General features: G+C 44.6%; 71 protein-coding genes. 8 read left to right on the top strand and 63 right to left on the bottom strand.

The window, feature by feature from the left end; all coding sequences use genetic code 11:
- Positions 1-321: 321 nt before the first annotated feature.
- Positions 322-1,113, top strand: coding sequence for a polysaccharide deacetylase family protein (locus G9G53_RS01380; RefSeq protein ID WP_165144877.1), 792 nt, complete (start codon positions 322-324; stop codon positions 1,111-1,113).
- Between the two features lie 153 nt (positions 1,114-1,266).
- Here G9G53_RS01380 and G9G53_RS01375 read toward each other — a convergent pair whose 3' ends face one another.
- On the bottom strand, positions 1,267-2,595 hold the full coding sequence (locus G9G53_RS01375; RefSeq protein ID WP_165144875.1) for a prolyl oligopeptidase family serine peptidase: 1,329 nt from the start codon (positions 2,593-2,595) through the stop codon (positions 1,267-1,269).
- A 101-nt stretch (positions 2,596-2,696) separates the two neighbouring features.
- Positions 2,697-3,578: an AraC family transcriptional regulator gene (locus tag G9G53_RS01370; RefSeq protein ID WP_029516309.1), complete on the bottom strand. Its 882-nt coding sequence runs from the start codon at positions 3,576-3,578 to the stop codon at positions 2,697-2,699.
- A gap of 951 nt (positions 3,579-4,529) precedes the next feature.
- Between G9G53_RS01370 and G9G53_RS01365 the strand changes: the two genes are divergently transcribed.
- Both G9G53_RS01365 and G9G53_RS01360 read left to right on the top strand, forming a co-directional pair.
- Entirely contained in the window at positions 4,530-5,330 is an 801-nt protein-coding gene (locus tag G9G53_RS01365) for a Cof-type HAD-IIB family hydrolase (protein ID WP_165144873.1), read from the top strand.
- 218 nt (positions 5,331-5,548) lie between these two features.
- A complete protein-coding gene (locus G9G53_RS01360) occupies positions 5,549-6,118 on the top strand; it encodes a site-specific integrase (RefSeq protein ID WP_238437686.1) in 570 nt (189 codons plus the stop codon).
- Positions 6,119-6,864: 746 nt separating this feature from the next.
- Here the strand turns inward: G9G53_RS01360 and G9G53_RS01355 are convergent.
- The 10 genes from G9G53_RS01355 to G9G53_RS01310 all read right to left on the bottom strand — a co-directional run bounded on the left by G9G53_RS01355 (position 6,865) and on the right by G9G53_RS01310 (position 19,040).
- A complete protein-coding gene (locus tag G9G53_RS01355; RefSeq protein WP_165144871.1) occupies positions 6,865-7,431 on the bottom strand; it encodes a phage holin, LLH family in 567 nt (188 codons plus the stop codon).
- A 15-nt stretch (positions 7,432-7,446) separates the two neighbouring features.
- The gene (locus tag G9G53_RS01350; RefSeq protein ID WP_165144869.1) at positions 7,447-8,364 is read right to left on the bottom strand and encodes a peptidoglycan recognition protein family protein; all 918 of its coding nucleotides are present in this window, start codon (positions 8,362-8,364) and stop codon (positions 7,447-7,449) included.
- Between the two features lie 17 nt (positions 8,365-8,381).
- Complete coding sequence (locus G9G53_RS01345; RefSeq protein WP_165144866.1) at positions 8,382-8,783, bottom strand: protein kinase interacting protein; 402 nt, start codon at positions 8,781-8,783, stop codon at positions 8,382-8,384.
- A 112-nt stretch (positions 8,784-8,895) separates the two neighbouring features.
- A complete protein-coding gene (locus G9G53_RS01340) occupies positions 8,896-13,446 on the bottom strand; it encodes an LPD38 domain-containing protein (protein WP_165144863.1) in 4,551 nt (1,516 codons plus the stop codon).
- 1 nt (position 13,447) lies between these two features.
- Positions 13,448-13,876, bottom strand: a complete 429-nt coding sequence (locus tag G9G53_RS01335) for a lytic transglycosylase domain-containing protein (RefSeq protein ID WP_165144860.1) — start codon at positions 13,874-13,876, stop codon at positions 13,448-13,450.
- Positions 13,873-15,483, bottom strand: a complete 1,611-nt coding sequence (locus G9G53_RS01330; protein ID WP_165144857.1) for a hypothetical protein — start codon at positions 15,481-15,483, stop codon at positions 13,873-13,875. The genes G9G53_RS01335 and G9G53_RS01330 overlap by 4 nt, the downstream gene beginning before the upstream one ends.
- A 61-nt stretch (positions 15,484-15,544) precedes the next feature.
- Entirely contained in the window at positions 15,545-16,153 is a 609-nt protein-coding gene (locus G9G53_RS01325; RefSeq protein WP_165144854.1) for a 2,' 3'-cyclic nucleotide 2'-phosphodiesterase, read from the bottom strand.
- A 64-nt stretch (positions 16,154-16,217) separates the two neighbouring features.
- Entirely contained in the window at positions 16,218-17,075 is an 858-nt protein-coding gene (locus tag G9G53_RS01320) for a hypothetical protein (protein WP_165144851.1), read from the bottom strand.
- Between the two features lie 10 nt (positions 17,076-17,085).
- Positions 17,086-18,486 (bottom strand): hypothetical protein, encoded by a 1,401-nt coding sequence (locus G9G53_RS01315; RefSeq protein ID WP_165144848.1) that lies wholly within the window; start codon positions 18,484-18,486, stop codon positions 17,086-17,088.
- Positions 18,483-19,040, bottom strand: a complete 558-nt coding sequence (locus G9G53_RS01310) for a phage adaptor protein (RefSeq protein WP_165144845.1) — start codon at positions 19,038-19,040, stop codon at positions 18,483-18,485. The genes G9G53_RS01315 and G9G53_RS01310 overlap by 4 nt, the downstream gene beginning before the upstream one ends.
- Positions 19,041-19,216: 176 nt before the next feature.
- Between G9G53_RS01310 and G9G53_RS01305 the strand changes: the two genes are divergently transcribed.
- Positions 19,217-20,275, top strand: a complete 1,059-nt coding sequence (locus tag G9G53_RS01305; RefSeq protein WP_165144842.1) for an acyltransferase family protein — start codon at positions 19,217-19,219, stop codon at positions 20,273-20,275.
- 182 nt (positions 20,276-20,457) lie between these two features.
- Here G9G53_RS01305 and G9G53_RS26230 read toward each other — a convergent pair whose 3' ends face one another.
- The 44 genes from G9G53_RS26230 to G9G53_RS01090 form a co-directional block, all read right to left on the bottom strand.
- Positions 20,458-20,565 carry a CD1375 family protein gene (locus G9G53_RS26230; RefSeq protein ID WP_194362208.1) on the bottom strand — a complete coding sequence of 36 codons (108 nt, stop codon included), beginning with the start codon at positions 20,563-20,565 and terminating at the stop codon, positions 20,458-20,460.
- 2 nt (positions 20,566-20,567) lie between these two features.
- Complete coding sequence (locus G9G53_RS01300; protein WP_165144839.1) at positions 20,568-20,876, bottom strand: hypothetical protein; 309 nt, start codon at positions 20,874-20,876, stop codon at positions 20,568-20,570.
- A 14-nt stretch (positions 20,877-20,890) separates the two neighbouring features.
- Complete coding sequence (locus tag G9G53_RS01295; protein WP_165144402.1) at positions 20,891-22,429, bottom strand: hypothetical protein; 1,539 nt, start codon at positions 22,427-22,429, stop codon at positions 20,891-20,893.
- Between the two features lie 3 nt (positions 22,430-22,432).
- Positions 22,433-23,014 (bottom strand): phage adaptor protein, encoded by a 582-nt coding sequence (locus tag G9G53_RS01290; RefSeq protein WP_165144836.1) that lies wholly within the window; start codon positions 23,012-23,014, stop codon positions 22,433-22,435.
- Positions 23,014-23,154 carry a head fiber protein gene (locus tag G9G53_RS26790; RefSeq protein ID WP_425312588.1) on the bottom strand — a complete coding sequence of 47 codons (141 nt, stop codon included), beginning with the start codon at positions 23,152-23,154 and terminating at the stop codon, positions 23,014-23,016. The genes G9G53_RS01290 and G9G53_RS26790 overlap by 1 nt, the downstream gene beginning before the upstream one ends.
- Before the next feature lie 455 nt (positions 23,155-23,609).
- Positions 23,610-24,572, bottom strand: coding sequence for a Mu-like prophage major head subunit gpT family protein (locus G9G53_RS01280; protein WP_165144833.1), 963 nt, complete (start codon positions 24,570-24,572; stop codon positions 23,610-23,612).
- Positions 24,573-24,586: 14 nt separating this feature from the next.
- Positions 24,587-25,006: a hypothetical protein gene (locus G9G53_RS01275; protein ID WP_165144830.1), complete on the bottom strand. Its 420-nt coding sequence runs from the start codon at positions 25,004-25,006 to the stop codon at positions 24,587-24,589.
- A gap of 12 nt (positions 25,007-25,018) precedes the next feature.
- Positions 25,019-25,978 (bottom strand): hypothetical protein, encoded by a 960-nt coding sequence (locus G9G53_RS01270; protein ID WP_165144827.1) that lies wholly within the window; start codon positions 25,976-25,978, stop codon positions 25,019-25,021.
- 57 nt (positions 25,979-26,035) lie between these two features.
- Positions 26,036-28,153 (bottom strand): portal protein, encoded by a 2,118-nt coding sequence (locus G9G53_RS01265; RefSeq protein ID WP_165144824.1) that lies wholly within the window; start codon positions 28,151-28,153, stop codon positions 26,036-26,038.
- The gene (locus G9G53_RS01260) at positions 28,153-28,386 is read right to left on the bottom strand and encodes a hypothetical protein (RefSeq protein ID WP_165144821.1); all 234 of its coding nucleotides are present in this window, start codon (positions 28,384-28,386) and stop codon (positions 28,153-28,155) included. Before G9G53_RS01260 ends, G9G53_RS01265 begins: the two co-directional genes overlap by 1 nt.
- Positions 28,387-28,607: 221 nt before the next feature.
- Positions 28,608-30,062 (bottom strand): phage terminase large subunit, encoded by a 1,455-nt coding sequence (locus G9G53_RS01255; RefSeq protein ID WP_165144818.1) that lies wholly within the window; start codon positions 30,060-30,062, stop codon positions 28,608-28,610.
- Positions 30,055-30,774, bottom strand: coding sequence for a terminase small subunit (locus G9G53_RS01250; RefSeq protein ID WP_165144815.1), 720 nt, complete (start codon positions 30,772-30,774; stop codon positions 30,055-30,057). Before G9G53_RS01250 ends, G9G53_RS01255 begins: the two co-directional genes overlap by 8 nt.
- 98 nt (positions 30,775-30,872) lie before the next feature.
- The gene (locus G9G53_RS01245; RefSeq protein ID WP_165144812.1) at positions 30,873-31,124 is read right to left on the bottom strand and encodes a hypothetical protein; all 252 of its coding nucleotides are present in this window, start codon (positions 31,122-31,124) and stop codon (positions 30,873-30,875) included.
- Between the two features lie 393 nt (positions 31,125-31,517).
- Positions 31,518-32,951, bottom strand: a complete 1,434-nt coding sequence (locus G9G53_RS01240) for a Cthe_2314 family HEPN domain-containing protein (RefSeq protein ID WP_165144809.1) — start codon at positions 32,949-32,951, stop codon at positions 31,518-31,520.
- Positions 32,952-33,045: 94 nt separating this feature from the next.
- Positions 33,046-33,408, bottom strand: coding sequence for a hypothetical protein (locus G9G53_RS01235; RefSeq protein ID WP_165144806.1), 363 nt, complete (start codon positions 33,406-33,408; stop codon positions 33,046-33,048).
- Positions 33,409-33,431: 23 nt separating this feature from the next.
- Positions 33,432-33,644 carry a hypothetical protein gene (locus G9G53_RS01230; RefSeq protein WP_165144803.1) on the bottom strand — a complete coding sequence of 71 codons (213 nt, stop codon included), beginning with the start codon at positions 33,642-33,644 and terminating at the stop codon, positions 33,432-33,434.
- Positions 33,645-33,764: 120 nt separating this feature from the next.
- A complete protein-coding gene (locus G9G53_RS01225; protein WP_165144800.1) occupies positions 33,765-33,959 on the bottom strand; it encodes a hypothetical protein in 195 nt (64 codons plus the stop codon).
- Positions 33,956-34,189 carry a hypothetical protein gene (locus G9G53_RS01220; RefSeq protein WP_165144797.1) on the bottom strand — a complete coding sequence of 78 codons (234 nt, stop codon included), beginning with the start codon at positions 34,187-34,189 and terminating at the stop codon, positions 33,956-33,958. Before G9G53_RS01220 ends, G9G53_RS01225 begins: the two co-directional genes overlap by 4 nt.
- Positions 34,190-34,576, bottom strand: coding sequence for a hypothetical protein (locus tag G9G53_RS01215; protein WP_165144794.1), 387 nt, complete (start codon positions 34,574-34,576; stop codon positions 34,190-34,192).
- Between the two features lie 45 nt (positions 34,577-34,621).
- Entirely contained in the window at positions 34,622-34,822 is a 201-nt protein-coding gene (locus tag G9G53_RS01210) for a hypothetical protein (protein ID WP_165144791.1), read from the bottom strand.
- Positions 34,819-35,007, bottom strand: coding sequence for a hypothetical protein (locus G9G53_RS01205; RefSeq protein WP_165144788.1), 189 nt, complete (start codon positions 35,005-35,007; stop codon positions 34,819-34,821). Before G9G53_RS01205 ends, G9G53_RS01210 begins: the two co-directional genes overlap by 4 nt.
- Positions 35,004-35,195, bottom strand: a complete 192-nt coding sequence (locus tag G9G53_RS01200) for a hypothetical protein (RefSeq protein WP_165144785.1) — start codon at positions 35,193-35,195, stop codon at positions 35,004-35,006. Before G9G53_RS01200 ends, G9G53_RS01205 begins: the two co-directional genes overlap by 4 nt.
- A 75-nt stretch (positions 35,196-35,270) precedes the next feature.
- A complete protein-coding gene (locus tag G9G53_RS01195) occupies positions 35,271-35,507 on the bottom strand; it encodes a hypothetical protein (RefSeq protein WP_165144782.1) in 237 nt (78 codons plus the stop codon).
- Positions 35,508-35,556: 49 nt separating this feature from the next.
- Positions 35,557-36,234, bottom strand: coding sequence for a hypothetical protein (locus tag G9G53_RS01190; RefSeq protein WP_165144779.1), 678 nt, complete (start codon positions 36,232-36,234; stop codon positions 35,557-35,559).
- Positions 36,235-36,280: 46 nt separating this feature from the next.
- On the bottom strand, positions 36,281-37,093 hold the full coding sequence (locus G9G53_RS01185; protein WP_165144776.1) for a DNA adenine methylase: 813 nt from the start codon (positions 37,091-37,093) through the stop codon (positions 36,281-36,283).
- A gap of 12 nt (positions 37,094-37,105) precedes the next feature.
- The gene (locus G9G53_RS01180) at positions 37,106-37,861 is read right to left on the bottom strand and encodes a DNA cytosine methyltransferase (protein ID WP_165144773.1); all 756 of its coding nucleotides are present in this window, start codon (positions 37,859-37,861) and stop codon (positions 37,106-37,108) included.
- A 53-nt stretch (positions 37,862-37,914) separates the two neighbouring features.
- Positions 37,915-38,235 carry a hypothetical protein gene (locus G9G53_RS01175; RefSeq protein ID WP_165144770.1) on the bottom strand — a complete coding sequence of 107 codons (321 nt, stop codon included), beginning with the start codon at positions 38,233-38,235 and terminating at the stop codon, positions 37,915-37,917.
- A 37-nt stretch (positions 38,236-38,272) separates the two neighbouring features.
- The gene (locus G9G53_RS01170; protein ID WP_165144767.1) at positions 38,273-38,488 is read right to left on the bottom strand and encodes a hypothetical protein; all 216 of its coding nucleotides are present in this window, start codon (positions 38,486-38,488) and stop codon (positions 38,273-38,275) included.
- Positions 38,489-38,558: 70 nt separating this feature from the next.
- A complete protein-coding gene (locus G9G53_RS01165) occupies positions 38,559-39,089 on the bottom strand; it encodes a crossover junction endodeoxyribonuclease RuvC (protein WP_165144764.1) in 531 nt (176 codons plus the stop codon).
- A 10-nt stretch (positions 39,090-39,099) separates the two neighbouring features.
- On the bottom strand, positions 39,100-39,348 hold the full coding sequence (locus G9G53_RS01160; protein ID WP_103046793.1) for a hypothetical protein: 249 nt from the start codon (positions 39,346-39,348) through the stop codon (positions 39,100-39,102).
- Positions 39,308-39,469 carry a hypothetical protein gene (locus G9G53_RS01155; protein ID WP_165144761.1) on the bottom strand — a complete coding sequence of 54 codons (162 nt, stop codon included), beginning with the start codon at positions 39,467-39,469 and terminating at the stop codon, positions 39,308-39,310. Before G9G53_RS01155 ends, G9G53_RS01160 begins: the two co-directional genes overlap by 41 nt.
- Before the next feature lie 28 nt (positions 39,470-39,497).
- The gene (locus G9G53_RS26270; protein ID WP_274597646.1) at positions 39,498-40,265 is read right to left on the bottom strand and encodes an ATP-binding protein; all 768 of its coding nucleotides are present in this window, start codon (positions 40,263-40,265) and stop codon (positions 39,498-39,500) included.
- 13 nt (positions 40,266-40,278) lie between these two features.
- The gene (locus tag G9G53_RS26265; protein WP_165144755.1) at positions 40,279-41,238 is read right to left on the bottom strand and encodes a DUF4373 domain-containing protein; all 960 of its coding nucleotides are present in this window, start codon (positions 41,236-41,238) and stop codon (positions 40,279-40,281) included.
- A gap of 11 nt (positions 41,239-41,249) precedes the next feature.
- Positions 41,250-41,570, bottom strand: a complete 321-nt coding sequence (locus G9G53_RS01140; protein ID WP_165144752.1) for a hypothetical protein — start codon at positions 41,568-41,570, stop codon at positions 41,250-41,252.
- Between the two features lie 13 nt (positions 41,571-41,583).
- Complete coding sequence (locus tag G9G53_RS01135; protein WP_165144749.1) at positions 41,584-41,910, bottom strand: hypothetical protein; 327 nt, start codon at positions 41,908-41,910, stop codon at positions 41,584-41,586.
- Positions 41,911-41,918: 8 nt separating this feature from the next.
- Entirely contained in the window at positions 41,919-42,350 is a 432-nt protein-coding gene (gene ssb, locus G9G53_RS01130) for a single-stranded DNA-binding protein (RefSeq protein ID WP_165144746.1), read from the bottom strand.
- Positions 42,340-43,254 (bottom strand): AAA family ATPase, encoded by a 915-nt coding sequence (locus G9G53_RS01125; RefSeq protein WP_165144743.1) that lies wholly within the window; start codon positions 43,252-43,254, stop codon positions 42,340-42,342. The genes ssb and G9G53_RS01125 overlap by 11 nt, the downstream gene beginning before the upstream one ends.
- Positions 43,248-43,811 carry a host-nuclease inhibitor Gam family protein gene (locus tag G9G53_RS01120; RefSeq protein WP_165144740.1) on the bottom strand — a complete coding sequence of 188 codons (564 nt, stop codon included), beginning with the start codon at positions 43,809-43,811 and terminating at the stop codon, positions 43,248-43,250. Before G9G53_RS01120 ends, G9G53_RS01125 begins: the two co-directional genes overlap by 7 nt.
- Before the next feature lie 50 nt (positions 43,812-43,861).
- Positions 43,862-44,092 (bottom strand): hypothetical protein, encoded by a 231-nt coding sequence (locus G9G53_RS01115; protein WP_165144737.1) that lies wholly within the window; start codon positions 44,090-44,092, stop codon positions 43,862-43,864.
- A 171-nt stretch (positions 44,093-44,263) separates the two neighbouring features.
- A complete protein-coding gene (locus G9G53_RS01110) occupies positions 44,264-44,455 on the bottom strand; it encodes a hypothetical protein (protein ID WP_165144734.1) in 192 nt (63 codons plus the stop codon).
- Between the two features lie 24 nt (positions 44,456-44,479).
- A complete protein-coding gene (locus G9G53_RS01105) occupies positions 44,480-44,638 on the bottom strand; it encodes a hypothetical protein (protein ID WP_165144731.1) in 159 nt (52 codons plus the stop codon).
- 2 nt (positions 44,639-44,640) lie between these two features.
- Positions 44,641-45,318 carry a Rha family transcriptional regulator gene (locus tag G9G53_RS01100; RefSeq protein ID WP_165144728.1) on the bottom strand — a complete coding sequence of 226 codons (678 nt, stop codon included), beginning with the start codon at positions 45,316-45,318 and terminating at the stop codon, positions 44,641-44,643.
- 27 nt (positions 45,319-45,345) lie between these two features.
- Positions 45,346-45,555: a helix-turn-helix domain-containing protein gene (locus G9G53_RS01095; protein WP_165144725.1), complete on the bottom strand. Its 210-nt coding sequence runs from the start codon at positions 45,553-45,555 to the stop codon at positions 45,346-45,348.
- Positions 45,552-45,770, bottom strand: coding sequence for a helix-turn-helix domain-containing protein (locus G9G53_RS01090; RefSeq protein WP_165144722.1), 219 nt, complete (start codon positions 45,768-45,770; stop codon positions 45,552-45,554). Before G9G53_RS01090 ends, G9G53_RS01095 begins: the two co-directional genes overlap by 4 nt.
- Before the next feature lie 248 nt (positions 45,771-46,018).
- Between G9G53_RS01090 and G9G53_RS01085 the strand changes: the two genes are divergently transcribed.
- The 3 genes from G9G53_RS01085 (at position 46,019) to G9G53_RS01075 (ending at position 48,222) form a co-directional block, all read left to right on the top strand.
- On the top strand, positions 46,019-46,423 hold the full coding sequence (locus tag G9G53_RS01085; protein WP_165144720.1) for a helix-turn-helix domain-containing protein: 405 nt from the start codon (positions 46,019-46,021) through the stop codon (positions 46,421-46,423).
- Between the two features lie 3 nt (positions 46,424-46,426).
- A complete protein-coding gene (locus G9G53_RS01080) occupies positions 46,427-46,837 on the top strand; it encodes an ImmA/IrrE family metallo-endopeptidase (RefSeq protein ID WP_165144717.1) in 411 nt (136 codons plus the stop codon).
- A gap of 71 nt (positions 46,838-46,908) precedes the next feature.
- Positions 46,909-48,222 (top strand): tyrosine-type recombinase/integrase, encoded by a 1,314-nt coding sequence (locus tag G9G53_RS01075; RefSeq protein WP_165144714.1) that lies wholly within the window; start codon positions 46,909-46,911, stop codon positions 48,220-48,222.
- Positions 48,223-48,245: 23 nt separating this feature from the next.
- Here the strand turns inward: G9G53_RS01075 and groL are convergent, their stop codons facing one another.
- The 7 genes from groL to G9G53_RS01040 form a co-directional block, all read right to left on the bottom strand.
- Positions 48,246-49,874: a chaperonin GroEL gene (gene groL / locus G9G53_RS01070; RefSeq protein ID WP_013309215.1), complete on the bottom strand. Its 1,629-nt coding sequence runs from the start codon at positions 49,872-49,874 to the stop codon at positions 48,246-48,248.
- Between the two features lie 73 nt (positions 49,875-49,947).
- Complete coding sequence (gene groES, locus G9G53_RS01065) at positions 49,948-50,229, bottom strand: co-chaperone GroES (RefSeq protein ID WP_007429271.1); 282 nt, start codon at positions 50,227-50,229, stop codon at positions 49,948-49,950.
- A gap of 359 nt (positions 50,230-50,588) precedes the next feature.
- A complete protein-coding gene (tatC, locus tag G9G53_RS01060) occupies positions 50,589-51,356 on the bottom strand; it encodes a twin-arginine translocase subunit TatC (RefSeq protein ID WP_165144711.1) in 768 nt (255 codons plus the stop codon).
- A 111-nt stretch (positions 51,357-51,467) separates the two neighbouring features.
- On the bottom strand, positions 51,468-51,719 hold the full coding sequence (locus G9G53_RS01055; protein ID WP_013309213.1) for a twin-arginine translocase TatA/TatE family subunit: 252 nt from the start codon (positions 51,717-51,719) through the stop codon (positions 51,468-51,470).
- Positions 51,720-51,822: 103 nt separating this feature from the next.
- Positions 51,823-52,305, bottom strand: a complete 483-nt coding sequence (locus G9G53_RS01050) for a MogA/MoaB family molybdenum cofactor biosynthesis protein (protein ID WP_013309212.1) — start codon at positions 52,303-52,305, stop codon at positions 51,823-51,825.
- A 114-nt stretch (positions 52,306-52,419) separates the two neighbouring features.
- Positions 52,420-52,908: a cyclic pyranopterin monophosphate synthase MoaC gene (gene moaC, locus G9G53_RS01045; protein ID WP_029516247.1), complete on the bottom strand. Its 489-nt coding sequence runs from the start codon at positions 52,906-52,908 to the stop codon at positions 52,420-52,422.
- A gap of 38 nt (positions 52,909-52,946) precedes the next feature.
- On the bottom strand, positions 52,947-53,600 hold the full coding sequence (locus G9G53_RS01040; protein WP_029516246.1) for a 5-formyltetrahydrofolate cyclo-ligase: 654 nt from the start codon (positions 53,598-53,600) through the stop codon (positions 52,947-52,949).
- 270 nt (positions 53,601-53,870) lie between these two features.
- Here G9G53_RS01040 and G9G53_RS01035 point away from each other — a divergent pair, with 270 nt between their 5' ends.
- A complete protein-coding gene (locus G9G53_RS01035) occupies positions 53,871-55,835 on the top strand; it encodes an ABC-F family ATP-binding cassette domain-containing protein (RefSeq protein WP_029516245.1) in 1,965 nt (654 codons plus the stop codon).
- The last annotated feature ends 7 nt before the right edge of the window (positions 55,836-55,842 follow it).

The raw sequence follows: 55,842 nt of genomic DNA, 5'->3' as shown, positions 1-55,842 counted from the left end.
TTATAACCCTGTTGAGCTAGCGTTCGATCCAAATACAATCTGTCTAGTTAAAAAGACAAAAAAACCTCCAATTCCGTAAGGAGCCTGCCATTGGCCCATTACGAAGTTGGAGGTTTTAGTTATCTCTATACAATCTCCACTCGGCAGGTGGGTGAACACCTCGTTCACACCCTGATTAATCAGCGTGATGTTCCCTCTAGAATCCGACAAATAGATCTAATCTTGAGTGATTTGAAATGATGAATCTTAGAAACGGGGAATGGTATGCGCTCTTTCTTGGCAGGCTAATGTGAGAATACGTAAGAACGGAGAAGAAGCCTGATGAAATATAACCGATTACTATCTGCAAGTATCGCTGTTTCCTTGTTTTGTGCCAGCTTGTGCCCCACAACCTATACAAATACTGCACAAGCCGCATCTTACACCTCCCCTACTCCTACAAAGGGAAGAGCCTATTATGAAGAACGCGGCGACATTGTATGGGAAGTTCCTACCCATCGCAAGTTGATTGCCCTCACATTCGACGACGGACCGGATGGACGCAATACGCCTGCCATTTTGGATTTGCTTAAAGAATACGATGCTAAAGCGACCTTTTTTGTCGTCGGCAGTCGTGTAGAAAAGCTGCCTCAACTTGTCAAGCGGGAACGAGAAGAAGGGCATGAAGTTGGCAACCATACCTTCCTTCACTCATCCTTTCAGTATATTTCTCGCAACAAAGCTCTGTCCGAATTGGATCAAGCTCAGGCGAGCATCATACAGGCAACTGGTGCGGGGACCCATCTTTTTAGGCCGCCCGGCGGCTCCTATACCGATTCGCTGGTCAAGCTCTCCAAGGAGAAAGGGCTGAAAATTATTTTATGGTCCTGGCATCAGGACACCTTAGATTGGCGAAAACCCGGTGTACATCGTATCGCTAATAAGGTCCTTCGCAACGTCCGTAACGGCGACATTGTCCTCATGCACGATTATGTACATCAAAGTACGCAAACCGTTGAAGCCTTGAAAATTATTCTACCTGAGCTCAAGAAGAGAGGTTATACCTTCGTTACGGTATCTGAATTACTCTCTAATCGGGAAAAACCGGATGGGCTGATTGAAGTGAATAAGTGAAAGGAAGAATTAAACTCCGTCAATTATTTGTTGACGGAGTTTTATATAGCGTTGCAGTATGAGACTCTTGGCATTTGGTTTTGAAAAGGATCTCATCCCCCAAAATATAAAAAGCCGCGATTTACGCGGCAATTAAAAGATCATTGCTATACTTCAGTCCAATGTTTTGGAGGCAAGCCATTGCATCATCGTTGTTTTCTTTCCGTTAATCACCTTCGATACTTCGTTGTTATATACGTAAATCCAAGACCAATGGCCGTTGTATTCATACGGTGTTTGGTCGCTCTTCTTGTACAAACCAGAGGTATCCACTACGTTATCAAATAACGACATATGAACATCCTTTGCTCCAGCATTCACTAAACGGTTGTAAGTCGGAACCGTATAATCGTTGGGCGGAACCACGGTGTCGGTTTTGGCAGCCACAAACCAGATCGGCAGGTCCTTCATTTCGTTAATCTGTTCATCGGTTATAAGACTATCCTTCAAGGCTTCACATGCAACCACAGCTGCTGCAAAATAATCTTTATAGTCACGGATCATCAGCATAGTCATGTAACCACCGTTGGAGTCTCCACCAATGTAGATTCGATCTGTATCAATGTCTTTGTTTTGGGCCACGTAATCCTTAATTAAGGACATCAATGCTTGCTCATACTTGGAGGTTCCGTCCCCAAAGCTTGTAAAGCCATCCATCCAGTAGGTTGGGGTCTGAGGTGCCAACACATAAGCCCCGCCAAAATAGGATTGGATATCCTTAGAGGCAAAATTTGCTGCTTTATTTCCGGCAATCGGAATCGTTGGATCGGTACCTCCCTCACCCATACCATGCAGCCAGATCACCAAAGGGTTTTTCACTTTGTCTTTTGCCGGTGCATAGTCTGCGTAGGTTAAAGTAACTCCATCAAAAGTAGATTTACCGGTCGCAAATTGATCAACCAACTTCCGTATCTGTCCTGCGGAAGTATCAATCTTCAAATCGGAAATCGTTCCGGATTTGGTTTTAATAGCTTTTTGCTGCGTGATCGTGTATTTGTTATCATTCCATGCATTAAACCCGGAGCCTGCCGCATCATAATGAATAGCGGAGCTTAGTGTTAATGTCGGACCGATTTCCATTTCCAATACAACATAGCTTCCGGTTTTATTTACAGGATTTCCACTTTTGTCCGATACATAGGCCTTGGTGACTTTCCGGTTGCCATTTTCAATAAAGGGATTTACCAACCGATTGTCGCTTCTTCCCACATGCACCTTAAATGTATCCTTAGTTATCGCATCTTTAGGGACTGGCTTACCCAGGTTAACAATGATCTTCGTAATGGCTGCTCCCCAATCCTTAACTTCCGCAACCGTCCGGTATGAGGTGGGCTGTATCTTTACATCCTTGGCCCATGCACCGGAGCTGAAAACAAGAGTCGTACCGATAGCTAAAGTGAGTAACATAGTTGTCTTAGCAGCCTTTTGAAACCGTTTAAACATGATGTCTTACCTCCCAGATCCATTAATAGAACGCTTACATTGTTTATTTTAATAATCTTTTTAATTTGCATCCTGTCTTTTATTAGCCTAATTCAGGTCAATTACTGACTCCTTGCTCCAGAATACCTCTTGTTCTCTTTTCGATATTGATGCGGTGTTGCCTGGAAAACCTTCTTAAATACCCTGGCAAAAGACTTCTCGTTCGGAAAACCGTGCTCCAACGCAATTTGTATGATGGAATGATCCGTATTCATAAGAACACGATAAGATCTCTCCAGACGGATGGCATTGATATATTGAAATAGAGTCATCCCTACATGCTTCACAAAAAAACGGGACAAATATTCGGGAGATAGTCCAAAAACCTGGGCTATGGAATCCAGGGATAAGCTTTGATCGTAATTCTCTTTGATATAATTGGTTATCAGCGTCAGCCGCTCCAAATATTTATCAGAGTTAAAGCCGGGGATAGATTCATTGTCCATTTTAAAATGCATTAATAACAGATACACCAGTTTATAAGATAGCGATGTTAAATGGATATGTGCTAAAGAATCATTATGCTGATTGAGATAAGCCACAAATAAGGTGTTTAGCAAATCACGCAGCTCCGCAAAATGCTGTAATCTCTGCTCGTTAGTTTCGAAAATGGATATACAGTCAAATGAAATGGGGTTACTGCCGTTGACATTTGCTCTAATAAATTCAGAAGGAATCAGAACGGTTATGGCCTCTCTTCCTTTTCCCTTAGCCACAGAAAAGGAATGAATAGCATTCGAATTAATGAGCACAATATCTCCTTCTTTGGAGCTATAGCTCGCACCATCAATATAGATATGGTCAATTCTTCCTGAAAGTACATAGGATATTTCGATGCTATCGTGCCAATGCCCAGGTATGTATGCTGGTTCATTGGAGGAATGAACTATAATTTTTAACGGAAAATGATTATCTGCCTGGACCAGCTCATATTTGTATTCCAAGTTTATCGCTCCTCTCAGATGTGACCTCATAAATAGAAGAAAATGGCTTCAGCAGAGTGCCGAAACCACTTGTATTTAACCTCCCTCTCTCTATAAACAAAAAAACCTAAGTATAACAAAATACATAAGATCCTTGGATCTTAACATTTTGTTCCTTAGGTTTTGCCTGCGTAACAGTAACAATCCTAGTGCTATTCATTTAATTAAGCTAAGTATATAGTGGGTTGAAATACATGTCAACGCTTTCATTTTAGAGCGTAATGAAGTGAAAAAACTGGATTAATTTTCGCCTATAAACGTTTTTGAACTTAACTCTTATTTTATAACATGGTTTGTTCCCTGTTCAGAAAATTTCATTTGCCTATATTCATTCATATTCCCGAGATTGTGATTTTTTATGTGATTTTTTGTGATTCAAATAACGAAATATTCATCACATATCGGCCTCATCAACAATTTCCTTCTATTGTATATTGAGGCATAGGAAGTAGCAATGATATTTCTGAAATTTAATATTCTCTAAAATACCTCTTCCTAAACAGCTGGCATTTTAACGATCACATATCATAATTGTGGCTTGGTAACTTGGAAAAATGTACTGAAATTAATTTATTGACATGAAACCAGTTACATATTTTAATCTTGTTTTGTAGCGAGAGATCATAGATAAGCATGTGACCAACTCGTTTTGAATTTTTTTAAAGACATTTTAAATGTCCATTATAAAGTATTTAAAAAAAGAGTTTTATGAATTTCACAGGAGGCGAATTTGATGGGAATATTAGGTGGATATATTGACCACGTGCGTTTTGATGGGTTCGTATTTTATCATTAGCGCAATTGTATATTCGCAAAAGTTCAAATTCTGGTGGAAAACATGCAAGTGAAATACGTCGATCATTGCAATCAGAAGGATAAACAAGACAAACAAAAAACAGGAGGGTAATAAGTATGATTAAACTTGTAGTCACTGATCTAGACGGAACATTTCTGAACAATAAAAGTTTGTACGATGTCGAACTTTTCAAAAAAGTTTATGCAGAGATGCAGCAAAAAGAAGTCACATTTGTCGCATGTACAGGTAAACAATGTGAACGTGTTGAAAAATTGTTTGACGAACATGGCAAGGGAGTTTGGATATTGGGTGACAGTGCTGCTCGAATTAAAAAAGATGGCCAAGTGGTTAAAGAGTTTAGTATTGATCGAGATCTAGCTCTACAGGCAATTGATCAAATTCAAGACTTCGACAACAATATGACACTTATTGTATGTGCTAGTGATGCTGCGTACGTTCATTCTTCCATTTCAGAAGACATGTATAACGTTGTTAAAGGCTCCTATGAACGTGTATTAAAAACAGACTCCTTTGCAAACATAGATAGCTGTTTTATCAAAATTACGGTCTTCGACACGGAGGGACGAAGTACAGCATTAAGAGCGCATGTTGAGAATACGTTGGGTGGGAAAATTTATATTGTTGATTCAGAAGCTAGATGGCTGGATATCACGGCATTGCATACGCATAAAGGTGAGACAGTAAAGAAACTGCAAGAAATGTTGGGCGTCACATACGAGGAAACAATGTCATTTGGTGACGGCGAGAATGATGTGGAACTCATGGCAATTGCGAAATACAGTTTTGCAGTGAGTAATGCTTGTGAAAATACTAAAAAGGCAGCAAACTTCATTACTAAGTCAAACGAAGAAAATGGTGTTCTTCTCACGATTCAAAAAATACTGGATTTGCAGTGATCCTTTCCTTGTCTGTCAACTGGTATTGCATTATGTAAAAGAGGGGGCAATGGTGTGATTGCCCCGCTCATGAAAATGATCAGCATATCGTATCAAATTAATAGCAATGCATTATTAGCGAAGCAAAACGTCAATTTACAGTTAATAAGTATTTAGAAATATTCGTTGAATATAGCATCCTTCATCTTGAACAAGCTGATGACATTGAAATCTTTCACTTGCTTGCCTTTTCAGGGATACGATCTGGGGAACTCTGTGCTTTAAAAGATACGGACTTTAACTTTGAATTAAATGAGTTACGAATAACCAAGACACTTTACAATCCTGATAATAATATGCGTAAATACATTCTAACTCCACCCAAATCTACAGGATCTATTCGTAAATTTAATATAATTGATAACGTTATGAATTTGCTCCAAAGACACATTGTTAAACAACAAGCTTTCAGACTTGAATGCAAGAAATTATTTGATGATTATCATGAAAACAACTTTGTTTTTGCCCACAAGAACGGCTACCCACTCATTCAAAAAAATATATTAATCCGTATGGAACGTATTCTCAAGAAAACCTCAATTAAAAAGAAAGCTACTCCTCACATTTTTCGGCACACTCACATATCGATGCTGACTGAAGCTGAAGTTGATATCAAAACAATCATGAAGCGAGTTGGTCATGATGACGCAAAAACGACATTGAAAGTCTATACACACGTTACGGAGAAAATGAAGAAAAATGCCAATGCGAAGATTAAAAATCACTTCTCAGACATCCTTCAAATCTGACTCGTTGCAGAGAATGTGATTTTTATGTGATTTTATAGAAAAGGGCTCCCTCTCGGGAGCCCTTTAAATAGCGGTATTACAGGGTTTTGAGGCCCTAATTACATCATGCCGCCCATATCGCTTAAAACTGTCGTACTTGATAAAATCGCTTTATCTATAAGGGTTTTGCTTAAAGAGCATTGTCGTACTTGAGTACGAATAAATAGGGCTAAATTTACCTACCGTTACCCTTGCGTTACCCATTGTTACCCAACAAAAGAGCAGTAAGGGTTATCCCTCATGCTCTATATTTCATATAGTCAATAAAGGCAATCCCATTGCCTGTATAGTTTCAGTGTGATAACATAAGAATATAAATAAGGGAGGCGCAACCCTCCCCTAGAACAACGAAATGTGCCTTCACAGCGCGCATTTGATAAACTGGTACCAAAACCCACCGTAGGCGGTCAACCTTTAGCGGTGGGTTTTGCGTTTGTTGCGTCTCAACCTGATCCATCGATAAAGCTTACGTCCACTAAACCAAAGGCTCAGTAGCGTGGCAATTACTTTCAAGACCAAGTAAAGCGCAGCAAATGCAGTCATGGCGTCACCCCCTTTCGGGAAGCTGCGCCGTGACCCCCACCCGTTGTCCAATCCAGATTATACCACAACTCATCTATTATGAGGTGGTTTTTATATCAGCCCAGCTAACCAATCGAGGTAGCTGGGCTTTAGTTTTACACTTAATGACTGCATTCGCATTAATCTTATTCAGTAGTAACAGGTGTTTGTACCGATTCCGCTGGTGCCAGAATAGGCTCAGACTGCACCTGAGCAGGAACCGTGTTGGATACCTCTGCCGTAGCCTGTGCCAAGAAATCATTAAGCTTTGCAGCAAGACCCGATACAGCTTCCTTAGCTGCTACCTGGGAAGCTTCTTCAATATTGATTTGAGGTTCTACTGTAACGATGCCAGTTTGCTGCTTCTGTTTAGAATTGAACTCCAAATAAGCTTTTTCAATAGCAGCCTGCAATTCGGTTGAAGTTACCACAATACCCTGTTCTGTAAGTCTCAAGGATGCATATTGTAAGGCCTCTTGCATCTTTCGGACCCCGCCAGCATCTTTAAACGTAGTCTGAGCAAGTGCGAATGCCTCCCCTGCTACTTTATGGATTACCTCTCGCTGTGCCGCTGTTGTACGTGCGTCTAGCCAATTATTAGCCTTATTCTTAAGTGTGTTAATCCCTGCCAAAGCAAAGGTCACCAGTACGCCTACAATGGCTGTAACAATGGTATTAATAGCTGGTTGAATTGTTTCGATTACGTTTTGCATTTATAAATCCTCCTCTTATTGTGTTGGCAAACCTGCAGCACGCCGCAAGTAATTAGCCAAATTGTTATAGTGTTGCATTTGTTCCTTGTCTCCTGCCTGCTTTGCTTTAAACCAAGCTGGTTGGAGCCAACGGAAAATGATTTCTTGTGCATTGGATTTAAACAGTTTCACAGCTCCAGCAAGCGGTAGATTTTTTTCGTTCAGCCCGGCCGCCGCCCGAAGGTTATTTGCTAGGTTATGAAAATGCGTCTTGCCTTCCTGGTCCGCCGCCTTCTGGCTGGCAAACCAAGCTGGAGATACATAGTTGTCTATAAGTGACTGAGCGATATAAACAGGTAACGGCGTAAAGTCCAGCGCAGGAGCCACAGAAGCGCCTTTTAGCTCCGTTTCCACGTCCTGCACCAAATCCTTGAGCGTCTTACCGATCGTCCCAAGTGCTTGGTCTACGTCCCTCTTACGAGAAGGGTCAAGCTGCTTATGGCTCGGTATGTGTGTACGTGGGTTAATCCCCCATTTGTTGCAGCAGTAAGCCAGATACCATACAAAGCGTTTGTAAGCCTCCAGCGTGTCAATCTTGCCACCGAAACATAGTTCTACACCGAGGGCAATATCGTTTGCATCGTCGCCATACAGCTCGTTATCAAGCTTAATGTTATACAAAACGTGCCACGCCTTTTCTGCTGGATCGGGTCCGGTGCCTGTCGGAATAATCTCCAGTATCTTTTTGTCGTCTATGAATGTCTGCGCTGAAGCAGATCGGTCTACCAGCCCATTGAAATAGGTGTAATGGTTATCCGCTGAAGCTCCTGGATTGCCTGTGTCGTGAGCAACTAAAAAGACCGGATTCCCGCTTGTTAGGCGAGTACCCGGTCTTACGTTATGGCGCTTGTTTATGTAGCGCCGTTCTATCGTGTACTTTTTTGGATTAAACACTTTATAAATCACTCCTTTTACTTAGCTCCTACGAATTGAGATGCGACCATAACTATAATAGTCCCGCCTATTACATACTTTAGTAATTCAAAAATACTTTTGCTCACGGAATGGTTTTCGGTGGTGCTTTGTTGTAATAGCAAAAAAATACGTGTATCTAATCCATCCAGTTTTTCTTTTATGTCCTTATACTGCATGCGTAATTCACTGGTTAAATCTTTGATCTCTTTGACTTCTTTCTCATGTCGATCTGTCGTAGTTTTCAACACTTGAATTTGGTTTTGAAACTTAGCATTTTCAGCAGATATAAGCAATAGTTCATTAGATAAATGAGCCAATCCTTTTTCCACGTCCTCAAGTCTCTGTAAAGGCACTACATCCCCTTCCCCTCCTTGGAAGATATCCCCCGTTTCATTCATGACCTTTCCCCCATCTCTCTATTTTTGCTTAGGAAACTTTTCTTGAGCTTTGTCATAATTATTTAGACAACAAAAAGAGCGCGTCATATACGCGCCCAAGTATCTTCCCCGCTTAGTAAGGGACTTTACCGCGGGCCAGTTCATTACCGCCCTCAGCCAGATCGTTTATTTGTTGTTGCAGCGAACGTAATCTTGCACGTTTCTCCTTATTGCTAATAGATTCATCGTTCTGCACAACCCTAACATCCTTACGAATCGCGCTCATTTTCTTGCTAATCTTGTTCAACTTTTTACGCAGCGAATCATCATACCAAGCAGGAGGCTTCCGTAAATCAGAATCATTATTTACTTGGTCGAGCTTACTCTTGTATTTGTAAAACTCTGTGCTGATATCGTTTGAGAAAACAGGATCAGCAGTAACCTGTTGTGTTAGAGCGTCGCCAAAATCCCCACCTGGCGACAAAAGCGGCTGCCCAAACTGTCCAATGAAGCCAGTATATTGTCGGGCCAGATAATCTAGTTGCTTAGGACTTGTGCCTGTTTTCTCTCCCAGCCAAGTAGCAATCTTGGTCGTTTTAGCATCAGTCTGTAACTCAGGCGATAGGTTTTGCAGATAGCCTGGAACAATTGGCGAGCCGGAAAAAGTTTTGTTAGCCGCCAAGTCAGACACGGGTCCAAGTATTGTTTCGCCGCCCATACCAAGAAGTCGATCGGTGATACTCCCCTCTTTCAACGCGCCCTGTATTCCTGGCGGCGTAAATGTTGTGCGGATACGATCAGCAAAATCCCTAAAGGCTGCCGGATCATCATCCTTAAAACTGCGAAGCAGGCGTTCTGGAAGATCTGAAAATAGAGTACCAAGTTCTTGCGGTTTGGCTATCTTAATAAACGTGCCATCTCCCTTAGGAATCAAGATGAATGAATCCTTTACCCGGTTACTTAACTTTTGGTAATTCGGATCGTCATGGTTCCAGACATATGTCACAACGCTTGGGACTGTCAGGGCCAAAACAGCTTTTATGGTTGCCTTCACTGGATTGTCCTTAAAAACACGAGCGAATTGGTCCAGACCTTGCAGGGCCGCATTCATGTAAGGGAAAGCTTTGTCTAAATCGCGTACTAGTCTCCCCCGCCGCTTAAAATTAACCGTTACATCCTGGGCTGCAAAAAGAGCTTTTTGAAGATCTCCCGGCGCACTACCTTTAGCTACACGCTTAAATTCTGCCAAACGCGGTGCAGACTCCACGGCGTTCATGACATTCTCTAGCCCATAATACAAGCGGGGGCCGAGATCCTTCAACATGTTCTTAGGCAAAACAGAACGTTTGCTTTGAGCCAGCAAATTTCGGTCAGCAGCAATAGGAGAACTATGACCGCCGCCCACCCGTTTGTACTGTTTATACAACTCACCATTACGGAGTATCTGTACAGAAGCGTCAGCCAGATCCATGATAAATCTAACTGGGTTGTTCGTTGTTTTAGAAGCTACATAAGCCTGCGGAATATCTCGAAACAAGTTACGTGTCAGAGAAAAAACAGGGTTTGCTCCAGTAGTTAATGTCTTCATTTTATTGGTCAGCCAGCCGATTGCATCCATAACAGCATTAGCACCCTGCGGCCCGAGTGACGTTACCGCATCAAGAATCTGAGCATCGTGGACTTTTACACGTACTGGCTCACCATTCATGAGCACGCGCACAGTGTCGTCAGTATCCAATCGGTTCCGGTGCAGTCTCGCGTAGTCCTCGTCAAGTGATTGCATGAATTTATCAAGTCCGTTTGCTTCGAGTATCTCCCGTGCTACTTGTTCCTTTGCCTTGTCCCGAGACACAACTACTGTGGCGATATCCTTAAATGCCTCGGCATCTTGATTAAGGTTTTTTACAAACTGCTGCATGACCTGATTACGCTTGGCCGTTTTTACATAGGCATCGACGTTTTCTATCGTTGCCTCAATAGGCGAAATGATTTTCCGCTGAGATCCACCCTTGCTGTAGCCTTTGACCGGATTGGACTGATTACCGTATCCTTGCTTAGCCTTGCCGCCTGCACCATTGCGTTTCTCAAGAGATGTAAAATAACGCTTGTTTGGTACGTAGTACGGATTCTCACGGAACCAAGCTTCTGCCATTTCTTTGCTGATAACACCTGTATCCACCAGCCACGTATTGACCAAGTTGCGGTTAAATTCATACAGCTTATCAGCCGTCTCAGCAAACTCAGGAAACACTCGTTCATATTCACTCACGATTTTTTGTCCCTTTTCGGGTGTCCACTCTAGTTTATCGGAAAACACCTTTTCGCCACGGTCCCACCGAGTAATAGCATGTTTGTTGATAAGATAGTCTTCAAAGTCGACATAAATATTCTTGCTGGTACGTGACCGTAGTTCTCCACGCGTTCCACTATTTACCCGAGTCGCATTTTTCCCACCTGGCAAAGTAGACAAAACATCTTGTAACGAATCCCCAACCACTTCCCCCGCGCTATTCACCATCTTGTCCGTAACAATTTGTCGGGCAACCATATCCGAACCACGCGCAGCCAGACCAAGTTTATGTGTGCTCTCCGTTGCTGACAATTTCCTACCCAGTACGTCTTCAACCATCTTGTCAAACTTATTCATAGAGTGCAGATCGTCAACCAGCGCAGTATACAAACGGTCAGCCGAACCTTTCAGGCTCCGAGGTTCACGCATCTGACGGGTAACCAATTGCGAACGGGTGGAAGTTGATAACGAGTCATACGGCTTTGTACGGCTGAACGCCGAGATACCCAAACCTCCGCTATGATCTTCGTACTGTTTCGGCAATACATAGCTTTCATCGGGCTGAATAGGCGAATTTTCAGACGCAACAGGCTCCTGTCTTGCCCTCGCCGCTTCTTGTCTAGCTTGTCTTGCCCGCATGAACTCAGGAACCGCTGGATCGTTAATATTGAAAGTTTCCTGCTTGTTAATGGATTTATCGTTAATACGAGGACCTGATCCTGATTCCTCTTGTCTTAAACGGCTCGATACAAGCGGCTGATCCGTAACGTGTAAAGCTGGGTCAAACTCCTGCACACCAGTCCGCAAATTATCCCGAGCTGCCGTATAGGCTGCCACTTGTTCATCAAACCCGCTTGTCTGCCGCCAAGAAGGTACCTGTCCTGCTTCATCACGAAAGCCATTATCAACACGCTCTTTCGCCAGATTGTATAAATCCTTATTGCTCGGGACTTTCCCATGAGTCTGGTAAAACTCTTGGTACCACAGCGGATTCTGAGACGTGCGTCCAGAACGGCCAATAACATCACCCTCTGGAGTGCGTTGTAATTGACCTTGCGACACTCCACCGCGACTGTCACGAGACTGTTTGAGGTATTTATACTCGTCAATCAATCTTTGTCCATATTGACTTTCCAGCTCTTGCAGACGTGAGTTAATCTGCTGTATCTCTCCACGCCCTTCAGCAGCGTTTGCCATGTTCCGCCGCGTCTGTGGCAAGCCCTCAGGCAAATCGAACGTAAATGGATTAGCAATTGCTTCGTCACCTGCTTGCTGGACAGATCGGGCTGTTGCAGAATTAATACGAGCGTCCTTTCTACCCACAGGCAGACTGAGAATTTCAGACACTTCACTGTCAGGGATGCCGTTTTTCTTAAACAGCGAACGCCAGCCAGCCCCGACACCTCTGGCCACTACTTCCCCACCAGCTCCAAATGCTGCACCCATACCGGCATTATGAACCATTTCTCTGCCTGTAGTCTCATCACGGTTGATGCCCATTGCTGTATTTCCAACAGCGCCAGCAGCAGCCCCGCTCAACACTCCACGAGTTAACTTATCCGCAGTCCCGGCACTTACTCCCGGAATCCTTGTGGCTTGTCTGCTAATAGTATTTGTAAGGGCGTTACCAGCGCGTGTCGCAAGTACGCCCTCAGCAGCTTCTAGCGGGGCAGTTATTAGGTTCTGTCCTTGAACCCCTGGGGCACCAGGATTAATTCCTGAAGCAGCAAGACCAGCAAGAGAGCCAGTAAAATCTGCTACCTTATCGGCTGTAGCATTGCCAGTTGTAACGTCATAGTAAGGCTTATCACCTGTTACAAAACTACCCGCTTGTCCAAAAGTACGCGATGTAAACTGTCCTGGCTTCGTATCAAACAAGAGTTTTGCAATTCCTCCCGATACCGGTCTTAATGGTGCGATTGCAGGAAACCTTTTTATATCTTGGTCCAGTCCGTCCATCCATTGTTCATATGCACTCAATGGTTTGATCGTTTTACCCGTAGCAGCTCTATAAGTGCCTATAGCATCTCTATTTCCTTGGGTCGCCTGTGTAAACGTGGAATTTTCAATAAAGCCAGGACCAATTATCAGGGATGGAGGCAGCTTAAGACGATTTTTCTCACGTTCAGCCGCCTGTCGTTGCATCTCTTGACCTGCATAATTCAATCCTCTATTAACAAAGTCCTGTACACCCGGACTTGTCAGAGCGCTCTTTACATTGTCTAATAACGTAGGAGGTGAAATATCGGCAGTACGATTTCGCACAGCAGCATATTTGCTTTCGGTATTAACTCCACTTACAGAGCTAGGGTTGTTTACTCTTTCTAATACTCTAGCTCGTGCATCTTCCCCTTGCTGTCTGCGATTACGCACCCCATCGTATTTAGACGCCACATTAACCCCTCCAATTCTTCGTTATCTTCGCTACATACTTCTGTGTTTCTTTTGGTGCATGCGCTTGTATTGCGGACCAACTTTTCCCGTATTTTTTTATAGCCTTGTTTACGTTACCAGGGCCCCAATTATAAGCGGCAAGCGCCAGTTGATAGTCGCCGCCGTAACGGTCAATTTGCCCTTTGAGATACCTCGTACCACCATCAATGTTTTGAGCAGGATCATACACATTGCTAACCCCAAGACCGGCGGCTGTGCCCGGCATAAGTTGCATCAAGCCGGCAGCTCCCACAGGACTTTTCACCCTAGGGTTATAGCTGGACTCTGCATTAATTACCGCGTCAACCAGCCCGGCGGGAACGCCATATTTTTTTGCTGAGCTGGTAATTAACCCCCGATAGGCTTGCGGCGCACCTAACGAGGTATTCATTTTCCCGAATACACTTTTGTGAACTTTTCAATTTCTTTTTTGGACATGCCTAAAGAAGCCAGAATCTGATCTGTTTCAGCATCACTCAAGCCAGCGTCTACAACGTTCTGGAACATTTCTTGGCGTTTGCTAGCATCCGTTGTTATCTTGGTGCCTTCTTTTACACTGTCACCATCAGCGTTTTTACCATACACAGGAACCGAATACAGGCCCTTCATGCTCTCCAGCACTTGATTAGCTGTTAGGCCTCCCTTAGCACCCGATGGATTGGATTGACGATAATCCAAATCGGCCCATTGACGATCATTATCGTCCGCTTGAAGCGCAAGTGTAGCTTGACGGTATGCAACTTGGTTTTGTTCTTGTAAGCTTTGCAAAGCATAAGTCATACCAAACTGCTGAACGTCTTGGTCAAACTTCATCTTCCATTGTTGATCTGTGATCGCGTCCCTTGCCTTCTGATACGCAAACTGTTGGGCTTGGAATGTCTGTGGCGCATTCGGATTAGCTGCCTGTCGATACAGACCCTGCCAATCACTCTGTGGTGTAACCAACTTTCCACTCAACTCGCTGACAGCAGTAGCCGCTTGCTGGTTGGCCTGACGTGTTTGCAGATCCATCTGTTGCCCCTGAAGGGTACGAATGCCTGGACTTGCTGTACGAGCCGTATTGTAGTTCACATTAGCTCCGTACTTGCTTGGATCGATACCCAATGCTGACAACTGCGCCCGGATACCGTCTGCTTGTTTCGTCAGGCTGGCACGTTGCTCTGCTGTAACACCTTTAACTTCTGCCTGTTGCTTGAGTGACAACAATTGATCAATTGCTTGTCGTCCTTCTGCCGGCAGGTAATTGCCTGTAAGTTGCGCCTCGGTGATCGGATTTTGGAAATACTCCTGATTTTGCAAGCCATACAAATTAGTAAGGTCGCCCATTTTGTCTCGCTGAACTCCATAATTAAGCTGTTGAAGCTGCAAATCACGATTGGCCGCATCCTGATACCGTGCATATGACTGCTGCATGAGTTGCGGTACCAGTGTATTCGCTAGGCTCGACATGGTGTTGTCAGCCACTTGATTTGATACCAGTTCGCTATAAGAGGACTTGCCTTGACCATTTGCCCTCAAACGAGCGTTAGTGTCGGCCTGCTCCGTTTCGATGTTCCGCTTAGCCTCTGCGAGACTCGATGTATACGATGGATCATCCTGCGGATTATAGCTCCACGGATCAGGAGCTTTATATTGGAATGATGGCTGATTGTTAATCATATCGTTCATACGTTGTAATGTTTGCTCCGTCTGTCTTTGGACGGGCGTATACGTGGCCTGTGGTGAACTTTGTACACCGGTAGCAGCCTGTACCATTGGACTTGGAGAAGATGTAGGCTGATTAGGAACCTTCACAGGTGCGCTGGTAGGCTTTAAGCTGTTCCATGCATTATTAAATCCTTGTTGTGTTGTCATGGCAGATCCATTGTTAACAGAACCAGCTTTCAAAAAGTTCTTCCCATCTACTGTTACATATCCATTGCTGTATCCAATTCGGCTATTGTTAACGCCTTTACTGTTCAGCGCCTGCCGGATGCCGTAATTATTGGTGGTTTCCATTTCACACCTCCGTTTCTGAGCATGAAAAAAGGACTCTCAATTGAGGGTCCTTGGTAATTATTTATTTACGATAGTTTTTATATTTAGCGAGATTTTCCTCAATCTCAGCTATTTTCCCTTTGTACTCATTTATTTTTTTGTTATTTTCCTCTATAAGTCCCTGCGTGTGTACTAAGGATTTTTTTCTTGATTCTTGAGTAATAGGGTCATTACTGGCTGGTAAATTTGATAGTTCATCAATTCTTTTTTTGAGTTTAACTTGACTGTCTTCTACGTCACTCAGCGATCTTTCCCAAAAAGCTTTATCGGATTCAGAGTAGATAATAAGTTTTTCGGATTTGCTTTTTTCATTTAATTGGGTTTGCGCTATATCACTACTATTCGTTGATTTAGGTGTTTCAGTAGTATTTCCCGCAGTTATTTCAACAGTTTTTCCTTCCACTTTTAAACTTGCTCCCAAGGAGTCGGTTACAGCTCTCAAAGGTACATGTGCCTTTCCGTCTACCACAATGGCACTTTCGGAAAGAGAAGTTCCATTCACCTTGACCGAATATTCCCCCGCTACCTTTTCACCGACTAGAGATTTGATTTGATCCGCGAATGCACTACCAGCCGTAGCAACAACTGCTCCGATCAATACACCACTAAGTAAATAAGACCATTTTTTCATTATCCGTACCTCCTACATAGTATATTTGTCCTAATATTACCATCGGTAGGAGGTGCAGTAAACATCATGTTGTCGAACTAGTACCAGCAGGAATGTTTACTGAAGCAACTGTTCTTGTCTGACTAAATAACTTCAGGTTACGACTTGCCGGGTCAAATGCTGCATTCACGATTAATCCATTCACTAGTTCTCCACGAAATTCTCCAATGGAATTTTCCAAATTAGAAATTTTATCTCTCAGCCCTTCTATATATCCCATCTTCAATCCACTTACTTCTGTTGCATTTTCGAAACTAACTGCACCATCTAAATAAGTCTTATCATCGATAGATTTAATATGAACACTAGCCATATTACCCACATGAAACCCTTCCGAGTCTCCAAAAATACTGCCTCGTGGCGATCCATCGTCCATAAACAAAAGCGCCCCACCTTCACTGGACTGTCCAAGCGACAAAGCTTCTCCACCACGTGAATTATAGCCTGTGAGCCCATCAGGTGTTAAGGTGACCATTGGGAATCGGTCTTCTGAAGTAGCGATATAAGCGCCATAGATTTCCCCCGCCGTGATTTTACCCATATCGGCTGAAATCGCAGATAACTGCCTGACTTGGATCTTATCAGCTGTCACCGCGTTGGCTTGAATCTTTTCTGATGTAATCGCACCTGCTTGGATTTTATCAGCGCTAATTGCTCCGGCCTGAATCTTATCTGCCGTGACCGATCCAGCTTGTAGGTTCTTAGCCTGTATACTATTTGCCCGAATGTTGTTGGCATCCAAGTTACCATTAATGATGAATTCCAAATCCTTTGCCATTTTCGCTACAGTGTTGGCAAGGTCTTTAACGTATAGCAACAACTGCCCTAAATCTTGTGTATCCGGTGGTCCACTTAATCGTGGACTGTCACTCCATGTCGCCATGCTAAACCTCCTAATAAAGCGGCAACTGCCGTACTTGTCTTGTGAACTCATGGATTCGTGCCCATCCAGAACCAGAGAACCTAACACGAATCCAGTTCTCTCGCGTGAACTTTGCTACAGGAATAATAACTCTTCGAACTTGAGGGGCACCGCTACCAGAAATAGAGTTGACCAATGTCCAATCATTCCCGGATATGGAGGATGAAACGTATATATCCATATTTCCTGATAGTTCTACTACCACCCAAAGCTTGTACCAGCGTTGTTTCTGAGCGATTGTACCGCCGTTAAATGGCTTTGTTGTGGCGCTCCATGCAATAGCATTCCCGGCATCCGTTTGCCCCTCCAGACGTAGTACGCGGCCCTGCGCATCGCCCACGTACAGCTTATTGCCCATTTGTATGAAATGAACTGCTTGAATGCCACGCCATAAGCTCCACGCCTGAATACCTGGACGCGGATCATACACCAGCAACTTGTCTCCTGGGATATTGAATAGCATACGCGTACCGTCCGTCCCCGCCGCGCTCTGATCTGTTACACCGTCTAAATAAGTTCCTATGATATCTGAGAAACTTTTGCTCGGAAGCGTGCCGCCGCCGTAGTCGTATATGCCTGTTCTATGAATGAAGCGAAGGAATCCTTCCTGAGTCACTGTAGCCTTATTTGCCACTGGCCCCATATCCTCAGTAATCAACTTCGTGTTGAAATCTGAAGGCAAGCCGCCATACAACTCATGCAGGCTATTTGGCATTCCTATAGTGAGTTTGGTCAAACTCCCCGTAAGCATACTTATTTGTTCGCCGCGTGATGATTCCATTTGCCTACAGTAACTTCCTTCTTCGGTTAAGAAGCTATCCCACACAGTTGGGTTGTCCAGCTTGGAAGCCCATAATTCCTTACCTACTGCACACCACAATCGATTTTGATAGGTGGTAATGTACTTGCCGCTGGCAGGCGATGAACCGCCAAGCCACTGCACGCTACCGCCGTCATATCGGCGCATAGCATCCACGCCATTACATCCGATCAGGTTTACACGATCAAGGTTGCCTTGAAAATTAGTGAAAGTCCATTCAGCCGATGTGTTCAGGCCGCTTACAAGTGTAGCCCAGTCTGAGCCGTTCCAGCGCCGCCAAGTGCCATCGTTGAACACGACATGAAGCTCTCGCCCTTCCCACACTCCCATGCCTAACACTCTATTACCCGCTTGTCCAATGACCGCATAACCTGGGCGCGTTGTAATAGCAGGATAATCACTGGTTGTCATGTTTTGCATGTCGGTCAGAAACCGCTCGTCAATGGACAGTGGATCATAAGTGTTCAACCCTCGAAACTCGCGGATAGAAACAGGTGAAAGGATTCCCGGCAATGGTTGATAGTTGGGGCTGTCATATTGAATAGGCTTCACTTTACAACACCTGCCTGATGGTTCTGAGCAGCTACATTCCACGCAGCTTTATACTGCGCCTCATAATTTGCTGCTTTAACGCTGTCGTCCTGACTGTTGGCGATATACGCAGCCAGCGCCGGGATATACGTCCAGTGATATTCTTCTGGTGCGTCTGGAGGTACATTAAGAGCCGTAGATAAGAACGTTGTTGTAGCGATCCGATAGTAGCGCAAAAAGCCTCTTAGGTCAGCATAAGGGGCTGGATAGATCGATATGGTTTTGGTTGTGTCGTCGTATGAAAATGAGTTTTGGTACGGTGTTACATCCTCATGATCCAGACTACGGTATTGTGATGGTCCAATCAGCAACAGGTCTATGTTCTTCTGCCTGACGTCTGGTGGCAATGTGAAGTCTATCTGCCCAGCCACGCAACCAAACTGTATCACCTTTGGGATCTTGACCACATTGAAGAAATCTTGGTTCAAAGCGTTCAGCCACAAGACCTTATCCGCTATCGTCACCTCGTTCGGTACCAGAATGTCCGATTCTGCAATAATTTCAAGTATGTTCATTGTAATCCTCCATAGTTGAGGTAATTCTCTAAGAAAGCTAGAGGTTGACGCTATGAATTTAGAATTGTTATCAAGACCTCACCTCACTACTTATCTTCAATATTATGTTCATTATGATATTTAACTTGTGGTATAATCTACCTGTTATAAACAACAAGAAAAGGATTGATAATAAGATGAACGCATCAAGACGAATTGAGTGGCTTGATATTGCCAAGGGCATTGCGATTATTCTCGTAGTAATTGGTCACTCCCCTGCTACACCAGAAATGAAAAGTATAATTTACGCCTTCCATATCCCACTTTTCTTCTTCCTATCTGGTTTTGTCTTCAACCCCAAAAAAAATAATGACACCCCAAAGTTTATCTTTCATAAGATTAAAATATTAGCGGTGCCATATTTTGTATTTTCTTTGATAGGATACCTAATATACATATTGTGGGAGAAGGATGTGTTTAGCACCAATTTCTCCACCTATGCAATTATCAAAGGTTTTATAATTGCATCAGCAACTACAATGAAGATTGATACAGTATTATGGTTCTTGCCCTGCTTATTTATTGTTCAGCTGCTTTTTCATTTTATTACGAAAATTAGCATCAACCAAACCTACCTAGTAATAATCATTATTGCATCTTCAATTTTAGGGCATTACTACAGCGAACTATCTAAGGTTAGATTACCTTGGTTTATTGACGCTTCTTTTACCGCTTTGGTCTTTTTTGGGGTTGGATTCATATTTAAAACCCACAACGACTTTATTGAAAAAAGAATTTCTCGATACAATACAGAAATTCTGATAGGTTCAGCTTTATTGCTATATATCTTCTCTAAACTTAATTCGAAGTTATCTAGTGTAGACATGTTTGGCCTAGTGTATCACAACTACTTTTATTACTACTTAGCTGCTTTTTTTGGCATTATTTTTTGTATTGTTATCTCGAAAATTATTAATCAATCAAAGTCATTATCTTTTATTGGTAAAACCACAATACTAATATTTGCATTCCACTCACACATGTTTGTTATTTTGAATTTCTTTCTCGGATCTATTAGAACCGAATTTAATTTAACATTTGTAGTTACAAGTTCACTGAAATGGTCAATGTTATATACCTCTCTCAGTATTATTTTATTGATCCCAATAATTATTATTGTCAATATAATTTCAACTGCGGTAAAAAATAAGCGAGTAAAAACTCTGTCCCTACAACAAGAACCGACACTGTTATAGTAATTACAATTGTAGCACTTTGGATCTTTTCACAACCTGTGGTTGCTGTTGTTGGCGTTATCGGAATATCAATTGATTTGAAACAATATTAAATGTTTCTTTCACTCGTCAACCTTGTCATGTTAGTGAAGTTTCCAAAGTGCTACTAACACATCGTTATCAATGTTTCACCTCCAGCGCAATTAAGCTTCGAAGTTAATCAGGGCTTGTACTTCTGCCTTCCAACGCAACGGGACATCATCAATAGTCTTTAGATCCTTCTTAATTAGATCGCAATAAACTTTAGCCACAATTAAGCACCTCCTGTGATCATTTCAGCAAGCTCAGCAAGCGCCGATTGAGTCTCCGTCTTATTAGCCTCCTGAGTTTCAGCTAGTTCAGCCAGAGTGAGTTTAAGTGTAGTATTTTCTTCCCGAAGCAATTCGATTTCAGATGGTTGAGTATTAAAAAGCGACTTCTGTCTATCATATTCTTCTTGAGTAATAAAGCCATTAGAAAGCAATTCCTCCAGCGTAGGGGTATAAATAACTCCGTCAACCACTCTACTCAGCGGCCATAGATCCTCAGGAATATTTGCAATCCTATACAAATCATGGTTCATGCATATTCTCCTTTCTACTGATGAGCAACGAAAGTAAGTGTGAAATAACCGAGATTACCAGATGGTATTACGCCTCCGTCAGCTTTGATACTCACTTTATTTGTAGTGTCGGATAAAAATTCCGCGTCATACACAGGTCTATATCCAACAGGAAGTATAAATGCAGGCTGTGTTGCCGTTCCACTTCTAACACCGTAAAAATGAATGGTCACAACCTTATTATTCTTTACTATCTTAGGCCGTAAGTCACCCGTCCACCCATTCAGCCATGTACCTTCCGTAAAAACAGAAGCCTTTCCATCTTCTACCCATGCACTCCAGATTGATCCGTTACCATCGCGCGTAATTTTCTGCACTCCCGCAACGCCGGAATCAGCACTGCTGACATAGAGCGTCTGCACAACATAATCTGCCCCCTTAAACACTACCATTACGGCATCACTGCTCTTTGCAAAGCTTGGGTAATTTGGATAACTTCCAGATAATCTGTATATAGCATTATTATTAATTGTATTTAGTCCTGTGCCCGATGCTAATGTACCTCTATAAAACATGGCCACTTCCTGAGAAACCTTATCTGCCAACTGCGTAGCAATTGTTGCACCCAACTCATTGACCTTCGCTTGCGCCCCTGCAGGCGTCTCCGCACCAGCAGCCACAGCAGCCACATCTGAAACATCCTTTTCCAACTCAGTGATACGGGTATCTGTGTAATTCTTAGATGCTGTTTCTGCTGCGTCCGCTTTTGCCTGAGCACCCGTTTTTGTTTCCCCAGTATTACGTGTGAAGGTAGCATCGTCTCCACTCATAAGGCCAGATGCACCGCCCGCCACAGCATCAGGAATAATGTCTGTTCCTCCTGTGATATGAGATGAAGCATGCGGCCCCGGTGTAGCTTCGCCTGTTGCCGTAATCATAACCTTTTTGGCAGCAGGATCAGTCGTAACGGTGATACCTGTACCGCCAGCAAAGTTAATCGTCTCCTGCTTGGAACCAGCAGTAACATCAGCCTGTCCTGGTGCTTTAAACGTAGAAAAGGCGTTTTGGTTCACTTCTGCGCCTGACTCAATACCATCTAGCTTTGTTTTATCCGCAGCAGACATAAGACCTTTTGTGTCTGACGTAGCTACTGTCGTTTCAGCTTTGGCGTTCCACGCAGCCTTTTCAGCATCAGTTACGAATCGATTGGCAGTATCTTGTGCGATGATGGACGGCGGATGCGTAGCTGGATGCACGTAATTATTTGCACCATCCTCTATTCCATCCAGTTTGGTTTTATCCGCAGCAGATTCAAAACCCGGTGTTGTCGGTGTTGCGTTCTGGTGCGTGTGGTTGCCTGGAGCCTTACTGTTCCAGTTATCCTTATCAGTTTGAGTGACGTGGATAGTCGTATTCTGGACGTGCGCAGTGAAGTCGGCGTTCTTTTCATCCGTATATTTCTTTGATTCTTCCTCTGCTTTGTCCGCTTTTGCCTGCGCTCCGCCCGGCGTTTCCCATTGTGGTGGTTGTCCACCAGCAATATCCGAACTGGTATCTCTCCATGGAAACCGCATAGCTTACCACCTTTCATCTACAGAATACCGCTCGTACCCGTTAGAAGCAGATTGGTACTCTGTGTACAATTGTTCATATTTATTGTTATATTCCTGTGATTCATTGCCTGTTGTGATCTCTCGCAGCACACCATACACCAGCAACATATCATAGTCGGGATCAAACCCTGTGTCTCGATTCATGTCCTCAAATCGCAGAGGATAAAGCACAGGAGCATGAAAAATCTTTATGCCATAGGGCACGTCATCATCCGGTGTTGGCACGATGCCAATCTGTCCAGCTTGAAAGTAGTGATAAGGTTTGACTGATGCATTGTGAAACTGTCTCAGCGGTAATCGAATGTACTGGTCACCATACAGCATCGTGACCTCTGTAACCGCGCTTGGCGGGCAAGGCAAAGTATACGATGCTTGACCCTCGATAAGATCAATAGCTGTACATAGAGTTTCTGACTGTTGCTGTGCCGAGCCGAGATTGCGCAATAGTCGGTCACGTACCTGGGTGATCTTCCGCAGAATGGATGCAGGAGACAGCGTATGTGGCGACTTCTCAATGATTTCTTCGACTACATCGCTTACCTTCATTACGCCATTATCCCCGCTGCTTTTAACTTAGCAAGCAGAGCGTTCAAATCACTTACTACGCCTGCTACATCTGTAGCCGTACTATTCGCTTGAGTAGCTGCCTTACTCGCGGTCAGCTTGGCATCTAGCGCAGCCTGCAACCCGGTTACATTAGCGATGGTATGAGTGTGGTTGCCTGCGGCCGCTGTGGTTGCTGTTGTTCCGATTGTAGGGGCAAAAGTAGCTGGTTTGCCTGTAATGTCAGCCCACGCTACAGAAGATGATCCACCACCACCGATATCAACCGGCTTTCCGGTATCGTCCACAAACACCACGTAATCCTGTTGTCGTTTCTCAGGAAGCTTGGTAGCATTGGCGGCCGGAATAACAGTTACGTAATTAGGACTCCTTTTTTCTGACAGCATTGTTTCTACCTCCATTCTTTACTGGTTTAACTTGCGCCTTTTTGGGTGGGTGTTTTCTAACAACTGTCCGAGGCACATGCCGTTTTGGTTTCAATATATTACCCAACAGATTATGAATAGCGTTCAGTGCGTCTAATTCATCACGATACATTCTGCACCTCCAAAAATAGAAAAGGGAGCCGAAGCCCCCATTAAGTTGTTATATTGTGTCCATAGATGAAGGAGTAATTTGTGAAACCGTAAGCCCAACGACCGATAGCTTTGTATTTAGTAGCTTCTGTATCGAAGTCAGTCATTGTTCCATTCTCTACTTTGCGTCTCCATTGCCAGATGTTAAATTGTTGCAATCGAGATGAATCAGCGGCAAACCAGTTCTTGCGCTTCGATGGGTCAATGAACGGATTGACGATAACCTTGATATTCCCCATATACATATTCGCATCAAAGTGGTTTGAACCTGGCTCATATTTGGGAAGCTCAGCATCAGGAAGACCTGCAATTTTAAAAGCCGCACGAGCATTATATGGTGCCACAATAAGCGTGTCAGGAATAACGGCCAACGGATTGCCCTTATCATCTTTCCATTCCTGCATGGCAACTGCAGTATCATCCCACGCATCCAGTGTCAGTGGGCTATTCCCCAAGTTGGACTGAACATCTGTGCTATTTGTCGGACTATATGGATGGTCAGCCGCGAACAAAGACTTGCCGTCTGGACCAGTATAGTTATCAATTCGGCCTCTCCAGTTCGGTCCTGTTGTAGAAAATCCATTATTGAGAAACTCTACAGCTTGTAACTGTTGAGTCTTATAAACCGCATCTGCAAGGGATGTAATCCGACGCTTGATTTCTGTAAGCTGAAGATCGTCAATAAAATCACGATCAATGATTCGGCCGTCAGAGAATTTACGGTTCTTGATGATCTTCTGCCACAATTCATCAATGTCTTCATAGTAAACTTGGTTATTCGACTTGCCCCATTCTTCCATGAGGCCCTCGCCGCCAATACCGTTGTATGACTCGATGGGCTTGGAAGAGTTTGTAACATTGTACATGAGTGGAATGAAGTCTTTCTTATTCTTCATGGCAAGCGAATAAAGTTCTTTGAAAATAGGCTCCATTACCCGTGGGTCCCATCTTAGTGCTGTTTGCATATTTTATTTCCCCCTTAGGACATTTGGCGGTTCTTGACTTTGAACCGTGCTGTCTTTTTATTAGTATTGATATCGAATACCGCCAGCGGGCCACCTGTAACAGTTTCAGCATTAGCAGATAGACCATCAGCCGCCAACGTAATTGCATTGGCTCCTGTGGTGAACCCGACGGCCGCCGTGCCAGTGTATGGAGCTTCGTACCAATCGCCTTCGCGAGCCTGGATAAACTCAGTCTCCTTGTTCGTCCCCGCCGTAACATTGACCGTCAGGAAGCCTGCAATAGCATCTGTCGGACCAGCTTTCGTGATGCGACCATTAACTACCTTAATAGCTTCACCTGCCAACCCTGCCTCATTGTCAGTCATGAGTAGTTCTGTGATACGTGTCGGATCCTTACCGTAATCGTTGTATACATACTTAAATCCTTGTGCCATCGCACATACCTCCTATTTATTGAAGTTTTTCGCATATTTCTGCGCGTTTTTCGGGTCGATACCGAATAGAGAAAATGCGGCCGTTAATTCCTCTGGTGCTTGCGGCTCCAGACTACCGCCCGGGTTCGTCTCCACCTGAGCTCGCCTATTAAGCCGCTGTGCCTTAATGACAGCCTGCTCTGCCTGCTTGCGGGTCTGAGCCGTCAACGCGTCACGGTGTACCAGCTCGTAAGCGTCAATAGGGTCATAACCTCGTTCCAGTCGTGCGTGCATGTCTGGAGTCATCCAGGCGGCAGTTCCTGTCTCCGCGTCCACTTGCTCGGCCAGATCAGGATACTTGTCAAACAGCATCTGCCAGCCTGCAAGCTGCTTCTGCTGCAACTCTTCCTGCTTCCGGTACTCCTGTTCTTGCTGACTGCGCTGTACGGCTTCCTGTGCCTGTTGCAGTAACGGATGGTTGTCCAGATACCTATCCAACAAATCAGGATCAATGCCTGAGTTTTCGGCATCCTCGCGCAATGAAGTCTTTAGCTGCTCGAAGTCATTAAGCTTCTGTTGTGCCGCCTCCTGCTCAATGCGATCCAAGTTCTCTAACAACTCGGCGTGATCCTTGTAACCCTGCTGGCGTGCAAGGCGATTCAAGGCCACCTCATACTGTTGACTACGGTCTTTGATCTTGTCATAGTTCATGCCCTTTTCGACATAACCACGCACCTCGTCGTCTGGAACCACTGTCTCCTGACCGTTGTACTTGACTGGAATACCTTTGAGCTCTGGTTCGGTTGCTGGATCATCTATGGCGGGATCATCCTGGCCTACTGGGTCTGTGCCTAATTCAGAGTCATCACCCTCAAACTCTGGCGTAGGATACTGAATGCCGAAAGCCTCATAGTAGGCGCGCACCTCATCATCATTACTGACTTGTTGCTGTTGTTGAACCTCTTCGCTTTGGCTGGCGATTGGATCACTCATAATGTAAACCTCCTTGTCCGCTATGGCTGGCGGAATGATAAATAGGCCAAAGGATTCTCACCCTTGGCCTGATCGTTGCGGCTGCATCAGTTGATGGGCAACCTTGGCAGCATCCAGATTCATCTTCTGTTGTTTCATCCCCTGCTCGAACTCCCTATCACGCTGCTCGCGCTGCGCTTGCTCTCCACCAAACTGCTGAAGCTGCTGCTCCATAGCCTGATTCTGCTGGCTCAACTGCTGCACCTGGACTTGCGCTTCCTGCGCTTGTTGCTGAGCCTGCGCGAATTGTTGTTGCATCCCTGCCGCTTCCTCGATTCGGCGCTTAATAACATCCATAGACTCCATACGGCCTGTTTGGATAACAAATCGCACTGCTTCTGCATCTACCATAGGGAGCTGTGTGATTGGGTCGCGCATGTTCATCAGATTGAATACAAGCTGCAACCAATATTCACGATCCTGCGGTTTGTCCACGCTGATATTCACTAATATGTCAAACTCAGGCGTAAACTCTTCCTCAACTGGTAGCTTCTCAGGTAATTCTTCTCTTGTCACTGGGTCGGTAATCACGTTACCCGTCTGGAACTCAGATGGTACACGGGAAACAATCGCTTCTCGACTGATAGAAACTTTACGCCCAGTGACCCGAGCAATACGCTCCGTGGTGTAAAACTGGACAATCAGCTCCACATACTGTGCAAATACTTCTTCCAGCGCCTCCTGAATTGTGTCAGACGCTGTATTCAGCCGTGTACCTGCTGCTGCCATAAGCGCCTTGGCCTGTTCGCCGCTGGTTACATTGCTATTGGCCTGCCCGTTTGCACTGTCAAACTGTCCAGGAATCTTCTGAAGCATTTTGTCATAATAGTCCAGCGCGTTGAACACAGTAGCTGGGGCATTGACTCCTTGTAATTCCTTGACACCGTTCAGCCTCCCAGGAGCTACAGGCAACATAGCGCCAGGTAAGCCACGTTGTTCCTGCCATGTACGAGGTTTGGTTATAACACCTTCCTCGTACATGATTGCAGAACCACCTTGTTTAGCGGAAGTTTCCACCGCGATTTCTGCATATTTGTTCTTCATGATCTGTGGTTTAATCATGTCGCGCATGAATCCTTTACCCCACGCTGATCCTTCCTCTGGGTACAGGGTTCGAGCTACAAATGGGTACTGACCATGATCATACATATAGGATTTATGCTCAAGAAACACGCCTGATGTAGAAATGTAGATGCAATGCACTCCCTCCATCTGTCCAGCAGCTTTAGCCACCAGTTCGGACGGGTCAGCACCGCGCTGCAGCATCTCATCGGCCTGTTCTGCAAATATTTCTTTGTCTTCCTCCGTCACCATCTTTGGCAACCCACGGTACCAATACTCAATCAAGCCTGATGTTTTATCAGTCACGTGGTTGCTACCGATGGACGTATCGTGGTTAAATGACCTGCTATCCTGCACATCGTTGTCGAAAATATCCACGTCGGATGAACCGTTATCCGGCTGCACCTTTCTCCCTTGCTCCGGCCAGCGTTTACGGAAGTATTCCAACGGCTGGCGAGTATGAGTGATTACAGCTGACATCTGTTGTAAATAGATAAAATCATTTATGCGTGGATCAGGAAAGAATGTCGCCAGGTCCACGGGCAGAATGTCATTGCGCCCTATATATCGGTTCTGGCCTCGTCCACCTTCTACCGTAGGATCGAATATAGTCTTGTACACCAGAGGACCATGGATAACCATACGGCGAACAGCCCTCAGATGCTTCTGTTTGAAGTTGATTTTCCGCAACTCATATGGCATGTAGTCGTTCAGATCCCGCGCCTTCTGTTCGTCTCCTGGCTCTGGTGCGCTGTAATCCGGGTACGGCATCCACCCCGCAAGCTTACCGACAATAGCCTCTATCTGGCTAAATGCTACGTTCTCTACGGCATCAGGTCGGCGTTTGGATACTGCTTCTGTACGCAAACCGTGCCAATGATCACCCATATAAAAGCGCTGTTCCTTACGCCAGTGTCGTTCTACGGGCTGTCGTGCTGCCTTGAATACCTGATAGTCCTCATAGACTGTATCCCACATCTGCTGTTGCTCAGGCGTATTAGGATTGGTAGAGTCCTGCTTTTCCCCACTCACCTCGCTAAATATGCCCCTGATCTTGTCCAACACCTTAGCCATCAGTAGTCACGCTCCTCAACATCATCAATCGTTGGGTCGTCATGCCAACTCATAGGCTTGCGAAATGATGGATCTGGCGAGCGTTCTTCATAACCTTTAGCTGCCACGTATTCGCTATAATTACGGGCAGACAGACGGTCAACCAAGTCCTTTATTGTACGGTCTTGGTCGCGCAGTCTCAGGTACAAAGAAACGATTACTGCTATCCCCATCACACCGAATACAATTTCCAATTTCTTCACCCCTCAATGTATAAAGACTGTATATTTTAGCGATTCAGCCTGAAAGCAAAATCCTGTAGTTACGCAGTTTTTGTCTTTTTGCATACTCTATGCATAAAGTGTTTTAGTACAAAAACAAATAAACCCTTATGTACAAAGGGTTTCAGGTTGCAGACTTGTTCACAAAATCATGTCTTTTGTACACATGTCTTGCATAATCACTGCATATATAATTACCAAAAACCCTCGACTTGTGGTTGGTCGTCATCTTCATCATCCTCAAAGGTTTTAGGTTTATCCAAAAGCGATTCAGGATCAGCGCTCCAAGCTCCCTCACCTTTACCGGGTGTCGGTTGACTCATAACCCAATAGCGCAAAGCATCCGGGACGTGATCCAACGGATGAGCTGCTGCGTCCTCAACGTTGCGCTCATCATGCATCATTGCTGGGATGGCCTCTATAGCCTTAATACAAGTACTGAATATTTTTAGTTTGGCCGTCTTATAGGATGATCCAGTTACATGATCGATTGCATCTTCTACATGCAACCACTCACGCAGCCGCTTCCAACCGTTAACCCTTTCCTTTTTAGCCTGGATCAAAGGTACATCTTTCTGTGCGAATATCTCAGCTGGAGTAATATTCTCCGTCTTGGCCTTATTCCAGAATGAAGTATCAGCTACATTATATTCGTAGCGCTCAGTAACAGGGCTATTAAGCCTGACAAGTTCAACTTGCTGACTGGTGAGCAGCTTAGTCTGTACTAGTTCGCGATACAGGTAGCCAGTGCCGTCTGGAGCCAATGCAATCCAGAGACAGACGAATGGGTCCGTATAGCCTTCGTCCAGTGCCCGATATTTCTTCCAGTCGCGTGGTATCTCGAAAGGCTCAACGACATGCACCGCACGGCTGAACTCGCTGAAATACTGTCCTGCGAATACATCCCAATCCCCTTCAAGCAACTGCTTTCGTTCGATATCAGGTAACGCCAAAAGACGCGCCAAATAGCCCGGATCAGACTGCACCAGGGCTTGATTGTCGTGTACATTTGCCGGAATGAATATTCGGCTGCGGATGATAGGCTTACCAGCCTGTGGTGTTCCATCGGGCCAATAGAGAGTATTGCCCTCATCATCGGTTTCCGTGACATGATACACTGTTTCAGGAGGTCCAAGAGAAACAAAACGCTTTTTTACCCATGTATGACCTACACCACCGGGGTTCGTTGTGCTCTTCACGCTACGTGGATATGGCTTACTACCACGTAAACGAGAAAACATGTAGGTGTACCACTTTTCCTCAAACTGTGTTAATTCCTCCCACCGGATGACATCATACTCCGCGCCTTGATAGTTCTTATAGTTTGCATCGTTATCCCAGTAGGCAAGTTCGATAACAGAACCATTTACAAATATCCATTCATGCTTGGATGCGTTGTACTTGCCAAGCTCCTTGGGGTAAACCTGCAATGTCCTTGTTACGATGGAACGTTGCAAATCGGGGTGAGTACGCCGGAATATGATCTGCCTGCTACCGGGATATTGCATGGCGTATTTCAAGGCGTCCCATATTGTAGCTTCTGACTTACCTCCACCTGCCGCACCGCCATAAAGTATTTCGTCAGCTTCAGTCTGGTGGTAGACTTCCTGTCTGGGTTGAGGTTTATACGGAATAACGACTTTAGGCATCCTTGGTCATCCCCTTATCAAAAATGACCTGCAGGGGGCCGCCTTCATTGCCAGTCAATTCAACTTTATCTTTGAACATCCCCAGGTGCCGTGCCACATTCTCTAACGCCTTCCCCTGATCTTGCATTTTGATTTCGATTCCGGCATTGGTTGTCTTGAGCCCTGCATAGAGTAGCTTGGCCTTACCCGCTAGGTGCCGGGTATCCTCAATGTGAACGCCTTCCCTACCCTCACCTAAGCAGTTAGGACATTTAGGGTGCGGCCGTTCTAACTTATCAAATCCATACCCGCCATCGTTAGTAGGGATAATAGGCTGAACCTCTTTTCCATCCTCAAGACTTTTTTGTTTAGCGTCATTAACGGCACGCTGTACCGCCTGTTCATACTCTGATTCATCACGCCACTGGTACTGGTGTTCCTTACCAAAGCAATAACGACAGCACGTACGGCGTAAATGGATGATATCGTTAGGGTCGGCAGTGGCGATATCCCACCATCGCTGTAACACCATATCGGCTGTAATCTCCGTGCGCTTAGAACGCTTGCTAATGGCCTCATCAATTTCAGCTTGAACCTTAACATTTGTTAACAGTCTACTAGCCTGCTGTTCAGCCGTTTTTGCGCTGTATCCAGCCCTGATTGCTGCCTGTGTGGCATTGAGGTCAACCAGGTACTCCTTAACAAATAATTTCTGCATGCGCGACAATGCCACACAGTTCAGCTCCTTTCAAAAAACTAAGGACACACAGCGGAATCGAACCGCTATAATCCTGTGTGTGTCATATCCCGGACTAAGCCGGGAAAAAGGTTTTACTTAAGTTGATCAACCAACTGCTTAATTACAGCCGGCGTGCTGATACGTTGTCCATCTTTACGATTACCCTTGATGTATGCTGCATCCTCGTTGCTGTAGTAGACTACACCGCTGCCCTCTACAATCGGATAACCGCTTTCGTCTGCTTGCAGCACAGTAGCAACATGTTTGCCGTGCTGTTTGGCATGTTCCTCATCGTGTAGATGCAGGATGCCGTATTGATCGAGATACGCGTAATTCTGTGCCATCGTTTGTTTCCTCCTGTACATAACAAAAAAACGGCGGTTTCCCGTCGCTTTTCGTCTTATTTTCACTCAATACTTCCACCATGAAGGTCATGAGTGATTATTTGATTTGTTGCCCGTAGTTCTACCGCGCCCGGGCGGAGCGCCTGGAAAGGACTCTAACCTATTCCCTCCCCGCTTCCATACCGCCGCAACATCTAAAAGCTACTTGTGCTACAGCTCTCCACCTTTGCGCTCTGATCCGCAACAGGCTTCAACGCTGATTCAGTATGGACGAGTCCTGCCGTGGTAAGGGACAGCAGGGACACCCGGGCGTTAACCCTATGTCCCTACTTTAATTCTGAACTACAGACACCATGCCGACATACTACAGACGTACTACAGACGTGAATATCACTATTGATTATTCATTTTCATTCCGACCGGATCATCAAGATAATAATCCATTATCTTAGTAATCAGCGGTTCAAGAATCTCTATATTTTTGCTAGCCATGACCATATTATATGAATGGCTCCATTCTCTGTCGACAATATGAATGAAGTTTTCTTTCACAATATAATGAAAATTTATTTGTCTTAGTTGATTCAACTCTTGATATTCTTCTCTTTCAAAAATATTTTTCGCTATGGCCAATAGTTCATTTTTTAAATTCTCATCAGTAATTCTCTTAATAAACTGCTCAAACGTGTTCGACCTGCCACCTTCCCCAGTATGAATATGAAGAAGTATAGCTATTTTGTCGTAAACGGAATATATTCTAGATATTGCTGATTCAATATAGTAAGCATAATCCATATTACGATAATAAATCTCTAGTTCGTTTAGTTCTTTGTTTTTCTTCACCGCTTTTGTCATTAGGGAGTATGCATATCCTAAAGAATTATTAGCTTCACTTAGCCTCCAAATAACATCAGAATGTTGAAGTATATATATTGAGTTTTCATCATATTTGGTTAAAAAAGGTCCCGTTTTTTGTGCAATAGCTAGAAATGCATTAATGTAACCTGTAATGTATTCACGACATCTGTGTATTCTTGCTGGGAGTAATTCTCTTTTAAACTCTATTGATGTAATAGCATCTAATTTAGCGGGATCTATCTTTAAATCCCACCCAAAATTCCTCAAATCAATCTCTGATCTTCGAAGAAAACATTCGTTTTGAAATCTAAATATATAAAATTGTATAATTTCATATAGCGCTCTTCCATTCTCATAGCAAGAATTAGCTAACTTTTTCAAATCGTCGTCTTTTTCAAACTTGACATGACTTGACAAACCATGGTCATTACCTTTCCTAAAATCCTCGATATCAGGGAGGTGATTAGAGTCTTCTCTAAGTTTTTTAAACTGTAAAAAAACTTCTGTGTCTTTAAATTCGTCCTTTTTTTTTAATTCTTGATATATTTTTTTGATTTGAGTACCTTTAGTAAAATCATGGCCATACAAAATACCGGATAAACGAAATGTTCTTTCCCACGCTCCTATTATGTGAACAGAGGCATTTGACAAAAAGTAACGTGAACTAAAAAATGACCTATCTTCCTTTTCTTCAAGTCGTTTTTCATACAAAGCGACTTCGCAAAGAGCTAAATAGCTGTAGCGATGTATATCTTCAAGTAAGGAAAAGAGGTATGCAAAGAATAACCATTGAAGTTCAAAATGTTCCTTTTGTTTTTTTGATATTGTTGATAGAATCTTTATCTTATAATGTTCTTCTGCTTCCTTATGAATCGCCGAAACTTCATCAAACAAGGAATTTAAACTTTCATTTCGGTTTATAATCTCTAAACATCTTTGATCTAATTTCATTTTTTTCTGTTTTTCCATTCCTCTTTATCCCCTCTTACTCGTTTTTATGCTTATAATCATTATATAAAAAAAGCTGCGGTTTTTTTATACCACAGCTTCACATACTAAATTTTTATAATAACCCTAACAACTTTAAAGTTTCAGCTACCGACCCAATCCCTCGTACGATCCGCCTATCAACGCTTCGGTCAGTTATGCTACTGAACCGGCTCACAGTACCCCAGCGCGTATTGCCCCGAATAAATCGGAATTCGATTACCCGGCGAACATTATCGTCCATAATAAGGCTCACAGCCATTTCTACAGCCTCTGTCTTCCGTCGGTATTCCTCCATAACCAGCCGTTCTTTCTCACCTATTGCATTCCTGGCGGACAGGCTATCAACGGTTTTACGCATCCTGGTGTACCGATTCAAAAGGCTCCGAGTTGCTTGTATGTCTGACCTATTTGCTGTCGGGAATAATTCCATCTGCATCGCCTCCACCTGACCACTCCTTTTTATATCAATTCGTACAGATCCATCTGACCTCTACCCGCAAAGTCCGTGGAATCCTGTATAAGACCATCCTCAAGCCACTTACGCGGTGCCTGCTGTTGATAATGCGGCCATATCGGTTGTCCCTCAACAGACCGGCTAGGGTTCGTCTTTTCTGCCTTAGCCGTCCATACCCAATGTGTAGCGGCGGTCACTTTATCGTTGTTACCCGACATTAATATTCCTTCCTTCGCTCAATGTGTTCGGTTCATTCCTCTCAATCAACATATACCTATCTACTTGCACAACACCCACATAAACCAGCACAGCGCACAATATAGAGGTATAGGATCTTATCATGGGGTGTTCCTTTTTATCTTTTGGAGTTTAGTTAGGCTGTCGCTATCAACATAAATAGGTATACCCGCCTTACTATGATCGAAAAGCACACCAATGTTCCCAGGGATTATATATTTGACTGTTCCTTTTCCCATGCAACGATGATTCACACGATCCCCTATTTGTATATCTGTCTGTGGTTTATCTGTCATTGTTGTTCCTCCCCATCCTCTTCACCTTCGTATTCATCATCCAAAGACTCTACATACCGTGTATGATCATCTTCCGAACCGCCTACATACTCGCCGTTAATGTAATAGCTGTACGATGTGTATGGATGGGCTTTGACGCAATCCGTGCAGTATACTTCATCATTAATTTCATAATGTTCCGTTTCTGGCGGCATGTCTGTTTTGCAGTTGTAGCAAACTCTTTTAGCCATCTATATATCCTCCCTTAGTGGGTGACTGGATAATGTCATATAAGCAGCCTCTACCCTCTGGCGAGGTGTGGCGGCAAGTAACTCAGCTATTCTGTATGAAGGTGTATCCACATATACAATTCCGCACACGATCTCCAGAAGCTCCTGAATGTACTCTTCTGGGCACTCTTTCAAAGCCTTTGCCTGCACCTCCAGAGAGGCGGCAGGATCGGTGCAATAATCCGGCGCCTGTTCCCAAGCAAACACTGCTCTCATCCAGCGTTTCCCTTGATCCTCCCCGTTATATTTAAGGGCGTATCCGCCTGTCGCTTCTTTTTCTACCGTGTACCCCATCAACTCCGCCAGCTCCCGGTTAAGCTGCTGGGCTGTCATATCCTTTACCGACATATCTATCATCCTTCCAACGCTCAGAGCGTATTGTATTGGTGGTTACTACCTACCTAATGCTGATACCTCACCTTTTGCCCATCTTGCAAAGCCTACTAGGGTCATAAGATACCAGCCGCGAACGTGTTCCTTCTTGTAATACAACTCACCGTCTTTGCCAACACGATTGCCAATCAAGATTACTGTTCGTTTTTCACCTTTACCGTTGTGGTATGTCTGACCTTCCTTCACTCCGCTAGGGCTCATGACTGTTCTTCCTCCTTAAATTCTTTATCAAACGCCTGTGACAGCATCGTATATTTATCCGTATCATAGCCGCAGTATCTGTAATGCACGTATCCATCTATATCCTCGTATAAAGCAAATACTGTATCTCCGTCCTCGTCCACGTAAAATCGCTCTATGCGGCGTTTGAGGTGTATACCAGTCAATCGTACATACCCGGCCCTGTTTGCGGGGGCCGACTGTAAAATGTTAAATGCTCACGTTTCATGCGCTTAGTCCACGAGGTGAAAAGTACATCTGCCCATGCCTGACGCTTTGACACGCGCTGTACAATCCCTAAATCACCAGTCTGGACCTGTACCCAATCGCCTCGCTTTAACTCCATTGTGGTCATTCTTTATTCCCTCCTTGGGGCTGTAGCAGCTCCTGGTTATCTAAGAGTGGTAATTTCATTTTTGGAAATAATCACTCACTGCTGCGCCACAGTCTCTGCATTGCCTACGATTGTCCATACTCCATCTGGATAAACATCCAACCAATCCCTAATGCCTGCCATCTTGTTTTCTACCGCCAACCCACGGACACCCGATTTGTTCGAGGCATAGACCACCAAAACCATTTCACCAGTTTCCTCATCTTTCAGAACATCATGTAACTTTATCAGTTGACCATTAGAATCATAACGGTCTTCGATTGTTTTACTCATGCTTATCGCTCCTTATATATAGGGGTATAGGGTAAGAGGCTGTTATGCCTCATTCAAATTCAGGGTTTCCAAACTCCGTTTCGTAATCATCTATGACCAGTGTTGCTTTTTGAGTCCACATCTTGAACAAAGTCGCATCCAATCCGTACATTCCACCCATAATCACACGGTTATCGAATTTCTTATCTGAAACCTCGGCTCTTGATACGGTCATATCTTTTTCAAGCGATATCATGTATTTGCATTGATACCACTCAACATCTTCTTTCGGGTCCATATATACGTACTTGGTTCCGTATTTTTCCTCTACAATAACCGTGATTTGCTCAACCTCTTCATAAGACAGTTCTTCAAGTTTAAGCTCATCCTCAACCATTTCTTTTACTAATTCTGACAATCTATATTCATTCTTCCCTGTTCCTAGCAACTCTTGTAACTGCTCTTGTATTCTCGCTGCGCCTTCTTCATGAATCGAACGCTCTATCTCACCTTTAATTACGTTCAGGATAACTTGGTTGTATGAAGGGATGTCCAACTTATCGAGATTGATTTGCAGTTGCCCTTTTACCGTTTCTTTCAACCCTTTTCCGAAGTCACTCCAACTACGCAATGAATCTTCGACAACATCCTTAATAGTTTCTTCTAGTTGCTTCCTAATGATTTTTTCTACGTAGCCTTCTTTGTTTAATGCTGCCAATTGGTTATTAATGATTAAGTTCATATCCATTTCTTATCTCTCCCTTGATATATAGGTAGTAGGGGGTGTATCCCCCTTAAAATAGTGTTAATTGACGATTGTCAAAATTCATGAGCAACATTTCCTCAGTGTCGATATCCGCACCGGAGCCGCCTACCACTTGCTTATGTGCGTCGAATGGATCTCGAGTAAAATCGGGGTAAAGCTCTTTTACAAGCTGATCGTCATAGTATGACAAGACGACTTTTCCACGTACATTGTGCAGCAGGTCCGCTAGGTCGCGGTGGTCACGTTCTGTGAAGCTACCTGCATAATATTTCTCTCTGCCCACGTAAGGCGGATCCACATAGAACAGGGTATGAGGATCATCGTATTTCTCAATAATCGTCCGAAAATCCGTATGCTCAATCATGACCCCCTTCATCCGCTCCGCGAAGTCAGGCAGCAGCTTACAGGCGCTAAGGTATCCGTTCGCCGGGCTTTGGCCAGAAACTGTACTGTGCCGCCAGCCTGTTTGCGGAACCTCTTCCGCATTCCCTTTGCCTATGGCTGACCGATTTAGATAAAAGAAACGTACAGCTCTTTCAAATTCATCCTCCGGCATCGCTTCACGTTTCCACCGTTCATAGAGCTGCCGACTATATGGCAGCGACTCACAAGCTTGCCGAAGCCGTTCAGGATCCGTTCTGTTCACCAATAGAAAATTAACAACCAGTCCGTCAATATCGTTGTATACTTCGTGGGTTATTCTCGGCTTTTGAGCAATTACATGAGCTGCGCCGCCAAAGGGTTCAACATACTTCCTATGGCTGGGAAAGCGACTTATGATGTGCTGTGCGTATTTGCTCTTACCGCCAAACCAGATTAATGGGCTGCGTACTCCTTGCATGGTGTATCCCCCTTATAGACTGTCATTTATTGCTTTTATAGTTGCTAGGATGGGGTAAACCTGATAGGGACTCACTGCGTTTCCAAGTGCGTAACATCTGTCCACCCTATTGGGAATCCCATTAGACTTTCTTGAAACTGGGGGTCCAGATATGCCCCAATCAACTCGGGGTATCGGTCTCCAACTACGCCGACGAGCATTTTGCCATGCTTCCCAGTTCGCTCTGATGGCGCTAACGGCCTTATTCGCTTGTAGTCCTGACTTTTTGTTGGAGTGGGCCACAACGAATACCCTATATCGTTCATGGTCCGCATCAACGGCGAGAGCTGGTATATGGAATGCCCTTGCGGTGTACTGCAAGTAGTCCAGGTCATTAAATACCGTGTCGATCCCCATTGTGATGTGCCCACTAACGTTTTCACCAACAAACCAAGGGGGTTCGAGTTCATCCAAGAGGCGTGCAGTTTCCGGCCAGAGCCATCGGTCATCCGCCGCGCCTCTTCGCTCCCCGGCATAACTTTCACCTTGGCAAGGATATCCGGCGGAAATAATGTCAATTGCTCTACCGTCTCCAAGTATTCCATCCTCCCTTAATCTATCTGCTGTCAGCGTACATACATCGTCGTAGATTGGTACGTCAGGCCAATGCTTACGTAACACAGCCTGCTGAAACGGCTCACGTTCGCAAAATGCTACCGTCTCCATGCCTGCCCAATGAGCTGCCAAATCAATTCCACCGATCCCAGAGAACAGGCTTAATTTACGCATATGTCTATCCCCCTTATGGAGGGCTGTTCCCTCCTTCTTATCCCCTATGGGGCCTAATTTCTAGCCCATTTAACCTTAATCCCGGCTATCTCACACGCCTTTTTCATACCTTCTCGGAAAGCTGATTTCACATCAGGTGGTGCTTGATATGGTAGTCCTTCCCTATATATTTCTAGCAGTTTTTCTTCTATCGTCTGTTCGACTTCATACCCGATATATATAGCTTGGTTTAACATGTCTAATGTGATGCCATCCTTCGAGCCGTTTTCTTTTGTTGTAGTTACGAAATCCCTTATCACACGTTCTCGCGGAAAGTTTTTAATTTTACTTTCAATCGACTGTGCCTGGGCTTTGGTTAAAATCGCTTTCTCCATTTGTGTTATGTCCTCTCTGCCCTTGGGGGCTATATATTTAATCCTCTGGAAGCAGCTTGTTAAATGCTCTACGGTATAATTCCGATACTTTTACCTTCTTAGGTCGCCCATCTTGACGGACATTTACCATCCGATTGCTCTCTTTCACCAACACTGGGAATCCTGTTTTCGGATGTGATGCAAATACTTTTCCGTCCTCGTCGATCCGGTATGGATAATATCCGGGTATATATTTAAGGGTCTTGTTTCCCATTTTTATATTCTCCTTTTTACGTTGTTATGTGAATTATTGAGATGAATCCACGCTGTATCAAAGCATCAAGCTATGCTTTTTTCTTTTTCTTAACAGGAGGCGCTAGGATGGCTTTTACGACCTCTTGTTGGTACTTGGCTGTATTGGTGTCTAAACGAAGTGAACGGGCTATCTGAGCCAAAACAAACGCGTCTCGTATGTTGTCCGAATCGTTCTCGAATCCCCACTTTTTAAAAATAGGCAAAACCATATTATCTTTTGAGGCATTACCGTTTCCTGTAGCAAACTTTTTCACCTGACCAGGCGTAGGCTCTATAAACTTAATTCCCATGTCTCTTAGAGCAAACCGGATAGCAAAACCAATTCCGTATTGCGTACTAACCGCCTGACCTTTTGAACCGAACGAGAAGCCTTCTATACAAACTACATCAGGCGTATTGGCGTAATTCGCTATTTCCCTACCGTAATCTTGTAATTGTTCTGCGCTTGAAAGTATCCCATTTTCCAAGACAATCTCTATCTGCTCTTCTACATTTCCGTTTTCATTTAAAATGACTAAACCTGTTTTGGTACTCGGGTCTATTCCTACGTATCTGGTCATATTCATTCCCCTATCCTATTTTCTTTTTTCGCCCTGGTTTGCCCAAATCACTAGCTTCGCGCTTTTCCGCAATCTGATCTATCATGTCAACCAGTTTTCGCTTTATATAATCCGTTCGTGCTTCTGGCGGAATACCAAACATTGAACCCTCGCTTTGAATAAGCGCAACAATTCGGTCAGCTCCAGCAAGTTTTTCATATAGGTGATATTCCCAAGTTTCAAATATAGCGTCCATCCGGTTTGTGTAGTCCGTTGCCATCCGTTACACCTGCCCTCCGGTAGATTTCTTCATGTGCAAGTATTCGATAGTCATAATCTTTAGTTTCGTCATAAGCTGCTATGACCAGTTCAGAATTGGTCATACTTTCAAACGGTCTCACGTTCGTTTTCAGTCTCCTTTTCAGCGCCCTATCCCTGCTGTATACGTTTCATAGCGTCTTCACGCCGTTTTGATGTTCCGGTATTGTGGTAGATATCCGAACTTCCTAGGATGCGGTCGAACAACCTTCCGTCCTCATCAGTGATGTTTCCCCACTTGTCTTTATAAAGCCATTTTTCTAGGCGCTCTAAATCCAAATTTGATGTGATGTTTGTAATTTTTCCTTGCCTACCGTTCAAGATCGGGAACAATACATCTTTGTACTCTTCCTCCAGCAATGCCCCAGCTCCTAATTCATCAAGGGTTAACAGGTCACAGGACACTGCCCCGTTTATTACGTCTATCAAAGTAATCTTTGAATTGAATTTGGTTGCCGATTTTGCTAGTTTCAAGAGCTGTGGCACATCCAAAAACAAACATACGAAGCCTTGTCGGTTTAACTCGTGGTGGATTGCAGCAGCCAAGTGGCTTTTTCCGTTCCCTGGAGGCCCGTACAGGAGCAGTCCAGTCTTTCGGGTCTCGTAGGTCTCCATAAAGTCTAACGCCGCTCTATGGGCTGCCTCTGTACCGCTACGGGGTATAAAGGTTTGAAAGGATGCATGTTTTAAATCCTCATTCATGATTGACTGAGAAAACACCCTCTCCATCTGGCCTCTGCGATATCTCCGCTCAGCTTCCAACTGCTCACGCTCTCGTTCTTCCTGTACGCATTTGCATGCCCTATTAAGGCCCCATTGTTTCTTAGGTGGGAAATAGGTTCGTTTAATCTGCTGGCGACACTTGATGCAGCAGTACACACCCTCAAACTCGTTATCTGCGAACAAACATGTCGTACTTCGAACCGGCGCCCGTTGATCTTTCGGAATCTCCTTCCGCTCCGATCCGATTTTGTTGATTGCTTCCGCTATCGGTGAACGACCAACTGTCCTGGCCGGCTTGTGCTTGACCGTTTGCATCATGTTTTGAAGAAGCTGCTTGTCCTCCGTTGAAAGGTTGAGATTGTTGATATCCAACCGCTGAACCTCCCTCCAAGTAATCTTTGTATCTATCCTCGTTTAAAAAGCTTTTAGGATGCTTGATAAACTGAGATTCTGTTTTGAGTTGTAGACATTGAACACGGTAATTAATTGCACATTGAATAATAGTCTCCGGTCGCTCTCCTGCCTTAATTATTTTCTGCCATGTTTTATAGCAATCTTTCTTTCCGATCTTTTTCGGGTATTCATTCCAGAATGATTCAAATTCATCAGAGTACATATCTTTTAAATCATTTTTATTTCTTTTACTTTCCTTTACTTTACTTTCCTTTAAAGCATCGTTTTTTGATTCGTCCGCATATGCGTTCGCATCCAATTCGCATTCATCTTTTTCAGTCGATTCGGAAGATTCCTTATCTGGCGCGGATTTTTTGCCCCATCGTGCTTCTGCTGACTTCCTGGCTTTTTCCGATTTTCGTTCCCGTTCCTGCATTCTTCGAAGTAATGAAGTACTCCAAAAGTGCGTTGCATCTGCTGCAAAAAGGTCAAATTCAGTGATGCAATCTTGTATGAATTTATGCGCCATTTCAGAATCGCATTGCATTTGTGATGCGAACGCATAGTAAGCGTATTTCGATCGCATATCCAATTTGTATCCGTTAGATTCCCTCATCATTTCTACTAAAATCCAGTACCACCCGTACCCTTCCGATCCATAGACACCGCGCATGGCGGTAATCTTAGGATCGTGACGGGCGTTACTGTCATGAGAGAAATAATATGCCTCTTTCATTTCACCACCCGCTATTCTTTTGCTGATTTAACCAGCGTTGCCATTGCCTTTCTAGCTCGTATCCCTTCCGGGGTTTCATCTAACCAGTCATGGCATGCCGTACATAAATGTAATAAGTCCGTTACTCTCGTTTTATGGTTAATGTGTTTACGTCCGATCAAGTGAGCTCGTTCAGTAGCCAAGGCATTGTCACAAAGCTCACAGAGGCCGTGTGACCGCGCTTTAAGCTGCTTATCTACCTGTTGGCTGATATCTCCCTTTTGACGCTGTGTGAGCTTTACACGTTTGCTTTTGGCTGGTTTAGGAGCTGGATGAAATCCGTACTGTATCATGCTGCATGCCTCCTTAAACATCCGTCTGGTATTTCAAGATAGTCTGGAGAGCTGACACCTGTACCTTTATCGCATCCGCCGCTTTGATACCAGCTTGAAACTGAGCTTCCGCAAAATCCCGATCAAATAGCTTTGCTGACACATTCCCTTTTGCCAAATCAGGTATAAGAGTCACAGGCACTTTATCTTGTCGTAGCTTGAAGATTTCCTTTGCCAGCTCCGAGCGGTAGATACGTTCTGACTCAGCTTTTTTTCGCCCCAAGTCAAATAGCGCATCCGCTGACTTACCCAGCCTGTTTGAAGCGGCGTATAACTCTTGGCTTACATTTACAATTTCCATTTATCCTCCTAGAAAGGTAAGTCATCATCTGATATATCAATTGGCTTTCCATCATCATGAAACGGGTCTCCATCGGCACGGTATGGAGCTGGTTCGTTCGGATCGGCTTGGTTCCGGTTATTGTCCCGATTCGACTCCAAGAACCGTACATTGTCTGCTACAATTTCAGTGATGTAACGAGTACCATTCTCGCTTTCCCATCTTCGTATCTGGATTCGCCCTTCTACCGCAGTCAATCTACCCTTTTTCAGATAGGTAGCAGTAGTTTCAGCAAGCTGCCGCCAAGTCACAATCTTTAGAAAATCAGCCTCACGGTGCCCATTGTTTGTAAATGGTCTGTCTACAGCCAAAGTGAATTGGGTAGTCGCCACACCATTGGGCGTATATTTTAGTTCAGGGTCAGCAGTTAAGCGACCTACAAGTACCACTCTATTCAACACTTTCTTTGTCCCCCTCTACCGCTTTGTCCTTAAGCGATTCTGTTAAAGTTGAAAGGAATTCTTCTCCTTGTTTTTCGGTGATACCTAATAACGGGAATCCGTATAATTTCTTAGTTTGTGCATCTATTTTTTCTGGTTTCTGGCCGAGCGCTTCCCATGCCGCCTTAATTCCTTCTGCTGTTTCATTCGATACAATCTTTTCCCCTGACTCCAACCATTCAGCAAGCTGCTGGCCTGTCTCAACGCCAGGGATAAATTCCAGTCCATCAAACAAGCCCGTGCGATCTTTGGAGACCGTAGCAATATGATGCGCTGACAGGTCCATAACAAGAGTAAATTCATACTCCAATCCATCCCGCTGTACTGGAGCCATACCGACCTTGCGCGGTACCTGTTTGCCCTTCTCATTGGCCTCAAGTACATATTCAGTCTTAGACCGCATGGTCACAAAGATATGTGCAGAGCATTGGAGAATGGCTTCTACCATTTTGTTCTGTTTGGGTGTTAACTCCCCCCAAGCCGTGAAGCTGTTTTTAGTCTTAGAAAGCTTGTCTTTCTGCTCAATAATCCCGCCTTCGCCAGCCCATGCATGGGAAAGTGAATCGACAATGATCGCTTCAACTCCGTAATCTTCAAAAGCTTTGATAGCTTCGATATACTTTTCAGTGGTATATGGCGGTTCTAAGTCGATTTTGGAGAATTCGGGAATATGAACGCCTGCTTTTGTCGTCTCGGCGTATAAATCTGCGCTTCGATTCTCTGTATCAATAAGACCGATCTTCTCCCAGTCACCTGTCATTCCAAAGGCCATTAACAAAGCCGTAAGTGTCTTTCCTGACCCGCTAGGACCTGTCATACCTATTCTCGCCTTGGTTACAGTTCGTTTCGATTTACGTATCAGCATGCCTTACACCTCCCAAGTTCATCGCCACGGTGCTCAACTTGGATTCCTTCTACCGGTTCACCATTCGGATCAACCACCACGCCAGCATCAGAAACAGAGAATGCTTTCTTGATGTCCGTTTTAACAGGTTCCCACTTAACTCTAATGAGATGGTCATAACCGTTATCGTTAAGCCAACTAGTCAAAGCTTGATCATCATAGTTCCATTTAGGCTGCTGCTTCTTAAGAGACACAGAACCATACGGCGTTTTAACAGACTTGAATTTAGGGTCTTCCTCCCGGCGCCGCGCTGCATACTCAGACAGCAAACCACGAAAATAATCTTCATCCCGTTGAGCCTTCTCCATCTCCGTTTTACGATATGATTCGATCCGGTATACCTCAGCATCAGCAACCGCATTAACTTCCTTCCGTTGCTTCTCTAATGCCACCAGCTTACGCATAACCCAAGTTAGCGAGTCCAGGCTATCCACCACAAAGCGTTGGCGTTCCTCCTGCTCCTGTTGATCCAATTCATCCAGTTCCGCTTGAAAAAGTGGGTTTAAAAGGTTAGACATATTTACATCCTCCTAAAATTTTGTTATAGTGACCGTGAAATGTTTATTAATTAGTTCGATTTGACTTCGGCTGCAACCGGAGTCATTTTGCTTTCCAGGTATAAATCCACTCGCTTAAGCTCGTCCACCATTTTAGGGATATCCTCGTAACGATACATTTCCATCAGCGCTTCTAAGATAGATGCTGTGGAATTATTTTTGGTATCCGTGTTTTCCGCGATTGCTTCTAATCTGCGGATAACTGACCGGACGTGTTGTTGGGCTTGCTGCAGGTTCGGCATGTTCTCCCTCCCTAATTTGTTTTCTGATCCGATCATACTCCTGGCGTTGCACCTCATTTTTAAACGCAAACTTTGGATGCGGTCCGTCCACTATCCAACCACCAACTAAAGTTAAAGCAAACTTGTCTTCAAATTCGTTACTAGCTTTTATGCGGATGCCTACTTGCACTGTTACACCTCCCATTTAATCTTTTGCGACAACTCAACATAACGACCAAATGAGATACGATTTTTGATAAGGCCATATTCCGGCTCCTGCTCGTACAGTCGGCCCAGGTACTCCAGATGCTCATCCGTTAGTACACTTAGCCCACTAAGATCCTTAGTGACTACTACAGGACGTTTACGCCACCACCGCCACATACCTATCAACTCCCTTTGATAGTTTCAGCCTTCCATCCCCGCCACGGCGCGTAAGTCCAAAATCTCTTTAAGCATCCAGCCAAAAGATGCCTGTGATACTTCTGGATGCACCCAACTTGGATTATTTGCTAATGTATCGTACATATTTTCAAGTGCGTTTAACCGTTGTTGTACGTCGTACACGATCATTCTCCTTTCTTAATAGGACGCCAATAGGTGATGTAGTTCAGGACGTTCTCCAGTTCTTTCCGAAGTACATCCTTATAAGATGTAACTTGCCAGCGATCTTTGATTTCCCGGTGAAGTTGTTGGAATAACTCGCCTCGTTCGTCCTTATCTGGCTCAATAGCGTACACCTTTCTGGAAATCGCTTTTTGCAGCGTTCGTTGTTGACCACTATTTAAAGTAATCTGCTTGTCCAACTTCTGCTCAATCTCTACCAGTTTAGTCCCATGTTCTGCCGTAGTTGCTTTCACCACTTCGACTTCCTCCGCCACCTCAGCCGTGAGTTTGAGAGATTGAATGATTGCTTGACGTTCGGTAAGCACAGGGGGCTTAGAGATTTCATCTTTCATTCGGTTAAACTCTGTAATGTACATTTCCTTGAAGCGCGCCGCTTCTTTTCCGGTGTAACTCATAGCAAGGAATGAGAACCCGTCTTGAGAGATAATGAATTTAGGTCTTGTTTCTCCTTTTCCGTCGATGTAATCAACCGACGCAAAATTGCGTTCGTTGAATTCTTCACTGCATTCCAGATTTGCGATGCTTCGCAAAACGTCAGAGTGCCTTTTTCCAAATACCTCCGCTACCGTCAAACTGTCCGTTACCGTGTTTCCGTTTTGGATAAATACCAATTGAGTCATACTGTTTCTCCTTTCAAAGATGATCGTCTATTGTGACTCTCCCTTAATTCGGTCTAGCCAAACCAGCATTTCCTTTTTTAAAATCTTTCTTGATGCACCAATGGTAAAACTTTTAATTTCACCGTACTGGCAAAAATCATATACACGTTGCCGTGCAATGCCTACATAATCGGCTACTTGTTGCGGAGACAAGATGTCTGGTAACTTATCTAGCGTTTTTATTTTTTCTATACTCATGTCTTCGCCTCCATTTTTGACTTTTTTATCGGAACCAGTTTGATTTCCAAGCCTAATGCATCACAGGTTTTACTAAGGGTTGTTTCATTCCAGCGACGGCTGCCATCTATCAAGCAGTGAAGATATTGGGGGGTATAGCCAGTTTGTTTTGCCACATCAGTTGGTGTAACACCTCTTGCATCCATAGCCTTTTTGATTGATTCAGATAAACGCATTCAGTTCACCTCCTTTTAACTATTTGTTTTATTTCATAAGCAAATATTAAACTATATGTTTCATTTAAACAATGCGTAATATCGAGCATATCGGCCTATTTTTAAACATTTCGTTGAAAAAACCTTATAAATATCACTATTTGTTTAAAATACCTCTGTTTTACTCCATTTTTAAACTATTTGTTCGTTGCCAAATAAACTATTTGTTGATAACATTAATGTAAACAAATAGTTGAAGGGAAAATAATATGAATAGGATTCGTGAAATACGCCGAAAAAAAGGGATCACTGGCCCTGAATTAGCCGCCAAATTAGATATCACCCCACAATACCTATACGGGTTTGAAAAAGAGACACGGACACTAAGTGCAGAAATGGCCTCACGTATTGCATCAATTTTTGAGGTAAGTGTAGACTATTTACTTGGTCGAACTGATGAGTCTGAAGGAACACCCTACATTCCTGAATGGGCTACATCTAGAGATATTCGCGACTTTAAAAAAATACTTGAAGAGGACGAACCTGTAATGTTTGACGGTATGCCAATCAGCCCAGAAGACAAGGAGAAGATCAAGAGGGTTATGGAGGCAATGTTTTGGGACGCAAAAGAGAAGAACAAAAAAACTTATGGGCGTAATAAGACAGAGGAATAATGGATGGACAAAACTGTTCAAAGACTCATACGACGCTTCAAAACTAACTGTCCTTTCGAGATAGCAGAAAGGCTAAATATCCAGGTTTGGTATTGTGATTTAGGCGAAAACACCCGCGGTATGTATTATCGTAAGCTCCGCCGCCGCTTTATAGCTATACACTCGGGACTAAGTGAACCGTGGCAAAAATTCATATGTGCACATGAGTTAGCTCATGATCGCCTCCATCCTGGCATCAGTAGATTCTTTTTGGATGAACGTTCATTCTCAAATGCTGGTAAGTATGAAAGACAAGCAAACCAATTCGCTGTTAAATTGCTTACAGCTTCGACCTCTCCAGAACCAGGAGAAACGATAGAACGATTTCTGCGTAGGTGTTCTATCCCACCTGAATTACATAAATTTCTATCCTAACTTGCACTTTCACCGCTGCGAGGCGGTTTCACATACACAAAATTCAGAACATACGTTTGGAGGTATTGTCTTTGAAAGGTCATTTTTACAAACCGCATTGTAAATGCGTAGATGCCAAAGGAAAGAGTAAAAAAGCTAAGAAGTGTAATTGCGGTGCATCGTGGTCATACATCCTGGATGTTGGTATTGACCCTGCGACTGGCAAGAGAAAGCAGAAGAAGAAAGGGGGATTCCAAACAAAAACAAAGGCTCAGGACGCCGCTACACTCTTATATGCTGAACTGACACAAGGGACTTATATAGAGGAAAAAGACATCACCTTCGAGGAATTCGTGAAGACTTGGGAGGGTATCTACCAAGGGAATGGCCGAACGAAAATAAGCACGCACAGGGTGAGAAAACACGAAGTAGGCAGGCTCATGCCTTATTTTAAAAAGCTTAAATTGAAGAATATAACAAGGGACCAATACCAAGAAGCTTTGAACGATCTTAAAACTAATGGAAAGAAGGAAGGAGTAGGGTATGCTGACAATACAATGGATGGAATCCATAGAACTGGCAGGATGATATTTAAAAAAGCTGTCGAATTAGGAGTTATCCGTAATGATCCTACTCAATATGCATATGTCCCGAAAACGCAGAAAACAATTGATGAATTGGAGAATCAAGGAGAAGAGATAAAGTATCTAGAAAAAGAGGAGCTTGCGCTCTTCCTGAAAACAGCTCAGGAAAAAGGGCTGGACGGCGACTGCGAAAGCTTCCTTACGCTGGCTTATACAGGAATGCGTATTGGGGAATTTGTAGCTTTGAGAGATAGTGACATTGACTTCCAAGAGCACAAAATTTCCATAACCAAAACGTACTACAACCCAACAAATAACATGACCAAATATAAGCTTCTCCCCCCAAAAACCAAATCATCTGCCCGTACGATTGATGTTGATCCGATGGTTATAAAAGCTTTGGAAATCCATCTATCTAATCTTGAAACAGTCAAAAGCCGTTTCAGTGATGCGTACTATGATAAAGGATACATCATGCCAAATGTGGGGAAGCATCCTGGCTACCCAAGAACAATTAAACATTTTGAGTTGCGCATGCATAGGTTACTTAAACTGGCGGGTCTCAGTACCGATTTAACGCCCCATTCACTCCGACATACGCACGTTTCGCTTCTCGCCGAAGCTGGTGCAGAGCTACACGAAATTATGGATCGGCTGGGGCACAAAGATGATGACATAACTGAGCAGATTTATCTTCACGTTACCAAGCATAAAAAACGAGAAGCCTCCCACAAGTTCGCTGAACTCATGAGAGGCTTACAAAAACAAACTGATGTTACCCAAATGTTACCCTCAGAAGGTTCTGAGGAAGGAAAACCTTGATGCTACAAGCTTCTTAGCCCGTATTACATCATGCCGCCCATTCCACCCATGCCGCCCATGTCAGGCATTGCAGCCTTTTCTGGTTCTGGCTTGTCAGCGATAACCGCTTCAGTAGTCAGGAACATTGCCGCTACGGAAGCAGCGTTTTGCAATGCATAACGAGTTACTTTCGCAGGGTCAACGATACCAGCGTCGATCATGTTTACCCAGTCGCCAGTAGCTGCGTTAAAGCCTACGCCAACTTCTTCGCGTTTCAGACGCTCAACGATTACAGAGCCTTCTTCACCTGCGTTAGCAGCAATGGTGCGGATTGGAGCTTCCAGAGCGCGCAACACGATGTTCACGCCTGTTTGCTCGTCGCCTTGCAGTTCAACAGCTGCAACTGCTTTGTATACGTTCAGGAGCGCTACACCACCACCGGATACGATACCTTCTTCAACCGCAGCACGGGTTGCGTTCAGAGCATCTTCGATGCGCAGTTTGCGTTCTTTCAATTCTGTTTCAGTAGCCGCACCGACTTTGATGACTGCTACGCCGCCGGACAATTTAGCCAGACGCTCTTGCAGTTTCTCTTTGTCGAACTCGGAAGTGGTTTCTTCCAGTTGCGTACGGATTTGGCTAACACGAGCGTCGATGTCGGCTTTGTTTCCAGCACCGTCAACCACAATCGTATTTTCTTTTGTGATACGCACTTGACGTGCTGTACCCAGTTGGTCTACGGAAGCTGTTTTCAGGTCCAGACCCAGTTCTTCCGTGATCACTTGACCGCCTGTCAGGGCAGCGATATCTTGCAACATTGCTTTACGACGGTCACCAAAGCCTGGAGCTTTAACAGCTACAGCGTTGAATGTACCACGCAGTTTGTTAACAACGAGCATAGCCAGCGCTTCGCCTTCGATGTCTTCAGCGATCAGAACGAGTGGCTTGCCTTGTTGTACGATTTTTTCAAGCAATGGCAGGATTTCTTGTGTGTTTGTGATTTTTTTGTCTGTGATCAGGATATACGGATTGTCCAGTACAGCTTCCATTTTGTCCGTATCTGTAATCATGTACGGGGAAATGTAGCCACGGTCAAATTGCATACCTTCAACCACTTCCAGCTCTGTAGCAAACCCGCGGGATTCTTCAACCGTGATTACACCGTCTTTGCCCACTTTTTCCATAGCTTCAGCGATCAGTTCGCCTACTTCGTCATCAGCAGCGGAAATACCAGCTACTTGAGCAATGGATTGTTTGCTTTCGATCGGTTTGGAGATGGCTTGCAGTTCAGCAACAGCCGCTTTAACCGCTTTGTCGATCCCTTTACGGATACCGATTGGGCTTGCGCCAGCAGTTACGTTTTTCAGGCCTTCTGTGATGAGGGCTTGAGCCAAAACAGTAGCAGTAGTCGTACCATCACCAGCTACATCGTTCGTTTTGGTCGCTACTTCTTTAACCAGTTGAGCGCCCATGTTTTCGAACGCGTCTTCCAGCTCGATTTCTTTTGCAATCGTTACACCGTCATTAGTGATGAGCGGGCTACCGAATTTTTTCTCCAGTACAACGTTACGGCCTTTCGGTCCGAGTGTTACTTTTACAGCGTTAGCCAATGCGTCAACCCCGCGCAGCATAGAGCGACGAGCGTCTTCACTGAATTTGATATCTTTAGCCATTTGTGATAAACCTCCCTATGGATTATGAATGATTTGTTTCAATTCCTATATTCAGGTCTTGTCCGGGTTCCGGTTAACCGATAATCGCGTGGATATCGCTTTCTTTCATAATCAAATATTCTTTACCTTCATATTTGATTTCCGTTCCAGCGTATTTAGAGAAAATGACACGGTCGCCTTCTTTTACTTCCAGAGGAATACGGGCACCGTCTTTCAATGCGCCTGCGCCAACCGCGATAATTTTGCCTTCTTGCGGCTTTTCCTTGGCAGAGTCAGGAAGTACGATCCCGAAGGAAGTCGTTGTCTCTTGCTCAATTGCTTCCACCAATACGCGTTCACCCAAAGGTTTGATCATGAAAAAATAGCCTCCTTATTAAGTGTTTTATCCTGTAATTTGGTTGTTATGTTGTATGTATTAGCACTCGACAGTCGTCAGTGCTAACAACCAACTTTATGATACTCAACTTGGGATTGAATTTCAAGTCCCTAATGTATTTTTTATGGGAATTTTTATGGACAGCCCTTCCCGATTATATCCATCTATCTGAAAAATAACCGTTAACTCAAGGCTAATGGTTATTTTTCAGGGGACTAAGCCGCTACTGTTCATGCTCTGTACATAGTCATGATATACAAATGCTATTCATCATCTGCAAGTTGCCATGTAGCGCGACCCGAATAAATTATTTACTGAGCCATTCAGGTCCTGCCTTATTATTCTGAAGCTACACGCAATTGAGCCTCACGTTCCTCCTGTGCACGCAGTTGCTTGCGGTAGACGACCGAAGACAAGTACACGCTCACTTCATATAACATCAGCAACGGAATCGCCACCAAAAAATCGGAAATAAAATCCGGCGGGGTAATGACAACCGCGACGAACACCAGCAGAAAATAAGAAATCTTCCGCCATTTGCGAAGCCGCATTGGTGTTAAAACATGAATCCCCGTCAGAAACATGATAAGCAGGGGGAGCTCAAACAGTAGCGCTACAGGTAGTACAATATTAAACATAAAGGTGAAATATTGTGCGATCCCGTACGTTTCCTGTAATCCCATACTTTTGGTGACAGACGATGTAAACTGAATCGCCATCGGGAAAATAATGAAATAAGCAAAAGCTGTCCCAATGATGAATAAAAGCAGCACATAAGGCACATACCGCAAAGTCGCACTTCGTTCTTGCGGCCTTAATCCCGGGCTGACAAATTTCCACAGTTGGTAGCATGCAAACGGTAGCGCCACCGCAATCCCGATGATCATGGCGATCTTCATGTAGATACCAATCCCGTCCCAAAAGGAAAACGCGTTTAACTGAAAAGCTCGCGCCGAACCGGAGCGAATAAGCCAGTCATATACAGTACCCGCCGCGAACAGACCACCAGCCAGTGCCAATACAAATACAATTAGCACATAGATCATTCTGCGGCGAAGCTCTCCCAGATGTTCCATTAGCGGCATTTCATGCTCTGATGGGGTCAAGTCCACTCCTCCTTTCTGAACGGAACGCAGCAGCGCCTCCTAAAAAATAAAGCCCTTCACTGAAGAAGAGGCTTTTGTTTATTGTACAAGATCAAGAATCGATCACTAAATCTATGACAAGCGTTTATCCTCAGGCTGAGGTTGAACTTCTGAAGACGTCGTTTGTGATGCTTTGACCACACTATCTTTGCTGTCTTTACGCTCAGTCCGTTCATCTTCTGATAAAATATCGCGTGCCCCGTTTTTAAACTCACGGAATGTACGCCCTACAGCTCGACCCAGCTCAGGCAGCTTGTTCGGACCAAATAGCAGCAGCGCCAGAATAATTAACAAAATATAACCCGGTGCTCCAATATTGGGCATGTGTAGTAATCCTCCTTATGTTGACGAACAAAATAAGAATCTTTGTCCGTATACGGCCTTATAAATTCTTATAGGTATCATACCACACACGATGTGCTGCCTTCTACCGGAACTGACCTGTCACCATAAGCAACGCTTCTGGAAGCTGGTCCATTATCGCTGCCAAATTTTCATGCACGCCTTTGGGCGTTCCTGGCAAATTGACGATCAGTGTACGTCCGCGTATTCCCACGATTCCACGGAATAGCATAGCCGCTGGATTTTTCTGCATCACGATCATTCTCATGGCCTCTGCCATACCCGGCACTTCCCGTTCCACAACCCGCCGAGTCGCCTCGGGTGTCACATCACGAATGGCCAGCTCAGTCCCGCCCGTAGTTAGTACCAGGTCTGCATGAAAATAATCGGTCATTTCGATTAAAGCAGCAATAATTTCATCCGGTTCATCGGGAACGATCCGGTATTCCACAATCTCTCCGCCCAGTTCTTCTTCGATGAGTTCCCGGATGACCTGTGCGCTTGTATCCTCACGCTCTCCCCTTGCCCCTTTATCACTGGCTGTTAGGATCGCCGTTTTCCACACCATAAGATCACCCTTCTCCTATCATGAAAGAATACTTTCTCTTCTGAAAATCAGAAACAGCCACGCTGCATCCTGCATCACATCACAGTACCCTCTCGGCGACAATGTTTATCTATGTCAAGGTTCCCGGTGGTCCTCCCGTTGAAAATCCCCATGCTTGCCACCTGTTTTGGATTGCAGCATGGTAGGGCCGATGATCATATCTTTTTGCAGCGCCTTGCACATATCATACACGGTTAACGCTGCGGCTGAAGCCGCTGTCAAAGCTTCCATTTCTACACCTGTCTTACCTTCGGTCTTCACTTCAACTTCAATATGAAGCACATCATGTCCATTATCGGAAAAAGTAATGTTCACGCCTGTCAGAGCCAGTGGATGACACATCGGTATCCAGTCTGACGTTTTTTTCGCGCCTTGAATCCCTGCGACCTGGGCCACAGCAAGAACATCACCCTTGCCGATTCTTCCTTCTTTTACAGCCGTCAATGTAGCCGGATTCATCGTAATCTGAGTCACGGCAACTGCTGTACGAACCGTAGACGTTTTACCCGAAATATCTACCATACGAGCACGTCCCTGTTCGTTAAAATGAGTAAAGGAATCCACGACTCCCTCACAGCTCCTTTCACATACCCAACTTTACTTCATTCATCATTTGTCAATTTTGCATAATCACAATCTAAGCGTCCATCCAGAGTAAACAGCACGTCCACTCGCAAATCCCTTGGCTCCATAGGCACCTGTGTGAGCAATTGTCCCGGCAGTAGCAGCGAGACATACAGCGGACCTACGTGGCTGTTGTTACGCTTCTCTGCCTCTACCTGTACGGTAAAGCGGTCATAATAGCCTCCGCCGTAGCCAATCCTGCCCCCTCGACGATCAAAGGCCAAGCCAGGCACAACAACCCAGTCAATTCCCGTCCACATTTCAGGCGACCATTCCTTGCATGTCAAAGCAGGCTCAGGGATGTTCCAGACGCCGGGTACAATATCTCCGTTCTGATCCATCTCCCTCAGCTCCATCGTCCGAGTTACCGAATCCACTCTTGGAGCCAGGACACGATCTCCCTGTGACCAGCAATGCTCAATGAGGGGAGTCGTCGAAATCTCGCTGCCAAAAGAGAGATAACTAAATAAGGTTAGCTTATCTCCGTTTCTGTCTATTCTAAGCTGCTCCCATGCCTCGATTGCATGCCGACAGGCCACAGCCGATGCCTTCTGCCTTGTCAGCGGGTCCATGGAGTCACGCGCCTCCCGTTGCTGCAAACGCAGCGCGTTCTTCACATTACAGACATCCATCACATCCGCCCTCCCGCACAATCGTCGATAATCTTTAATACGTTGCTATTGTCCCATTTGTCAGTAAGTGCTGTACGTTGCAAGTTTTTTTCATTCTTTTTCACTTCTCGCTTAAGTTTATCATTGTTTATACAAATTGACTACACGCGGCTCAAGGGTTTACAGGGTGAAAGCAGTGCAATAGTGGGTAATTTCATGTAAACTGGAAGGAAGGTACCTGCGAAAAAAGCAGGTAGAACTGTGCAAAATGTAATGGAGGAACGATACGCTATGCTATTGCAAGTAACCGGAATTACTAAATCTTATGGAATTGAGCCCGTTCTGGACGGGATTAACCTTCAAATATTGGAACGTGAACGTATTGGACTCGTAGGTGTGAACGGTGCAGGCAAATCGACCCTGCTCAAAATCATTGCTGGTGAAATATCCTATGACAGTGGACAAATTTTCAAGGCAAAGGAGACCAGCATCGGTTATCTGGCGCAAAACAGCGGCTTGAATTCTGACCGTTCTATCTGGGGGGAAATGATGCTGGTGTTCACTCCCCTGATTGAAGCGGAACGGGAACTGCGGCAAATGGAACAGGACATCGCTGACCTGGCCAATGCTCAAAACGAAAAACGCTACGCAGATCTGCTGGAACGCTATGCACGTCGTTCAGACTGGTTCAAGGATCACGGTGGTTATGAAATGGAGACCCGTATTCGCAGCGTGCTGCACGGCATGGGCTTTGGCTCATTTGCACCTGAAACGCCTGTAGCTACCTTGAGCGGAGGACAGAAAACTCGGCTTGCGCTAGCGCGCATCCTACTGCTCGCCCCAGATGTCCTCATGCTTGATGAGCCTACCAACTATCTGGATATTCAAACACTAACCTGGTTGGAGGACTATTTGCGCGGCTACTCCGGTTCTCTGCTGGTTGTATCACATGACCGTTATTTTCTGGACCGACTGGTAACGACGATTATTGAAATCGAACGCCATCGTTCTACCCGATATACAGGCAACTACAGCCGCTACATGGAGTTGAAAGCTGCCGAGTACGAAACGAATCTGAAGCATTACGAAAAGCAGCAAGGAGAAATTGCCCGTTTAGAAGCATTCGTACAACGTAATATTGTGCGGGCTTCTACGACCAAACGCGCTCAAAGTCGGCGCAAGCAGTTAGATAAAATGGAGCGTATGGATCGACCGATGGGAGACTTGAAAAAGGCTCATTTTTCCTTTGAAACAGCCCATATGTCAGGTAAGGAAGTACTGGAGGTCCGTGACCTCTCTGTGGGATATGAAGGGAAAAAGCCTTTATTCCAGCACGCATCGTTCGACTTAAAACGTGGAGATACCGTGGCACTGATTGGTCCGAACGGGATCGGAAAATCGACGTTGCTCAAATGTCTGACCGGATCACTTAAACCTGCTGCGGGCTCCATCCACTGGGGCACGAAAATCAAAATCGGTCTGTATGACCAGGAGCAGACGAACCTGAACCCTGCCAACACCGTACTGGAGGAGTTGTGGAGCGAGTATCCTCATATGGAAGAAGCACGTATTCGTACAGTGCTGGGTAATTTCCTGTTTAGCGGTGACGATGTACTAAAAAAAGTAGCTGCATTAAGCGGAGGGGAAAAAGCCCGCGTTTCTCTGGCCAAGCTCATGCTGCGCGAAGCCAACGTATTAATTCTCGATGAGCCTACCAACCATCTGGATCTGTTTAGCAAGGAAGTGCTGGAAGCGGCTTTGATGGACTATGACGGTACACTGTTGTTCATTTCCCATGACCGTTATTTCCTGAACAAAATGGCGGAACGTGTCATCGAGCTTCATCCTGGAGGGATAGAACATTTCCTGGGGAATTATGATGACTATGTAGCTAAAAAGCAGGAATTGGAGGAAATTGCGCAGGAAGCTTTGGAGGCAAATCAGGCCGCACGCGGCAAAACATCGGCTACCTCTGCATCCGTGACAGACGAGACCACATCCAAATCACGCGCCGCCACCTATGCTGCAGACAAACAAGCCAAAAGCGAGGAACGTAGCCGTCAACGCAAGCTGGAGGCATTGGAAAACCAGATCAAAACGCTGGAAGAACAAATTTTAGGGCTGGAGGAACAAATGACCCTACCTGAGATTTATCAGGATTACACAGCGCTTCAGAATATTCAGGCACAGCTCGACACCCATAAACAGGAATTGACTGAAACCTATGCCTCTTGGGAAGAGCTGTTAGAAGAATAGACACTAC

Source organism: Paenibacillus sp. EKM206P (genome assembly GCF_011066155.1).
Lineage (GTDB): Bacteria > Bacillota > Bacilli > Paenibacillales > Paenibacillaceae > Paenibacillus > Paenibacillus polymyxa_D.
The sequence above is the reverse complement of the archived record's forward strand: the minus strand, read 5'-3'. Positions and strand labels throughout refer to the sequence as shown.

Excerpts from the sequence above, each read along its gene's own strand:
- G9G53_RS01380 (WP_165144877.1), top strand. The coding sequence starts at position 322 with ATGAAATATAACCGATTACTATCTGCAAGTATCGCTGTTTCCTTGTTT.
- G9G53_RS01375 (WP_165144875.1), bottom strand. The coding sequence starts at position 2,595 with ATGTTTAAACGGTTTCAAAAGGCTGCTAAGACAACTATGTTACTCACT.
- G9G53_RS01365 (WP_165144873.1), top strand. The coding sequence starts at position 4,530 with ATGATTAAACTTGTAGTCACTGATCTAGACGGAACATTTCTGAACAAT.
- G9G53_RS01355 (WP_165144871.1), bottom strand. The coding sequence starts at position 7,431 with ATGCAAAACGTAATCGAAACAATTCAACCAGCTATTAATACCATTGTT.
- G9G53_RS01345 (WP_165144866.1), bottom strand. The coding sequence starts at position 8,783 with ATGAATGAAACGGGGGATATCTTCCAAGGAGGGGAAGGGGATGTAGTG.
- G9G53_RS01335 (WP_165144860.1), bottom strand. The coding sequence starts at position 13,876 with ATGAATACCTCGTTAGGTGCGCCGCAAGCCTATCGGGGGTTAATTACC.
- G9G53_RS01330 (WP_165144857.1), bottom strand. The coding sequence starts at position 15,483 with ATGGAAACCACCAATAATTACGGCATCCGGCAGGCGCTGAACAGTAAA.
- G9G53_RS01325 (WP_165144854.1), bottom strand. The coding sequence starts at position 16,153 with ATGAAAAAATGGTCTTATTTACTTAGTGGTGTATTGATCGGAGCAGTT.
- G9G53_RS01320 (WP_165144851.1), bottom strand. The coding sequence starts at position 17,075 with ATGGCGACATGGAGTGACAGTCCACGATTAAGTGGACCACCGGATACA.
- G9G53_RS01310 (WP_165144845.1), bottom strand. The coding sequence starts at position 19,040 with ATGAACATACTTGAAATTATTGCAGAATCGGACATTCTGGTACCGAAC.
- G9G53_RS01305 (WP_165144842.1), top strand. The coding sequence starts at position 19,217 with ATGAACGCATCAAGACGAATTGAGTGGCTTGATATTGCCAAGGGCATT.
- G9G53_RS01300 (WP_165144839.1), bottom strand. The coding sequence starts at position 20,876 with ATGAACCATGATTTGTATAGGATTGCAAATATTCCTGAGGATCTATGG.
- G9G53_RS01295 (WP_165144402.1), bottom strand. The coding sequence starts at position 22,429 with ATGCGGTTTCCATGGAGAGATACCAGTTCGGATATTGCTGGTGGACAA.
- G9G53_RS01290 (WP_165144836.1), bottom strand. The coding sequence starts at position 23,014 with ATGAAGGTAAGCGATGTAGTCGAAGAAATCATTGAGAAGTCGCCACAT.
- G9G53_RS01280 (WP_165144833.1), bottom strand. The coding sequence starts at position 24,572 with ATGCAAACAGCACTAAGATGGGACCCACGGGTAATGGAGCCTATTTTC.
- G9G53_RS01275 (WP_165144830.1), bottom strand. The coding sequence starts at position 25,006 with ATGGCACAAGGATTTAAGTATGTATACAACGATTACGGTAAGGATCCG.
- G9G53_RS01270 (WP_165144827.1), bottom strand. The coding sequence starts at position 25,978 with ATGAGTGATCCAATCGCCAGCCAAAGCGAAGAGGTTCAACAACAGCAA.
- G9G53_RS01265 (WP_165144824.1), bottom strand. The coding sequence starts at position 28,153 with ATGGCTAAGGTGTTGGACAAGATCAGGGGCATATTTAGCGAGGTGAGT.
- G9G53_RS01255 (WP_165144818.1), bottom strand. The coding sequence starts at position 30,062 with ATGCCTAAAGTCGTTATTCCGTATAAACCTCAACCCAGACAGGAAGTC.
- G9G53_RS01245 (WP_165144812.1), bottom strand. The coding sequence starts at position 31,124 with ATGGCACAGAATTACGCGTATCTCGATCAATACGGCATCCTGCATCTA.
- G9G53_RS01240 (WP_165144809.1), bottom strand. The coding sequence starts at position 32,951 with ATGGAAAAACAGAAAAAAATGAAATTAGATCAAAGATGTTTAGAGATT.
- G9G53_RS01235 (WP_165144806.1), bottom strand. The coding sequence starts at position 33,408 with ATGCAGATGGAATTATTCCCGACAGCAAATAGGTCAGACATACAAGCA.
- G9G53_RS01230 (WP_165144803.1), bottom strand. The coding sequence starts at position 33,644 with ATGTCGGGTAACAACGATAAAGTGACCGCCGCTACACATTGGGTATGG.
- G9G53_RS01225 (WP_165144800.1), bottom strand. The coding sequence starts at position 33,959 with ATGACAGATAAACCACAGACAGATATACAAATAGGGGATCGTGTGAAT.
- G9G53_RS01220 (WP_165144797.1), bottom strand. The coding sequence starts at position 34,189 with ATGGCTAAAAGAGTTTGCTACAACTGCAAAACAGACATGCCGCCAGAA.
- G9G53_RS01215 (WP_165144794.1), bottom strand. The coding sequence starts at position 34,576 with ATGTCGGTAAAGGATATGACAGCCCAGCAGCTTAACCGGGAGCTGGCG.
- G9G53_RS01210 (WP_165144791.1), bottom strand. The coding sequence starts at position 34,822 with ATGAGCCCTAGCGGAGTGAAGGAAGGTCAGACATACCACAACGGTAAA.
- G9G53_RS01200 (WP_165144785.1), bottom strand. The coding sequence starts at position 35,195 with ATGACCACAATGGAGTTAAAGCGAGGCGATTGGGTACAGGTCCAGACT.
- G9G53_RS01195 (WP_165144782.1), bottom strand. The coding sequence starts at position 35,507 with ATGAGTAAAACAATCGAAGACCGTTATGATTCTAATGGTCAACTGATA.
- G9G53_RS01190 (WP_165144779.1), bottom strand. The coding sequence starts at position 36,234 with ATGGATATGAACTTAATCATTAATAACCAATTGGCAGCATTAAACAAA.
- G9G53_RS01185 (WP_165144776.1), bottom strand. The coding sequence starts at position 37,093 with ATGCAAGGAGTACGCAGCCCATTAATCTGGTTTGGCGGTAAGAGCAAA.
- G9G53_RS01180 (WP_165144773.1), bottom strand. The coding sequence starts at position 37,861 with ATGCGTAAATTAAGCCTGTTCTCTGGGATCGGTGGAATTGATTTGGCA.
- G9G53_RS01175 (WP_165144770.1), bottom strand. The coding sequence starts at position 38,235 with ATGGAGAAAGCGATTTTAACCAAAGCCCAGGCACAGTCGATTGAAAGT.
- G9G53_RS01170 (WP_165144767.1), bottom strand. The coding sequence starts at position 38,488 with ATGGGAAACAAGACCCTTAAATATATACCCGGATATTATCCATACCGG.
- G9G53_RS01165 (WP_165144764.1), bottom strand. The coding sequence starts at position 39,089 with ATGACCAGATACGTAGGAATAGACCCGAGTACCAAAACAGGTTTAGTC.
- G9G53_RS01160 (WP_103046793.1), bottom strand. The coding sequence starts at position 39,348 with ATGGCAACGGACTACACAAACCGGATGGACGCTATATTTGAAACTTGG.
- G9G53_RS26265 (WP_165144755.1), bottom strand. The coding sequence starts at position 41,238 with ATGAAAGAGGCATATTATTTCTCTCATGACAGTAACGCCCGTCACGAT.
- G9G53_RS01140 (WP_165144752.1), bottom strand. The coding sequence starts at position 41,570 with ATGATACAGTACGGATTTCATCCAGCTCCTAAACCAGCCAAAAGCAAA.
- G9G53_RS01135 (WP_165144749.1), bottom strand. The coding sequence starts at position 41,910 with ATGGAAATTGTAAATGTAAGCCAAGAGTTATACGCCGCTTCAAACAGG.
- G9G53_RS01125 (WP_165144743.1), bottom strand. The coding sequence starts at position 43,254 with ATGCTGATACGTAAATCGAAACGAACTGTAACCAAGGCGAGAATAGGT.
- G9G53_RS01120 (WP_165144740.1), bottom strand. The coding sequence starts at position 43,811 with ATGTCTAACCTTTTAAACCCACTTTTTCAAGCGGAACTGGATGAATTG.
- G9G53_RS01115 (WP_165144737.1), bottom strand. The coding sequence starts at position 44,092 with ATGCCGAACCTGCAGCAAGCCCAACAACACGTCCGGTCAGTTATCCGC.
- G9G53_RS01110 (WP_165144734.1), bottom strand. The coding sequence starts at position 44,455 with ATGTGGCGGTGGTGGCGTAAACGTCCTGTAGTAGTCACTAAGGATCTT.
- G9G53_RS01100 (WP_165144728.1), bottom strand. The coding sequence starts at position 45,318 with ATGACTCAATTGGTATTTATCCAAAACGGAAACACGGTAACGGACAGT.
- G9G53_RS01095 (WP_165144725.1), bottom strand. The coding sequence starts at position 45,555 with ATGAGTATAGAAAAAATAAAAACGCTAGATAAGTTACCAGACATCTTG.
- G9G53_RS01090 (WP_165144722.1), bottom strand. The coding sequence starts at position 45,770 with ATGCGTTTATCTGAATCAATCAAAAAGGCTATGGATGCAAGAGGTGTT.
- G9G53_RS01085 (WP_165144720.1), top strand. The coding sequence starts at position 46,019 with ATGAATAGGATTCGTGAAATACGCCGAAAAAAAGGGATCACTGGCCCT.
- G9G53_RS01080 (WP_165144717.1), top strand. The coding sequence starts at position 46,427 with ATGGACAAAACTGTTCAAAGACTCATACGACGCTTCAAAACTAACTGT.
- groL (WP_013309215.1), bottom strand. The coding sequence starts at position 49,874 with ATGGCTAAAGATATCAAATTCAGTGAAGACGCTCGTCGCTCTATGCTG.
- groES (WP_007429271.1), bottom strand. The coding sequence starts at position 50,229 with ATGATCAAACCTTTGGGTGAACGCGTATTGGTGGAAGCAATTGAGCAA.
- G9G53_RS01055 (WP_013309213.1), bottom strand. The coding sequence starts at position 51,719 with ATGCCCAATATTGGAGCACCGGGTTATATTTTGTTAATTATTCTGGCG.
- G9G53_RS01050 (WP_013309212.1), bottom strand. The coding sequence starts at position 52,305 with ATGGTGTGGAAAACGGCGATCCTAACAGCCAGTGATAAAGGGGCAAGG.
- G9G53_RS01040 (WP_029516246.1), bottom strand. The coding sequence starts at position 53,600 with ATGGATGTCTGTAATGTGAAGAACGCGCTGCGTTTGCAGCAACGGGAG.
- G9G53_RS01035 (WP_029516245.1), top strand. The coding sequence starts at position 53,871 with ATGCTATTGCAAGTAACCGGAATTACTAAATCTTATGGAATTGAGCCC.